The following is a 54,377-nucleotide window of genomic DNA, read 5'->3' as shown; positions in this document are numbered from 1 at the left end:
GCCCTCCAGCCGCGCCAGACTCAGCCCGGCGCACTGGTGCACACCGAAGCCGAAGGCCAGGTGGCGGTTGTTGGGGCGGCTCAGGTCCAGCCGCTCGGGGTGCTCGAACACCGCGGGGTCACGGTTGGTCGCGCCGATGCACAGCGTCACCAGCGCCCCTTCGGGCAGGCGCACGCCGCCCACCTCGGCGGCGCGCAGCGCGCGGCGGTTGCCGAGTTGGTTGCTCGATTCGAAGCGCAAAAACTCGTCCACCGCGGCGCTCAGGATGGCCTCCTGCTGCTCGGGCTGATGGCGCGCGTCATGCAGCCGTTGCAGCAACCGCGTCTTTTCCTGTGGCCACTCGTGCAGGCACACCAACGCGTTGCCAATCAGGTTGGTGGTGGTCTCGTGGCCAGCGTTCAGCAGGAAGATGCAGTTGTGCAGCAGTTCGGTCTCGGTCAGGCGCTCGCCGTCGGCCTCGCCCTGGATCAGGCGCGTCAGCACATCGCGCTGGGGGTCCAGCGGGTGGCGGCGGCGGTGCGCCACCAGCACGCGCAGGTAGTCCAGCATGTCCAGCACCGCACGTTCACCTTCTTGCCGGCGCTGCGGCGTCAGCACCGGCTCCAACGCTCCCAGGATGGCCAGCGACCAGCCGCGCAACGGGCCGCGCTCGTCGTGCGGCACGCCCAGCAGGTTGCCGATGATTTCGACGGGAATGGCCGCCGCAAAGTCCTCGATCAGATCGCCCCCGCCCTGGGCTGCGATGCGGTCGAGCAGCCCGTCCACCAGCGCCACCAGACCGGGCTCCAGGTCGGCGATGGCGCGCCGCGTCAGCGCCCCCATGATGAGCTTGCGCACCCGCGTATGCAGGGGCGGGTCGTTGAACACCAGGCTCGTCGTGTGGTGCTCGTACAGCGGCGAGTCGGGGCCGTACTTGGGCGCAAACTCGACGTGCTTGTCCGAGCTGAAGGTGGCGGCGTCGCGGTACACGGCCACGAGGTCGGCGTGCCGGGTCAGGAACCAGCTGCCATCGGGCATCGCGCGCACGGGGTCGCGCTCGCGCAACACCGCGTACACCGGGTAGGGGTTGGCCAAAAAGTCGGGCGGCAGCGCGCGCAGGTCGAACGTGCTGGCGATCGCCACCGCACGCTCGGGCGCCATCGGTGGCGTGATGGCTTCAGGTGGTATCGGTGGTGCGTCCATGGCGGTGCAGCGATGTGTGTCGGCCCCTGTCAACCCACGCCCGCGGGCTGGCGCAGCCAGCCGTACAGCGCCTCCAGCACGGCGTCGGGGGCTTCGGTCATCAGCGCGTGGCCGGCGGGCACGCGCACCACCTGCACCGGCACGCCTGCGGCGCGGGTGGCGTCGATGAGCGGCTGCGCGGCTTTCGGCGGCGTCATTTGGTCGCGCGTGCCCAGCACGAACAGCACCGGGCAGCGCACCTGGCGCGCGGCGACCTCGCCGTCTTGGTAGCTGTCGCAGGCGACAAAGCCGCGGTGAAAGACGTTGACCGACGGGTTGCTGGCCAGCACGCGGCGCATCAGCGCGCGCGAGCCGCCGTACAGCCAGGCGCCGGGCCCCAACGCCGAGGGCGGCGGCGCCAGCGTCGAGTGACTGTACACATTGACCATGTCGATGGCTTTCAGCGGCGCGTTGAGCGACGCCTCCAGCAACGCCGGCGACACCCGCATCGGGTACGCCGTGCCCACCAGCGCCAGTTGCGACACGCGCTCGGGCAGCTCGGCCGCGGTCTGCAGCGCGATCAGCGAGCCCCAGCTGTGTCCTACCAGGGCGGCGCGCGCCACGCCCAGCGCGTCCAGGCATCCGGCCACCGCACGCACGGCGTCGGCGACGCTGGCCGGGGTCTGACCGCCACTGCGGCCATGGCCGGGCAGGTCGATGGCCAGCACGTTGAAGCCGTGGTGCGCGAGGTAGCGGCTTTGCAAAATCCACACGCTGTGGTCGTTGAGCACGCCGTGGATCATCACCACGGTGGGCTGCGCGGGGTCAAACGCTTTGCCGCCGGTGTAGGCGTACAGCGGGGCGCCGTGCACGTCGATCATCATGGTGCGCTCTCCCGGGTCAGGCGGCTTTTTCGGCGGCCTTGAAGGCGCGCTTGAGGTCGTCGATCAGGTCGTCGGGGTCTTCCAGGCCGATCGACAGGCGGATCGTGCCGGGCCCGATACCGGCGGCGGCCAGCGCCTCGTCGCTCATGCGGAAGTGCGTCGTGCTGGCCGGGTGGATGACCAGGCTGCGGCAGTCGCCGACGTTGGCCAAGTGGCTAAAGAGTTTGAGCGCTTCGATGAAGGCGCGGCCCTGCGCGCGGCTGCCCTTGAGGTCGAAGCTGAACACGCTGCCGGCACCGCGCGGCAACAGACGCTGCGCCAGCGCGTGGCTCGGGTGATCGGGCAGCAACGGGTGGCCGACGCGCGCCACCATCGGGTGCGCGGCCAAAAAAGCCACCACCTTTTCGGTGTTGGCCATGTGCCGCGCCATGCGCAGCGGCAGCGTCTCGATACCTTGCAAAATCAACCAGGCGGTGTGCGGGCTCATGCAGGCGCCAAAGTCGCGCAACCCCTCGCGCCGGGCGCGCAGGGTAAAGGCGCCTACCGTGGACTCTTCGGCGAACACCATGCGGTGAAAGCCGTCGTAAGGCTCGGCCAGCTCGGCAAAGCGTCCGTCGCGCTGGTGCGCGGCTTCCCAATCGAAGCTGCCGCCGTCGACCAGCACGCCGCCGATGACGGTGCCATGACCGCTCAAAAATTTGGTGGCCGAGTGGACCACCAGGTCCGCGCCCAGCGCCAGCGGTTGGATCAGCCACGGGGTGGTCAGCGTCGAGTCCACCAGCAACGGCACGCCCGCCGCGTGGGCGATGTCGGCCACCGCCGGGATGTCCAGCACGTCCAGGCCCGGGTTGCCCACCGTCTCGCCAAACAGCAGCCGCGTGGTGGGGCGGATGGCGGCACGCCAGCCATCCAGATCGCCGGGGCGCACGAAGGTGGTTTCGATGCCAAAGCGCCGCAGCGTGTAGTGCAGCAGGTTGTGGCTGCCGCCGTACAGCGCGCTGGAGGCAACGATGTGTCCGCCTGTGCCCATCAGCGTGGCGATGGCCAGGTGCAAGGCAGCCTGGCCGCTGGCGGTGCTGATGGCGGCGATGCCACCTTCCAGCGCCGCCACGCGCTGCTCCAGCACCGCGTTGGTGGGGTTGCTGATGCGGCTGTAGACGTGGCCCACGCGCTCGAGGTTGAACAGTGCCGCGGCGTGGTCGGCCGACTCGAAGACGAACGACGTCGTCAGGTGGATCGGCACCGCGCGCGCGCCGGTGGCGGGGTCGGGGGCGGCGCCGGCGTGCAGCGCCAGGGTGTCGAAGCCGGGATCGGCGTAACCAGGCATGGTGTCTCCTCGCATTGTGGTCTATATTAGCTACACGGCGGCCGCAGTGGCCGCGCCCACGAGACAACAGGAGCCCCACGATGAAAGTTCGCGAAATCCTGCGCGTCAAAGGCGGCACGCTCTACACCGTGTCGCCCGACGAAAAACTGGGCCGTGCCGTGGAGACGATGGCGCAGTTCGACATCGGCTCGCTGGCGGTCATGGAGCACGGCCAACTGGTTGGCATGCTGACGTTTCGTGAGGTCATCGACACCATCGCGCGCAACGGCGGCACGGTGGGCGACGTGACGGTGCGCAGCATCATGGACGACCACCCGATGACGTGCACGCCCGAAACCGAGCTCGACCAGGTGCGCCCGATGATGCTGGAACGCCACACGCGCTACATGCCGGTCATGGACGGCGGCATGCTGATGGGGGTGATCAGCTTTTACGACGTGGCCAAGGCGGTGGTCGAGATGCAAAGCTTCGAGAACAAAATGCTCAAGGCCTACATCCGCGACTGGCCCGAAGACGACGCACCGGCCGCCGGCACGGGCGCCGCTGCGGACGGCGGCACGTCGGCCGCGCAGGGCGGGGCGGCGGCGCACTGACACCGCGCCGTGACCGAAGGCGTCGGACCAGCGCTGGCCACCCTGCTGGGCGGGCTCGGCCTGTTCCTGCTGGGCATGGAGCTGATGACGGACGGGCTGCGCCTGGCCGCCGGCTCGGCGCTGCAGCGCATCTTGCGTGCCTCCACCACGACGCGGGTGCGGGCGCTTGCGGTCGGTGGGTTGGTGACGGCGGTGGTGCAATCGTCCAGTGCCGTCACCGTGGCCACGATCGGTTTTGTCAACGCCGGCTTGCTGCCGCTGGCGGGGGCGCTGTGGGTGCTGTATGGCGCCAACGTCGGCACGACGATGACCGGCTGGCTGGTGTCGTTGCTGGGCTTTGGCTTCAAGATCGACGCGCTGGCGCTGCCGCTGGTGGGCGTTGGCGTGGCCGTGCGGCTTACCGGTGCGGGCAGCCGGCGCGCCGCGCTGGGTACGGCGCTGGCCGGGTTTGGCCTGCTGTTTTTGGGCATCGAAATGCTCAAGCACGCCTTCGATGGCGTGGCCAGCGCCATCACGTTGCCCGCCGGTGTCGGGTGGACCGCCGTGCTGGCCCAACTGGGCGTGGGCTTGGCGCTGACGGTGCTGATGCAAAGCTCCAGCGCGTCGCTGACGGTGGCCCTCAGCGCTGCCGAGGCGGGCTTGATCAGCGCCCAGGGTGCAGCGGCGGTGGTCATTGGGGCCAACATCGGCACCACCGTCACCGCGGTGCTGGCCGCTGTGCGCGCCACCCCCAACGCCAAGCGCGCCGCGCTGGCGCACGTGGCGTTCAATGTCATAACCGCTGGTGTGGCGCTGGCGCTGCTGCCATGGCTGGTGCAGGCCCTGTTGCAGGCCAAGCAGGCGTTGGGCTGGCCGCCGCTGCCGGCGCTGACGGTGGCGATGTTCCACACGCTGTTCAACGTGCTGGGCGTGCTGCTGATGTGGCCGCTGACGCCGACGCTGACGCGCTGGTTACAGACGCGCTTTCAAGCGGCGGAGGAAGACGAGGCCCGTCCGCGCCACCTGGACCCCACGGTGCTGGCGGTGCCGGCGTTGGCGCTGGACGCGTTGCGGCACGAGCTGCAGCGCCTGCAGGGCCTGGCGGTGACAGCGTTGCGCACGGTGCTGGAGCTGCCCGCGCTGCAGCCCGCACCGGTGGCCGGCGCGCCGGACGTGGCGGTGGTGCAACAGCGCTTGGGTGCGGCGCGCGGCGCGGCGCACGCGCTGCAGCGGGCGGTGGCCGACTTTGTGGTGCGCTTGCAACGCGCGGAGCTGGAGCGTGCCAGCGCCGAGCGCCTGCCCGACTTGCTGCGCGTGGCCCGCTACGCCGAGGTCGCCGTGGAGCAGGCCGACGAGGCGGCCGAGGCCCTGGCGCCGTGGGCGCAGCCGGTGGCGGGGCTGCCGCTGCTGGAGCTGGGCGCGTTTGGGCAACGCGCGCGTGCGTTGCTGGAACTGCTGCACACCAGCACCGGCGCGGACGCCACCGCGCTGGACGCCGCGCTGACCGAAGCCGAGGACGCCTACGCCGTGCTGAAAGCGGCGCTGCTGCGTGCCGGTGCCCAGGGGCAATTGCCGCTGGACGCGATGGACGCCTGGCTGCGCGCGGCCAGCGAGTTGCGCCGCGGCTTGCAACAAATCACCAAAGCGGCGCGGCTGGCCCTGGCCAGGGTGACGGCCGCGGGCGGCGACGCTGCGGGATAATGCCGCGCATGAGCGGCAACACCCTGGGTACCCTGTTTCGCGTCACCAACTTCGGCGAATCGCACGGACCGGCCATCGGCTGCGTCATCGACGGCTGCCCGCCCGGGCTGGCGCTGTCCGAGGCCGACATCCAGCCGGAGCTGGACCGCCGCCGTCCCGGCAGCAGCAAATTCGTCACGCAGCGGCAGGAGGCCGACCAGGTGCAGATCCTCAGCGGCGTCTACCAGGGGCGCACCACCGGCGCGCCGATCGCGCTGCTGATCGCCAACACCGATCAGCGCAGCAAGGATTACGCCGACATCGCGCAAACCTTCCGGCCCGGGCATGCCGACTACACCTACTGGCACAAGTACGGTATCCGCGACCCGCGCGGCGGGGGGCGCTCCTCGGCGCGGCTGACCGCCCCCACCGTGGCGGCGGGTGCCGTGGCGCGCAAGTGGCTGCGCGAGCACTACGGCACCGTCGTGCGTGGCTGCCTGTTGCAAATTGGCACCGTGCAGGTGCCGTTCGAGGGCTGGCAGCACGTGGACGCCAACCCCTTTTTCGCCCCGACGGCGGATGTGGTGGCGCTGGAAGCGTACCTTGGCGACATTCGCAAAGCTGGTGACTCGGTCGGGGCCAGGCTGCGTGTCGAGGCCCATGGCGTGCCGGTGGGGCTGGGCGAGCCGATCTACGACCGGCTGGACGCCGACATTGCGCACGCGATGATGGGCCTCAACGCCGTCAAAGGCGTCGAGATCGGCGACGGCTTTGCCTGCGTTACCCAACGCGGCAGCGAGCATGGCGACGCCATCACGCCGCAGGGCTTTGTCTCCAACCACGCCGGGGGCATCCTCGGCGGCATCAGCACCGGGCAGGATATCGTCGTGACGCTGGCCATCAAGCCCACCAGCTCCATTCTGGTGCCGCGGCCGTCGATCGACACCGCCGGCCAGCCCGTCGAGGTCATCACCAAAGGCCGGCACGATCCGTGCGTTGGCATCCGCGCCGTGCCGATCGTCGAGGCGCTGCTGGCGCTGGTGCTGATGGACCACGCCTTGCGCCACCGCGCGCAATGCGGTGACGTGCGGGTCAGCCCTGGGCCGGTGGCGGCGCAGGCCCCGCTGCAACCGGCGGCATGAGCGCAGCGGCCGCCCCGCGGCTGTGGCCGTACGCGGCGCTGTCGGCCGGGTATTTTGCGCACATCGGGTTTTTCAACCCGTACCTGCCGCTGTGGCTGCAACAGCTCGGCTACGGCGTGTGGGCCATTGGGCTGCTGACCGCGCTGCAGTCGGCCACCCGCGTGTTTGCGCCGTGGCTGTGGGCCAGCCTGAGCGACCGCCACGGCGACCCGCTGCGCTGGCTGCGCTGGTGCGCCAGCGCAGCGCTGCTGCTGACGCTGGGCCTGTGGTGGCAACCGTGGCCCGGCTGGCTGCCCGTGGTGTTGCTGCTGCTGTTCACGCACACCAGCGGCATGATGCCGCTGTCCGAAGCGGCGCTGGCCCACGCGGTCAGCCAACACGGTGGGTTCGACGCGGCGCGCTACGGTCGCATCCGGCTGTGGGGGTCGCTTGGGTTTTTGGTCACCGTGCTGCTGGCGGGGTACGTGTTCGAGCGCACGGGCATGGGCAGCTTTCCGCTGTGGGCCAGCGCCACGCTGGCGCTGGTGCTGCTGGCGGTGTGGCGCTTGCCGCCGCTGGCGCCGCGGCACCTGGGTGCGACGCAGGCGCTGCCGACCCCGGCGCTGCGACAGGTGTTGCGCCAGCCTGCGGTGCTGTGGTTCGGCGCGGCGTTGTACGGGCACGTGCTGGCGCACGTGTTCATTTACATCTTTTTTTCGCTGTACCTGGACCAGTTGGGCTACGGCAAAGGCACCATCGGCGCGCTGTGGGCGGTGGCCGTGGTGGTGGAAATCGGCTGGTTTTTCACCCAGGGCCGCTGGTTGCCGCGCTTCAGCGACGGGCAGTGGTTGCTGGTGGCCGCGCTGCTGACCGCGCTGCGCATGGCGGCCACAGCGTGGGGCGCGCACGAACTCGCGTGGCTGGTGGCCGCGCAGGTGGTGCATGCCATCACCTTTGCCGCCCATCACACGGTGTGCATCGGCTGGATCAACCGCCACTTTCCGGGTGCGTTGCGCGCGCGCGGTCAGGCGCTGTACGCGGTGGTGGGCTACGGTCTGGCGGGCGTGACGGCGGGTGCCGTGGGTGGCGCGATCAGCGTCCACTGGGGGCTGAGCGCCGTGTTCGTTGCCGGCATGGTGGCGGCCTTGCTGGCCGCCGCGTGCGCGCTGCAGCTGGCGCGCCACGAACACCCCGTGCCGCGTTAGAGGCCCGTGTGCCCCGCGCCCGCTGCGCCCGGTGTCGGCAGGGCGGAGCCGTCAGCGCCCCAACGGCGCGACGCCAAACAACACCGCGTGCAGCCAGAACGCGAACACCACCCACAGCGCCACGCCGACCACCACGGTGGCCACGGTGGCGGCGGCCGACACAGGGTGGCGCGGATCGGGTTCGGTCACGCCGTCGTCGGCATCGTCCTCGTCCGCTGCATCGGTGCCCGGCGTGCGCGCGTCACGCCGCCGGGCGGCGCGGTAGTTGAACACCGCCCACGCCAGAAAACCGCCAAACAACAGCACGTCGGCCAGGTTGCCATTGGCCAACAGATGCGCCGTGGCCCACAGCTTGACGCTGAGCACCAGCGGATGCCCCAAGCGCACCTTGAGGGCGTTGCCCGGCACGTAGGCCGCCACGGCCAGCACGAAAGCAGGCAGCGTCAACAGCGCCGCGGCGTGGCGCATCGCCAGCGGTGGCGACCACAGCACCGCCGGCTCCAGCCGCGCCTGGGCATAGCCCCACACCACCAGCGCCAGCCCCAGCAGCGCCAGCAGGCCGTAGCCCGCCTTCCAAGCCAGCGGCCCGACGCGCTCGATGACCTGCGTGCGCCAATCGTCCGCGACGATGCGCACCGAGTGCACCCCAAGAAAGACGATCAACCCGAGCACCAACCATTGCATGGTCATACCTCCGCGGCGCGGTGTGCGCCGACGCTTGCCATCATAGCGGCCGATGGGTCGGCCTGCGCAGCAACCTGCGGGGCGTCAACGGGCTATCGCCGGCATCAACAAAAACAACCCCCGTCGCGGCGGGACGGGCGTACACTGCTGATGATCGATGCATGCAATTCATTGGATGTAAGAAATAGTGTGCGTCGATCAAGCGTCGACCCAAGAAAGGAGCCTTGCCATGAACGCCCCCCACCGACCCGCTGCCAGCGGTTGCCCCTTCCACCAAGGGGCTGTGACCCAAGCCGATCCGGCGCGCTCGCCCACCGCCTGGTGGCCCAACGCGCTCAACCTTGACATCCTGCACCAGCACGACACCAAGACCAACCCGTTGCCGGGCTTCAACTACCGCGAGGCGGTGCGCACGCTGGATGTGGAGGCGCTCAAGGCCGACCTGCGCCGCCTGATGACCGACAGCCAGCCCTGGTGGCCAGCGGACTACGGCCACTACGGCGGCTTGTTCATTCGCATGGCCTGGCACGCCGCGGGTTCGTACCGCGTGGCGGACGGGCGCGGCGGCGCCAACACCGGCAACCAGCGCTTCGCGCCGCTGAACTCGTGGCCCGACAACGCCAACCTCGACAAAGCGCGCCGGCTGCTGTGGCCGATCAAGAAAAAGTACGGCAACAAAATCAGCTGGGCCGACTTGATGATCCTGGCCGGCAACGTCGCTTACGAGTCGATGGGCCTCAAGACCTACGGCTTTGCCTTCGGGCGCGAGGACATCTGGCACCCCGAAAAAGACGTCGACTGGGGTGCGGAGCGCCAGTGGCTGGCGCCGGCCGATGAGCGTTTTGGCGACATCAACAAGCCCGAGACGCTCAGCGGCCCACTGGCCGCCGTGCAAATGGGGCTGATCTACGTCAACCCCGAGGGGGTCAACGGTCAGCCCGACCCGCTCAAGACCGCGCTGCACGTGCGCGAGACGTTTGCCCGCATGGGCATGAACGACGAGGAAACCGTGGCGCTGACGGCCGGCGGCCACACGGTCGGCAAAGCCCACGGCAACGGCAACGCCGCCAACCTGGGACCGGCCCCGGAAGGCGCGCCGATCGAGGAGCAGGGCCTGGGCTGGATGAACCACACCACGCGCGGCGTGGGCCGCGACACCGTCACCAGTGGCCTGGAGGGCGCTTGGACGACGAACCCGACACGCTGGGACAACGGCTACTTCGAGCTGCTGTTTGGCTACGAGTGGGAACTGGCCAAGAGCCCCGCCGGCGCCTGGCAATGGCAGCCGATCGGAATCCGTCCCGAGCACATGCCGCCCGACCCCGAGGATCCGTCCAAGCGCACCATGCCGATCATGACCGACGCCGACATGGCGCTCAAGATGGATCCGGTCTACCGCCCGATCGCCGAGCGGTTTTGGAAGGACCACGCGTACTTCTCGGAAGTGTTCGCACGCGCCTGGTTCAAACTGACCCACCGTGACATGGGGCCGCGCACGCGCTACATCGGCCCCGAAGCGCCGCAAGAGGACCTGATTTGGCAAGATCCGGTGCCGCCGGGTCCCAAGGACTACGACATCGGAGCTCTCAAGGCACGCATCCGTGCCAGCGGCCTGAGCGTTGGCGAGCTGGTGGCCACCGCGTGGGACAGCGCGCGCACGTTCCGTGGCTCCGACTACCGCGGCGGTGCCAACGGCGCGCGCATCCGCCTGGAGCCGCAACGCCGCTGGCCCGCCAACGAGCCCGAGCGTCTTGCCAAGGTGCTGGCGGTGCTGGAGCCGCTGGCCCAGCAGTACGGCGCCAGCGTGGCCGACGTGATCGTGCTGGCGGGCAACGTCGGCGTCGAGATGGCGGCCGAAGCCGCAGGCTACCCCACCGAGGTGCCGTTCGCGGCGGGCCGTGGCGACGCCACGCAAGACTGGACCGACGTCGCCTCGTTCCAGTGGCTGGAGCCGGTGGCCGACGGGTTCCGCAACTACCTGCGGCCCGACTGCACGGTGCCCGCCGAGGAGCTGCTGCTGGATCGCGCCCAGCTGCTGGGCCTGACGGCGGTGGAGATGACGGTGTTGGTGGGTGGACTGCGGGTGTTGGGCGCCAACTTCGGTGGCAGCCGCGATGGCGTATTCACCGACCGCGTTGGGGTGCTGAGCAACGATTTCTTCGTGCACCTGACCGACATGGCTTACCGCTGGCAACCCGCCGGGCGCAACCGCTACGACATCGTCGAGCGCTCCAGCGGTGCGGTACGCTTCACCGCCACGCGGGTCGATCTGGTGTTTGGCTCGAACTCGATTCTGCGCGCCTACGCCGAGGTCTATGCCCAGGACGACAACCGCGCCAAATTCGTGCGCGATTTCGTCGCCGCGTGGACCAAGGTGATGAACGCCGACCGCTACGACCTGCGGCCCTGAGGTCTGCCCCGCCGTGCGCAGCGCCGATGTAGCATCGGCGCCATGACCACCCTGGCGCGATGGCCCGACCTGCGCTCCCCCGCCGTGCTGCTGCGCGCGGCGGGGGTGGTGGCCGTGATGGCCCTGGCACTGGCTTGGTGGGCGGGGCAGGGGGTGGTCGGTGCCGCCATCTGGGCGGCGCCATCCTGGGCCACACTGGCGTTGGGCGCGCTGCTGACCCCTTGGCTGCAGCGTCGCCCTTACTGGGTCGCGGTGGTGGCGCTGGCGTTGGCTGGGGCCTTGGCGGCGCTGGCCTGGGCCTTGGTGACGGTGCGCCTGGGTTGGGCCGTGCTGGCACACCCTTGGCGCCACGTCGCGGCGGTGTGGTGGGCGCTGGGTGCCGCGTTGGGCTACCTCGACTGGCGCCACCATCGCCTGTCCGCGGCCCCGGTGGAGGCTCGGCTGCAGGCGTTGCAGGCGCGCATGCGGCCGCATTTTCTATTCAACAGCCTCAACAGCGTGCTGGCGCTGCTGCGGCGCGAGCCTGCGCGCGCCGAGGCGCTGCTGGAAGACCTGGCCGAGCTGTACCGCGCGCTGCTGGCTGAACCGCGGGCGCTGGTGCCCTTGAGTGACGAGGTGGCGCTGGCACGCACCTATCTGGCGGTCGAGCAGGTGCGCCTGGGCGAGCGCCTGCGCCAGGCCTGGCATGTGGACACGGCCCCGATGGATGCCATGCTGCCGGCGCTGACCCTGCAGCCGCTGGTGGAAAACGCCATTCGGCACGGCGTCGAACCCCAACCCGACGGCGCCTGCGTCACCGTCGAAGCTTTCCGCGACGATGACCACCTGGTGCTGTTCGTGCGCAACCCCATGCCGCCGCCGGAGGCGGCCACCCGCGGCCACGGGCTGGCGCTGGCCAACCTGCGCGAGCGGCTGGCGCTGCTGTACCCCGGCCGCGCCCGGCTGCGCACCTACGCGTCCGAGGGCGAGTTCGTTGCCCAGGTGCGCCTGCCGCTCAAACCCGTGGCACCCTAGCCGCGCACCTCGTCGATCAGCGTCCTGAACGCGTCCACGTCCTCGAAGCTGCGGTAGACGCTGGCAAAACGCACGTAAGCCACCTGGTCCAGCTCGCGCAGCGCCTTCATCACCCACTCGCCCAGCTGCTGGGACGCAACCTCGCGCGCGCCATCGGCCAGCAGTTTTTCTTCGATGCGGGCGATCGCGGCGTCGATGCGCTCGGTGCTGACCGGGCGCTTGCGCAGCGCCAGCGCGATGCTGGCGCGCAGCTTGGCGGCGTCGTAATCGACGCGCCGCCCGTCCTTCTTGACCACCTGCGGAAACGCCACCTCGGCGCGCTCGTAGGTGGTGAAACGCCGCTCGCAGCCGGTGCAACGGCGGCGGCGGCGCACGAACATCCCGTCGTCGGACTCGCGGGTTTCCACTACTTGGGTGTCGGCGTGTCCGCAAAACGGGCATTTCATCGCATCACCCGTAGACGGGGAAGCGCTCGGTCAGCGCCGCCACCGCAGCGCGCACGCGCTCGATGGTGGCGGGGTTGCGCGGATCGTCGAGCACGTCGGCGATCAGATGCGCGGTCTGGCGCGCCTCGGCCTCGCCGAAGCCGCGCGTCGTCATGGCCGGCGTGCCCAGTCGGATGCCGCTAGTCACCATCGGCTTTTCCGGGTCGTTCGGGATGGCGTTTTTGTTGACCGTGATGTGCGCCTGCCCGAGCACGGCTTCGGCTTCTTTGCCGGTGATGCCTTTGGCGCGCAGGTCCACCAGCATCACGTGGCTTTCGGTGCGGCCGCTGACGATGCGCAGGCCGCGCTGCTGCAGGGTCTCGGCCATCGCTTGCGCGTTGCGCACGACCTGCTGCTGGTAGGTCTTGAACGCGGGCGACAGCGCCTCTTTGAACGCCACCGCCTTGGCGGCGATGACGTGCATCAGCGGGCCGCCCTGCAGGCCGGGGAAGACGGCGCTGTTGATGGCTTTTTCGTGCTCGGCCTTCATCAGGATGATGCCGCCGCGCGGCCCGCGCAGGCTCTTGTGGGTGGTGGAGGTGACCACGTCGGCGTGCGGCACCGGGTTGGGGTACACGCCAGCGGCGATCAGGCCCGCATAGTGCGCCATGTCGACCATAAAGATCGCGCCGACCTCTTTGGCGACCTTGGCAAAGCGCTCGAAATCGATGCGCAGGCTGTAGGCGCTGGCGCCGGCAATGATGAGCTTGGGTCGGTGCGCGCGCGCCTTGGCTTCCATCGCGTCGTAGTCGATTTCCTCGCGCTCGTTGAGCCCGTAGGAGATGACGTTGAACCACTTGCCCGACATGTTCAGCGCCATGCCGTGGGTCAGGTGGCCGCCTTCGGCCAGGCTCATGCCCATGATGGTGTCGCCCGGCTTGAGGAAGGCCAGAAACACCGCCTCGTTGGCCGAGGCGCCGCAATGCGGCTGGACGTTGGCGGCCTCGGCGCCGAACAGTTGCTTGACACGGTCGATGGCCAGTTGCTCGGCGACGTCCACGTGCTCGCAGCCGCCGTAGTAGCGACGGCCCGGATAGCCTTCGGCGTATTTGTTGGTGAGCTGCGTGCCCTGCGCCGCCATCACCGCGGGCGAAGCGTAGTTTTCGCTGGCGATCAGCTCGATGTGTTGTTCTTGGCGCTGGTTTTCGGCCTGGATGGCCGCCCACAGCTCGGGATCGGTCTGTTCGATGAGGATATTGCGGCTGAACATGGGTATGGCTGGCGAGGTCGATGGACCCGTGGCGCACGCGCACGGGCTGCCCAGGCGAACGGCGTGGCGCCTGACGCCGCGTTGCCAACGACGATGCCAGGCCGCGCGCTCCCCCGTGGTGGTCCACGTCGGCCTAGCCGTGCGGTAAAGGTACCGCGACGGCCCACCTGCAGCCTATCGCCAGTCGCGCGCGGGTGCGATTGTAGCTCAGGAGGGCCGCACCGCGCCGTTGGCCGGCGCGACCAGCGCTTCCAGCGGTGGCGTGGAGGGGGACTCGTCGGCTGCTGGCGGCAGCGCCACCGGCGCATTGAAGGGGACGCGCTGGCCGGCTGCCACGCGGCGCAGGCGCTCCTGTTCGGTGAGTACACGTGTCACGTAACCGCTGGCGTCCACCGTGACGGCACCTACATACAGGCGCAGCCCACCGGCCACGCTGCCGGCTTTGCGCACCGCTTCGTGCAGGATTTGCGCGCCCACCCGCAGGTTGCTGACCGGGTCGAAGGCCGCCTGGGGACCGCCGTGGGGCTCAAATTTGTCCACGTGCACGCGCGTCAGCACCTGCATCAAGCCGTGCGCACCCCAGGGGCTGGCGGCCAGCGGGTTGAAGCGAGACTCGTTGGCCATCACGGCCAGCAACAGCGCCGGGTCCAGCCCGAGCTGCTTGCCGATGCTGTGCGCTTCAGCCACCAAGGTGGCCAGCGGCTCGGCGGCCACACGGTACTTGCGCGCCAACCAATCGGTCATGCGTGCTTGCGCAGCCGGCAGGGTGGCCGCCGGCGTGGCCGTCTCGTTGCTGGCGCTGTCGGCCGACCCGTCCAAGCCCTGGCGCATCAGCAGCCATTGGGTCACGTTCTGTTCGATGTCGGCGCGCAGCTGCGGTTGGCTGGCCAGCAGCAGCGCCAGCCCCACCGTGGCCAACCCCACCAGCGACATGCCGTGGTGCAGCGCACGCCAAACGCGGCGTGCCACGGTGATCCACGGCTGGGTGGGGGCGGTCGGCGCGCCGATCATCTCGGTGCATGCATCCATGCCGTCGCTCCTTTCTTGAGATCGAGGTGTCTCCGGGGCGCGGCGATGTGTCAGGGTTTGACCCTATTGCGCGCCGCCGGGGACGGTTTCGTGATGCAACGGGGCGCGATGGTAGGGGGCTCAACATACGAAGTCAAGACTTAAAACCAAGTGTTATATGCCATAAAAGAATGATGATGCGGGGCTTGGAGGCGCAAACGGCCGTGCGAGGGGCCTTGGCCACCGCGGTGCGGCGCGCGTGGGCGGGTCAATCGAACGCCTGACGGGCATCGAAAATTTCCAGCATCTAAGGGGCCGCGTCGCGCTACACTGAAGCCGTCGTTGGATGGCCCATGGGCGCGTTGTCCCGCCGCCAACGGCAGGCCCGCACCGGTGGGTAACCCCGGTGCCTGGCCCTCCAGCTTGGGGGCCATCCCTGGCCCCCGGCAGCGTGTGACGATGTCCCTCCGCGCTGCCCTTCCCGGCACGACCTGGCTGGCGTGCCAAGGCCCCGCGGGGTTCAGCCCGGCGGGGCCTTCTCGTTAGGGGGCTGGCGCACCGAGGGTCACGCACCGTCGGCCGTGGCGCGTCGCTGCACCTCGGCCAGGTAGGTCGCGCCGTCCGGCGGGCGGCCGTGTGTCTGGCTCTCCCACAGCATGCGCCCCAGGCACGCCATCACCTCGTGGTGCGCCGCGTGCAGCGAGCCGCGGCGCGCCGCCAGCAGCTCCACCGCCTGGCGAATGCCGGGTGGTTGGTCGATCGAGCACTGCTCGCTGATGCTCAGGTGCATCGACAGGTGCAAAAACGGGTTGTCGCGGGCCTCGTGCACCACGTGCATCGAGGCCAGCGCGGCGTCGAGATCGGCCAGCTCGGCGTGGTATTCCGGATGGCGCTCGATCCACTGCCAGGCCAGCAGCTCCAGTGGTTCCATCGGCAGGCCTTGGCGGCCCTTGGCGTAGGCGCCGCAAAAAAAGCGGCGCACATCGGCTTGGCTTGGGGTGAACATGGTGGCGATTGTCGCCTGGGCGGCGGCGTGCTGGCACTGTCATCGGCCGGACAGGGGCGCGCGGCGCGCGTCCGCTACAGTGCGGGCATGCCTACGTTCGACACCTTCCAAGCCATGCAGGCCGCCGTCGGCACCGAGGTGGCGGTGACCGACTGGCTCGACATCACCCAAGCACGCATCGACCGCTTTGCCGACGCGACCGATGACCACCAATGGATCCACGTAGACGCGGCGCGGGCGGCGCAGGGGCCGTTCGGCGGCACGATCGCGCATGGCTTTCTGACGCTGTCGTTGCTGTCGCGCTGGCTGGGTGAGGCGGTGCGCGTGCCGCCGGCACGCATGACCATCAACTACGGCGTCAACCGGGTGCGCTTTCCGGCGCCAGTGCCGGTGGGCAGCCGACTGCGCGCGCGGCTGGTGCTGCAAGCCTTGGATCGCTTGGCCCCAGACCAGTGGCAGGCCACCTGGCACGCGACGGTGGAGCGGCACGGCGGCGACAAACCGGTCTGCGTGGCGGAGATGCTGGTGCGCCACTACGCCTGAGTGGGCGGCGGGGTGGCGCCGGCAAAACCAAGTTGGCGCCAAGCCTCGTAGACCGTCACCGCCACCGCGTTGGATAGGTTGAGGCTGCGTTGCTGCGGCCGCATCGGCAGGCGCAGCCGCTGCGCCGGTGGCAACGTATCCAGCACCGCCGCAGGCAAGCCGCAGGACTCGGCGCCAAACACCAACACATCGCCGGCAGCGAACGCGTTGTCGTGCACGTGACGGGTGCCGCGCGTGGTCAGCGCGAACCAGCGCGCGGCCGGGGTCGGCAGCGCCGCGCGCAGCGCCGCCCAGTCGCGGTGCCGGCGCACGTCGGCGTACTCGTGGTAGTCCAGCCCTGCGCGGCGCAGCAGTTTGTCGTCCATCGAAAAGCCCAGCGGCTCGACCAGGTGCAGCGTGCAGCCGGTGTTGGCGCACAGGCGAATCACATTGCCGGTGTTCGGCGGGATTTCGGGGTGGACCAGCACGACATGGAACATGGGGGCCGCATTATGCGGCGGCGTCGTCGGGCGCAGGGGTGCGGGCCAGCACCAGCGCGCTGACCGCGGTGGCACCAGCGTCGAGCAAGGCGCGTGTGGCGGCCGTTAGCGTGGCACCGGTGGTCATCACATCATCCACCACCAGCACGTGGCGGCCCTGCACCGCGTGGCGCCGCGTCGGCGGCACGTGCATCAGCTGATCGGCCTGGGCCAGCCGGTGCGCGCGGTCCAGGTGGTGCAGCACCGGCGCGTCGGCGGCGCGATGCAGCACGTCGGGCAGGGGCGTGGGGGTCGGATGCAGGCGGGCCAGGGCCTGCATCAGTGCCCAGGCCTGGTTGTGCCCGCGTTCGATCAACCGCGCGGGCGACAGGGGCACCGGCAGCCAGGCTTGCGCCGCGGCCAGCAGCGCGGGCACCGCGGGGTCATCCAACCACAACGGGGCCAGCACCTGCGCCCAGCCGTTGCCGCCCTCGCTTTTGAGGCCCAGCACCAACGCGCGCCAAGGGTGCGTGTAATCCACGCGCGCGCCGACGTAGCGCCACGGCGGCGGGTTGGCTTGGCACGCGGGGCACAGAGGCGACGAGGTCGTCGGCAGCGCGCACCCCGGACAGCGTGGCACCCGCGGCGCCAGCTCGTGGCGGCACGGCGGGCACAGCGGGCCGTGCGGCCAGCTGCCACACACGGCGCAGCGCGCCGGCAGGCTGGCTCGCATGGCGTTGCCGATCCGCTGTCCCCACGCGCTGCGTGCCCCCATGGCCTGCCACTATACTGCGGCGCCGATGGCCAGTCCCCCCCCCTCGACACCGCGCCCACCGGGTTTGGACCCGGTGGCGGCGGCGCGCTGGTTGCGCCGCGTACCCAGCAGCAGCCCTTGGTTGCACGAATGGGTGGGCCAGCGCATGGCCGAGCGGCTGGACTGGATCCGTCGTCAGCCACGGCATTGGGTGAGCTGGTCGCCGCTGCTGGCGGGGGAGGCTGCCCACCGCCTTGTGGCGCGGCGCTACCCGCAGGCCAGCGTGTGGTTGGCCGGTGAACTCGCCGCCGCGACCGCGGCCCGCTGGAGCGCCGGGGCCCAGCCACGGCGCCGCTGGCCCTGGCTGCGCGCGGCGGCGACGCCAACCGCGGCCGAGCCACGGGTTGCGCCTGACGGCGCTGTCCCATGCGCGGTGGACATGGTGTGGGCCAACATGCTGCTGCACGCCGCGCCCGAGCCGCGCGCGCTGCTGATGCAATGGCGCGACTGGCTGGCGGTGGATGGCTTTGTCATGCTGTCGTGTCTGGGGCCGGACACGGCACGCGAGCTGCGCGCACTGCACGCTGCACACGGCTGGCCGGCGCCGGCGGCCGACTACGTGGATATGCACGATTGGGGCGATCTGCTGGTCGAGGTGGGGTTTGCCGAGCCGGTGATGGACATGGAGCGCGTCACGCTTACCTACCCGGACGCCGAGCGCTTGTTGGCCGACCTGCGCCAATGGGGCCGCAACTGGCACCCTGGGCGTCACCCAACGCTGCGGGGGCGTGGGTGGCGGCAGGGTTGGCTGCAAACGGTGCAACAGAAGTTGCCGCGCAACGAGCAGGGGCACCTGCTGCTGACGGTCGAGGTGATCTACGGCCACGCCTGGCGCCCCGCTGACCGTACGGCTGACGGCGTCGTGCGCGTGCCGTTGCAACGCTTGCGCGACCAGCTGCAACAGCGCCGCCCCGGCTGACCCTACCGGCCCCCCAACCCCCCCGCCGTTTCCCACTACAATTGATTTAGATCAAAGGTGGCCGGGGTGTGCGACGCGCCGCGGCGAGGGGACAACGGTTGGCACAGGGTGTGGCGGTGCAGCAAGCGGATCGCTCGCCTGCACGCGCGGGTGGGCGCTTGGCTCAGCGCAGTGCGCAGGGCTGGCGCTGGTGCCTGCGTCGCAACGGCGCATTGACGCCGCGCCAGTGGGCGGTGGCGTTTGCGGCGGCGTGCGCGGCGGTGCTGGCGGTGGCCGGACTGTTTGCGGCGCTGGGCGCGGTGTTGGTGCTACCGTTTGCCGCGCTGGAGCTGTTCGTCGTGGTGCTGGCGTTTGCCTGGATGGCGCGCCACGCGGCGGATCGTGAGGTGCTCGAGCTCGATGCCGAGACGCTGCACGTCGAGCGCCACTGCGGACGGCGTTGCACCCGCGTGCGCTTGCCACGCAGCCGGGTGCGGGTGCACCCGCCGCAGGGCACGCGAACGCTGATCACCTTGCAGGCGGGGGCGCAGCGGGTGGAGGTGGGCCAACACGTCCCCCCGCTGCTGCGGCGCCAGCTTGCGCAGGAACTGCAGTGGACGCTGGCATTGTCCGGCGGCGTGACACCGGCCAGTGGTCATTCGGGATAGTCCTTAGGGCACAGGCTAGCAAAGTTTGGTGTAATCCGCGTTGACATAAATCAACGCTTATATTCGAGGCAAACGACGTGAGCACGATGAAGCAGTCAGGTCAAGCGTGGTGCTGGCATGGGGCCGGTGCCTGGCAGCGGGCGTGGGGTGCGGTCGGCACTGCGATGCTGGCGGCCGCCGTGTGGGTCACCGAGGCGCAGGCGCGGGTCAACGACCTGCCGGGCGGCCCGGCCGTCAATCAGCTCAACTTCCACCCGCCCGCCACCCGCATCGCCGAAGAGCAGCATTGGCTGCACTGGTTTATGCTGGCCATCTGCGCCGCCATCTTCGTCGTGGTGTTTGGCATCATGTTCTATTCGATCGCCAAGCACCGCAAGTCGGTCGGGCACAAGGCTCAGGAGCTGCCGGAGCCGATCTGGGTCGAGCTTGGCTGGACCATCGTGCCGCTGCTGATCGTCATCGGCATGGCGCTGCCGGCCACCAAGGTCATCGTGGCGCAAAAGGACACCTCCAACAGCGACCTCACGATCAAGGTCGTCGGCATGCAGTGGAAGTGGGGTTACGAGTACCTCAAAGGCGAAGGCGAGGGCATTCAATTCCTGTCCACGCTGGACTCCCAGCACCGTGTGATGTCCGACAGCGGCAAGGTCGCCCCCACCGATGACTACCTACTGAAGGTCGACAACCCGCTGGTGGTGCCGGTGGGCAAGAAGGTGCGCATCATCACCACGGCCAACGACGTCATCCACGCCTGGATGGTGCCGGCGTTTGGCGTCAAGCAAGACGCCATCCCCGGCTTCGTGCGCGACACGTGGTTCCGCGCCGAAAAGATCGGCGACTTCTACGGCCAGTGCGCCGAGCTGTGTGGCAAGGAGCACGCGTACATGCCGATCCACGTCAAGGTGGTGTCGCAGGAAGAGTACTCCAAGTGGGTGGCCGAGCAGAAAAAAGCCATGGCCGCCAAGGCCGATGACCCGAACAAAGAGTGGACGCTGGCCGAGCTGAAGGCACGTGGCGAGCAGGTGTACGCGGCCAACTGCGCCGCCTGCCACCAGGCCAACGGCAAGGGTGCGGGTCCGATCAAGCCGCTGGACGGCTCGGCCATCGTCACCGACGCCGACCATGCCAAGATGCTGACCGTGCTGCTCAACGGGGCTGGCAACGGTGCGATGCCCGCCTGGAAACAGTTGTCGGACGTGTAGCTGGCGGCGGTCATGACGTTTGCCCGCAATAGTTGGTCCAACGCCACCGGCGATGCGGTGCAACCGCGCGAGGTCGTGGCCGCGCGCAAGTAAGCTTTTGAGAACGACGTGACGAGGAACGAGCCATGAGTGCAGTACTGGACCATCCGGGCGCCCACGCGCACGACCACGAGCACCATGCGCCCGCCGGCTGGCGGCGCTGGGTGTTTGCCACCAACCACAAAGACATCGGTACGCTGTACCTGCTGTTCAGCTTCACGATGTTGATGATCGGCGGGCTGCTGGCGTTGGGTATCCGCGCCGAGCTGTTCCAGCCTGGCCTGCAAGTGGTCAACCCCGAGCTGTTCAACCAGCTGACCACCATGCACGGCATCATCATGGTGTTTGGTGCCATCATGCCGGCCTTCGTCGGTTTTGCCAACTGGATGCTGCCACTGCAAATCGGCGCGTCCGACATGGCGTTTGCGCGCATGAACAACTTCAGCTTCTGGCTGATGGTCCCTGCGGCCCTGATCCTGGTGCTGTCGTTTTTCATGCCCGGTGGTGCGCCGGCGGCGGGCTGGACGCTGTACGCGCCGCTGACGCTGCAGATGGGGCCGTCGATGGACCTGGCGATCTTCGCGATGCACATCCTGGGCGCCTCGTCGATCATGGGCTCGATCAACATCATCGTGACCATCCTCAACATGCGCGCGCCGGGCATGACGCTGATGAAGATGCCGATGTTTGCCTGGACCTGGCTGATCACCGCCTACCTGCTGATTGCGGTGATGCCGGTGCTGGCGGGCGCCATCACGATGACGCTGACCGACCGCCACCTGGGCACGAGTTTCTTCAACCCCGCCGGCGGTGGTGACCCGGTGATGTACCAGCACATCTTCTGGTTCTTCGGCCACCCCGAGGTTTACATCATGATCCTGCCGGCGTTTGGCATCATCAGCCAGGTCGTGCCGGCGTTCGCGCGCAAAAAGCTGTTCGGCTACACCTCGATGGTGTACGCGACCGCCTCGATCGCGATTCTGTCGTTCATCGTGTGGGCGCACCACATGTTCACCACCGGTATGCCGGTGACCGGGCAGCTGTTCTTCATGTACGCGACGATGCTGATCGCGGTGCCCACGGGCGTGAAGATCTTCAACTGGATCGCCACGATGTGGAAGGGCTCGATGACGTTCGAGGCCCCGATGCTGTGGGCGGTGGGCTTTATCTTCGTGTTCACGATGGGTGGCTTCACCGGCCTGATGCTGTCGATGGCGCCGCTGGACATCAACTTCCAGGACACCTACTACGTGGTGGCGCACTTCCACTACGTGCTGGTGGCCGGTTCGCTGTTTGCAATGTTCGCGGGCTTTTACTACTGGGGTCCGAAGTGGACCGGCGTGATGTACAACGAAACCCGCGGCAAGATCCACTTCTGGTGGTCGATGATTTCGTTCAACGTCACCTTCTTCCCGATGCACTTCCTGGGCTTGGCCGGCATGCCGCGCCGCTACGCCGACTACCCGATGCAGTTCGCCGACTTCAACGCGATCGCGTCGGTGGGGGCGTTTGCGTTCGGGCTGGCGCAGGTGTACTTCTTCGTCGCCGTGGTGCTGCCGATGATGCGTGGCCGGGGCGAAAAGGCGCCGCAAAAGCCGTGGGAAGGCGCTGAAGGGCTGGAGTGGGAAGTCCCGTCGCCCGCGCCGCACCACACGTTCGAGACGCCGCCGAAGCTGGACGCCACCGCGACGCGCATCGTTGGCTGACCGTCAACCACCCTGAGAGCCTGGAGCATGACGCCTGAACAACGTCGCCAAAACGTGCGCCTGGGGCTGATTCTGGCTTCGGTGGCGCTGGCCTTCGCGCTGGGCTTCGTGGCCAAGCTCGTGCTGCTGGGTGGTTAACGGTGGGATGGCAGGAGGTTACCCGCGTGAGCAACCGTGCGCGCCGTGCCGACAACCTGCGCATGACCGGCAAGCTGGTCGTCGTCGCGTTGGGTATGTTTGCCTTTGGCTACGCTTTGGTGCCGATTTACCGCGCCATTTGCGAAGCCACTGGCATCAACATCCTGGCGCTGGGTGAGCGCAACCTGCCGGGCAAGGCCAAGACCGACCCGGTCAACACGCAGGTCGACACCTCGCGCACGATCACGGTGGAGTTCGACACCAACGTGCGCGGGCCGTGGCACTTCAAGCCGGCGGTGCGCTCGGTCGAGGTGCACCCGGGGCAGCTCACCACGGTGATGTACGAGTTCCAAAACGTGCAAAACCGCACGATGGCGGCTCAGGCCATCCCGAGCTACGCACCGCGTCAGGCGGCCAACCACTTCACCAAGCTGGAGTGCTTCTGCTTCAACCAGTACACGCTGGCGCCAGGCGAAAAGCGCGAGTGGCCGGTGGCGTTTGTCATCGACCCCAAGCTGCCCAAGGACGTCAAGACGATCACGTTGTCGTACACGTTTTTCGAGGTCGGCGCACCGACCCCGGCGGCGCCCACCGCGGCCAGTGGCCGAGCGACGGAAGGAGCAGCCTCGTGAGCACCAACCCACCCCCCGCCCACCGTCGGCCGGTTGCTTGGGGTGCCACGGTCAAGGCGGTGCTGTGGAGCTTTCTGGGCTTGCGGCGGCGGCGCGACTTCGAGCAGGACGTGCAGCGCCTCAACCCGATCGCGGTGATGGCCACCGGTGTGGTGCTGGCGCTGCTGTTCGTGGTGGGCTTGATGCTGATCGTGCACTGGGTGGTCGCCAGCAGCGCCGGGGGCTTTTGAGTTTGAACAACGTGAGATCGTGACTTTGGACTGAGGAGTGAACATGTCTGCAACCACGCACGGCGGCACGCCGTACTACTACGTGCCGGGGCTGTCGCGCCTCCGGCGATGGCCGCGTTCGGGCTGTTTGCCCAAGGACGTCAAGACGATCACGCTGTCGTACACGTTTTTCGAGGTCGGCGCGCCCACGGCGGCCAGCAGCGTGCGTGAAGGAGGGGCCTCGTGAGCACCAACCCACCCCCCGCCCACCGTCGGCCGGTTGCTTGGGGTGCCACGGTCAAGGCGGTGCTGTGGAGCTTTCTGGGCTTGCGGCGGCGGCGCGACTTCGAGCAGGACGTGCAGCGCCTCAACCCGATCGCGGTGATGGCCACCGGTGTGGTGCTGGCGCTGCTGTTCGTGGTGGGCTTGATGCTGATCGTGCACCGGGTGGTCGCCAGCAGCGCCGGGGGCTTTTGAGTTTGAACAACGTGAGATCGTGACTTTGGACCGAGGAGTGAACATGTCTGCAACCACGCACGGCGGCACGCCGTACTACTACGTGCCGGGGCTGTCGCGCCATCCGGCGATGGCCGCGTTCGGGCTGTTTTTCGTCATCCTGGGCGCCGGGCAATGGATCAACGGCGTCGAGTGGGGCAAGTGGTCGCTGGCCTTCGGGCTGGCGTGGTGGCTGACCGTGCTGTTCCAGTGGTTCCGCGACGCGGTGCACGAGAGCGAGTCGGGTCTGTACAGCCGCAAGATCGACCTCTCGTTCCGCTGGAGCATGAGCTGGTTCATCTTCAGCGAGGTGATGTTCTTCGGCGCCTTCTTCACGGCGCTGTGGTGGGCGCGCTCGCACTCAGTGCCAACGCTGGGCAACCTCGAAAACGCGCTGATCTGGCCGAACTTCCAGGCCATCTGGCCGTCGGTGCAGGCGGGCGCCACGGCGTCGCCGGCGGGCATCGTCGAGCCGTTCCAGACCGTGGGGCCGTTTTGGTTGCCCACCATCAACACCGCGCTGCTGCTGAGCTCCGGGGTGACGCTGACGATTGCGCACCACGCGCTGCAAGACGACAACCGCACCAAGGCCATCACCTTCATGTGGCTGACGGTGCTGCTGGGGGCGACCTTCCTGGTGGTGCAGGGGTACGAGTATTTCCACGCCTACACCGAGCTGAACCTCAAGCTGAGCTCGGGCATCTTTGGCTCCACTTTCTTCATGCTCACGGGCTTCCACGGGTTCCACGTGTTCGTGGGCATGCTGATGCTGCTGGTCATCACGCTGCGGCTGCAAAAGGGGCACTTCACCAAGGACCGTCACTTCGGGTTCGAAGGTGCGGCGTGGTACTGGCACTTCGTCGACGTCGTGTGGCTGTTCCTGTACGTGCTGGTGTACTGGATGTGAGGCTGGGGCGAGCCTGAGCCGCTGAACCCTGCAGCGGGGCGTCCGACAACGGGCGCCCCGTTCGGTTTTGATGTGGTACGCGCGGCGTGTGCGGGTGGGGGGTGCTCAGCCTTGCGGCAAGCCGGTGGGCTGAATCCAGCCCAGCTGGTGGGCGATGATCAAAAACAAAAACAGCGCCACCGACAGTCCGATGCGCATCGTCAGCGCGCGCACCATGCGCCGCTGCCGGCGCGTTTCGCCGCTTTGCGAGTCGCCCCGCATCATGGCCACGAGTGCGGAGGCGAGGCTGGCAAGGATGCCGACGAAGGCGAGGGCGACGATGGCTTTCATGGGTGTCGATTATGGCCGCGCAGGCGCAGCGGCGCTGCCGCGCTGCGGGTATATCCGTAGGTGACAATAGGCTGATATGCAACGTGGCGTGCGTTTTTGGATTGTGACCGTGGCAGCGCTGGCGGCGTTGGCCACGACGACGGCGCTGGGGCTGTGGCAGTGGGGCCGGGCCGAGACCAAGCGCGCGCTGCTGGCGCAACAGCAGGCGCAGCGCGACGCGCCGCCGTTGGACTGGGACGAGGTGCGTGGGGCCGCGGCGCAGGGGCGGCTGGACGCGCTGCACGGCCGCGCAGTGCGCCTGCATGGGCGCTGGGTGCACGAAGCCACCGTCTACCTCGACAACCGGCCGTTGCACGGGCAGGGCGGCTTCGTCGTCGTGACCCCTTTGCTGGCCCCGGGAGGCATGGCGGCGCTGCTGGTGCAACGCGGCTGGGTGCCGCGCGATCCCCGCGACCGCACGCGTGTGCCCGAGTTGGAGGCGACCGACGCCGAGGTCGAGGTCGAAGGCCGGCTGGCCCCGCCACCCTCACGCCTATTTCAATTCGGACCGGATGCCAGCGGGCCAATACGGCAGAATATCGACGTCGCGGCGGCAGCGGCCGAGTGGCGCTTGCCGCTGCTGCCGGCTTCGGTGCAGCAGCTGGGGCAAGGCGCGCGTGCGCGCGACGGCACCCCGCTCGTGCGCGAGTGGTCGGTGGTGGCCGTTCCCCCCGAAAAACACCTGGCCTACGCCGCGCAGTGGTTTGCGCTGGCGGGGCTGATCGCAGGGCTGTATGTCTGGTTCCAACTCATCCTCCCCCGCCGTCGGCGGCGGTGACGCGCGGCGGGACGAGCCGCTGACGCTGACCGTGCACACGCTGCCGAACCCCGGCGAAGCGCTGGCGCGCGATCCGGCGGCCACGCGCGCCGGGCGGCTGAAGATGCTGCTGCTGCTGTTGGTGGCGGCGTCGCCGGTCATTGCGTCGTACCTGACCTACTATGTCATCCGCCCCGAGGTGCGGCGCAACCACGGGGAGCTGATCGAGCCGCAGCGGCCACTGCCGCACTGGTCCGGTATCGATGCCCAGGGGCGGGAGGTGCCACTGGACACGCTGGCGCACCAGTGGCTGTTCATCAGTGTGGCCGACAGCGCCTGCGACGCGCAGTGCGAGCGCCACCTGTACCTGCAGCGCCAACTGCGTGAGGCGCTGGGCAAGGACAAAGACCGCGTGGACTGGGTGTGGCTGCGCACCGGTGCGCGTGAGTTCCCTGAGCGCCTGCGCGCCGCGCTGGCATCGGCCACCGTGCTGTGGGTGGACGAGGCGCAACTGGCGACCTGGCTGCAACCCGCGCCGGGACAGCGCCTCAGCGACCACCTTTACGTGGTGGATCCGCTGGGCCACTGGATGATGCGGTTTCCGGCCCAGGCCGACCCGAAAAAGATGCTGCGCGATTTGGAGCGCCTGATGCGGGCGTCGGCGTCGTGGGATCGGCCGGGGCGACCGTGAAGGAGACGGCGGTGGACGGTTTCGAGACGTTCGTGGATTGGTCACCCGTGGCGCGGCTGTTGCTGGTCGGCACGCTGCTGGCGGCCGGGCCGCTGCTGTGGGTCGGCTGGCGCTGGCGGGCGGCCACCCCGGTGCAGCGCCTGCGGGCGTTGACGGTGTTGACCTTGTTTTTGACGTTTGACTTGGTGTTGTTTGGGGCTTTCACCCGCTTGACCGATTCGGGGCTGGGGTGCCCTGACTGGCCCGGCTGTTACGGCGCGGCCAGCCCGATCGGCGCGCACGCCGACATCACCGCCGCCCAGCAGGCGATGCCGACCGGTCCGGTGACGTTGTCAAAAGCGTGGATCGAAATGATCCACCGCTACCTTGCCACGGCCGTGGGGGGCTTGATCCTGGTCATTGCGGTGGTCAGCACGGCGCTGCGCCGCCGCGCCGCCGATACACCGATGCTGTGGGCTTGGGTGACGCTGACGTGGGTGTGCCTGCAAGGGGCGTTTGGTGCGTTGACGGTGACGATGAAGCTGTGGCCGGCGATCGTGACGCTGCACCTGCTCGGCGGCATGGCGCTGCTGGCGCTGCTGCGCTGGCAGGCGGTGCGGTTTGCGGGCACCCCGTCGCCCCTTGGCCCCGGGTTGCGCCGGGCGTTGTGGGGCCTGCTGGCCCTGGTGGTGCTGCAAATCGCGCTGGGCGGATGGGTCAGCACCAACTACGCGGTGCTGGCGTGCCGCGACTTCCCGACCTGCCAGGGGCAGTGGTGGCCGGAGATGGACTGGGCGCGGGCGTTCGAGCTGTGGCGGCCGCTGGGCGCACAAGGTGGCGGCGCAGCCTTGCCGTTTGCCGCGCTGACGGCGATCCACTACGCGCACCGCTTGGCAGCGTACCTCGTGCTGGCGGTGCTGCTGGGCGTGGGGTGGGCGCTGCGGCGTGCCGGACACGGCGGGCATGCCCGCTGGCTGTGGGGTCTGGCGGCGTGGCAGTTGGCCACGGGCCTGTCCAACGTGGTGCTGGAGTGGCCGCTGCTGGCGGCGCTCGCGCACACCGGGGGGGCGGCGGCGCTGGTGGTGGTGCTGACCGGCTGGCTGGCGCAGCCCGCGCACCGGCGGGTGGCGCCGGCGCCCGCGGCCAGCGCCAGCGGCGTGTGGCAAGGAGGGCGGGCATGACCAGCGGCACCACCACCGCCACCAAGTCGCTGCCGACCGTGTGGCGGCAGTACTACGTGCTGATGAAGCCGCGCGTCATTCAACTGATCGTTTTTTGCGCGTTCATTGGCATGGTGCTGGCCGTGCCGGGCTGGCCCAACGCCAGCCAATGGGCCACGATGGCGGTGGCGTCGCTGGGCATCTGGATGGTGTCTGGCGCGGCGGCGGCGTTCAACTGCCTGATCGAGCAGCACATCGATGCCCAGATGCGCCGCACCGCGTGGCGGCCCACCGCGCGCGGTGAACTGACGCGCACGCAGGCACTGGTCTTTTCGGCACTGCTGTGCATGGCCGGCTCGGTGCTGCTGTACGTGGCGGTCAACCCGCTGACGATGTGGTTGACGCTGGCCACCTTCGTGGGCTACGCCGTGGTCTACACGGTGATCCTCAAGCCGCTGACGCCGCAGAATATCGTCATCGGGGGGGCGTCGGGGGCGATGCCGCCGGTGCTGGGCTGGGCGGCGATGACCAACAGCGTGACGGCCGAAGCGCTGGTGCTGTTTTTGATCATCTTCCTGTGGACGCCGCCGCACTTTTGGGCGTTGGCGCTGTACCGGGTGGAGGACTACCGCCGCTCGGGGCTGCCGATGCTGCCGGTGACGCACGGCTCGGCGTTTACGCGGCTGCACATTTTGCTGTATACACTGATTTTGCTGGCCGCTTGTCTGCTACCCTACCTGTTGCGCATGAGCGGCTGGCTGTACCTGGTGGCGGCGCTGCTGCTGAACGCCGGCTTCATCGTGCACGCCTGGCGGTTGTGGCGGCACTACAGCGATGCGCAGGCGCGCGCGACGTTTCGCTTTTCACTCATCCACCTGTCGCTGCTGTTTGCGGCGATGCTGTTGGACCACTACCTGGTGATGTCGGTATGAACCCACGCACACCTATGCCGCGCCCTTGGGATGCGGTGTCGATGACTTCGGAGCGGGCCGGGCGGCGGCGCTGGCTCGGCCGTTTGCTGGGCACGGCGGCCGTGGCCGTTGGGGGCGTTTGGCTCGCGGGCTGCGGCGAAACCAAACCCGCGTTCAACGGCATCGACCTCACCGGGGCGGACTACGCCCAGGGGTTCGATTTGCCCGACCAGTTCGGCCAGCGCCGCACGCTGGCGGACTTTCGCGGCAAGGTGGTGGTGGTGTTTTTTGGCTACACGCAGTGTCCGGACGTGTGCCCAACCTCGCTGGCGGAGCTGGCCGAGGCCAAGCGCCTGCTGGGGGCGGACGGCGAGCGCCTGCAGGGCATCTTCATCAGCGTGGACCCCGAACGCGACACGCCCGAGATCATGCGTGCCTACATGGCCAGCTTCGACCCCACGTTTTTGGCGCTGCGCGCCACGCCTGAGGAGCTGCCTGCGCTGGCCAAGGCGTTCAAGGTGTATTACAAAAAGGTGCCGGGCAGCACGCCCACCAGCTACACGATGGACCACTCCGCCGGCAGCTACGTGTACGACACGCAGGGCCGGCTGCGCCTGTACCACCGCTACGGCAGTGGGGCGCAGGCGCTGGCCAGCGATGTCAAGCGCCTGCTGGACGAGGCGCGCTGAGCGCGCCCGCGCCGCGCCACGGCGCGCTCAGCTCGCGCCGGCGGCCTTGTCCGCCTCCGACGTGAAGGCGTCGGCGTAAAACGCCTCTTCGGGCAGGCCGGCAGCGGCGTAATCGCGCCGGGCCGATTCCACGACAACCGGTGCGCCGCAGGCGTACACCTCGAAGCCGGACAGGTCCGGGTGGTCTGCCAAAACGGCCTGGTGCACGAACCCGGTGCGGCCCGTCCAGCCGTCTTCGGGCAAGGCGTCGGAGACCACCGGCACGTAGCGTAGCTGCGGCATGGCGGCGAGCTGCTCGCGCACCCAGGCATCCTCGTACAGGTCGTGCGGACGCCGCCCGCCCCAGTACAGCCAGGTTGGGCGCTCAATACCCTGGGCGCGCATCTGCTGCACGATGGCCTTGATCGGGGCAAAGCCCGTGCCCGAGGCCAGCAGGATGATCGGCTTGTCCGTGTCCTCGCGCAGGAAAAAGCTGCCAAATGGGCCTTCGATGCGCAGGATTTCCTTTTCCTTCATCGCACCGAAGACGTGGTCGGTGAATTTGCCGCCCGGCATGTGGCGGATGTGCAGCTCCAGCTGCGGCACATCCTGCAGCACCTGCGGGGCGTTGGCCATCGAGTAAGCGCGGCGGGCCCCGTCACGCAGCAGGATTTCGACGTACTGGCCGGCGCGGTACTGGAAGGCCTCGGTGGCGGGCAGTTGCAGCCGCACGATCATGACGTCGGGCGCGGCGCGCTGCAGGCTGAGCACGCGCACCGGCAGCTTTTTGATCGGGTACGCGCCGGCCTCGGTCACTTGGCGCGATTCGATGACGACGTCGCTGTGCGCGGTGGCGCAACAGGTCAGGATCAGGCCGGCCGCTTCCTCCTCGGCGCTGAGCGCCTTGCTCTGGTGCGGGCCATGCGTGACCTCGCCGGCCAGCTTGCGGCATTTGCACGAGCCGCACGCGCCGTCTTTGCAACCGTACGGCAGGCCAATGCCTTGGCGGATGGCGGCGGCCAGCAGCGTTTCGTGTTCGGTGGCCGTGAACGTGCGGCCACTGGGTTCGACGGTGATCGTGAATGTCATACTAAGGTCCAGCAAGGGTGGGCGTGGCGCGCGGCCACGCTTAAGCGTGGGGCGCATTGTCGCAAATCCGCAGCGCGCGCCGATGCCCCGGCTTGAAAGTGCAAACCATCCGAAAGGCAACATGTTCGATGCGATGACAGGGACGCGCCCGGCACGTTTTCGGCGCCAGCGGCTGCTGGTGGTGGGGTGCGGGGACATTGGGCTGCGCGTGGTGCGCCGGCTGGCCGGCCGCGTGCGGGTGTTGGCGCTGACGTCCAGCCCGCAGCGGGTGCCGGCGTTGCGCGCCGCCGGGGTGACGCCGTTGGTGGGGGACCTGGACCAACCAGCCACGCTGCGCCGCCTGGCGGGGCTGGCGCCGCGGGTGCTGCATCTGGCACCGCCGCCGACCAAAGGGCTGAGCGATTGGCGCTTGGACCCGCGCTCGCGCGCGCTGGCGGCCGCGCTGGCGCGGCGCACCCCGCCGCGGGTGCTGGTGTACGCCTCCACCAGCGGCGTGTATGGCGACTGTGGTGGTGCCTGGGTGGACGAGACACGCCTGCCCGCACCGCAGACGCCGCGCGCATGGCGGCGGTGGGACGCCGAGCAGACCTGGCGCCTGTGGGGGCAGCGCACCGGCGCGCGCGTGACGGTGCTGCGCGTACCCGGCATATACGCGCCGGACCGGCCGGGCGGCGCGCCGCAGCGGCTGGCCAGCGGCACGCCCGTGCTGCGCCGCGAGGATGATGTCTACACCAACCACATCCACGCCGAAGATCTGGCGCGCGCCTGCCTGCGGGCGCTGTGGCTGGCGCGGCCCCAACGGGTCGTGCACGTGTGCGATGACACCGAACGGCTGATGGGCGACTACCTGGACGGCGTGGCCGACCTGCTGGGCCTGCCGCGTCCGCCCCGCATCGCGCGCGACGGCGCCGAGCGCCAACTGCCGCTGGCGCTGCTGTCGTTCATGAACGAGTCGCGCCGCCTGCGCAACGGACGGCTCAAGCGCGAGCTGCGGCTGCGCTTGGCGTACCCGACCGTCGACGACGGCTGGGCTCAGGCCACCGCGACCAGCTGGTCACGCACCAGCCACAGCGCGTAGCCCACGTAGGCCAGCAGCAGCAGCGCGCCCTCGGCGCGGTTGATGCGCCCGGGCTGGCCGCGCCAGCCCCAGCCCAGCACGAACAACACCAGCGTCAGCGCGGCCATCACCGGCACGTCGCGGCTCAGCAGCGCCGCTTCGGCTTGCATCGGGGCGATGACGCCCGCCAGGCCCACCACGGCCAGCGTGTTGAACAGGTTGGAGCCGATCACGTTGCCCAGCGCGAGGTCGTGCTCGCCCTTGCGCGCCGCCGCGATCGACGAGGCCAGCTCCGGCAGCGAGGTGCCGATGGCCACGATGGTCAGGCCGATGACCAGGTCGCTGACGCCCAGCGACTGCGCGATCGCCACCGCGCCCCACACCAGCGCGCGCGAACTGGCCACCAGCAGCACCAGGCCGACGCCAAGCTCCAGCCACGCGCGGCCGATCGGCATCGGGTGTGCGGCCAGCTCGGCTTCGGTTTCGGTGGCCAGCGGGTCGGCGCCGCCACGCATGGCTTGCCAGATCGACCAGCCCATCAACGCCGCAAACACGCCCAGCATCAGGGCGGCTTCGGCGCGTGTCACGCTCAAATCCCACAGCAGCGCGACGGCCAGGGCCGTGACCCCGGCCAGCATCGGTAGCTCCTGGCGCAGCACCTGGGAGTGCACCGCCACGGGGCTCAGCACCGCGGTCAACCCCAGGATGACGCCGATGTTGGCGATGTTGGAGCCATAGGCATTGCCCAGCGCGATGCCGGGGTTGCCTTCCAGGGCCGCCAGCACCGACACGGCCAGCTCGGGCGACGAGGTGCCAAAACCGATGATGACGGCCCCGATCAGCAGCGGCGGCAGCCCGAAGTGGCGCGCGATCGCCGCTGCGGCGGCCACAAAACGGTCGGCCGACCACACCAGCACCGCCAACCCCACCGCCACCGCCAGCAAGGGCATGGCCAGCTCGGTCATATCGTCTCCTGATCGACGTGCCAGCCGCGGCAGCCCGCGGATGACCTAGGACAAAAAGAAAACCCGCAACGGGGCGGGTTCCGATACGGTTGCCCCTGTTGGGGCGCAGCGTGCGCGTTGGTGCCGGAAGCCGGACTCGAACCGGCACGGTGTCGCCACCGGCAGATTTTGAATCTGCTGCGTCTACCTATTTCGCCACTCCGGCACGCGCAGAGCCAAAATTATGGCACAGCTGCAGCGCGGCCGATGCGGTGCGCGCAGCGCCGTCGATGCGACGTTGGAGCGGGCGCCGTAGTACGATGGCGCCCATGGCCACATCCCGTTCTTCCTCCGCCACCCCCAAGGCAGCGCCGCGGCGGCCGCGCGCCGTGCCGCGCTACCCCACCATCGAAGACGCCGTCGGCAACACCCCGCTGGTGGCGTTGCAGCGCATCGGGGAGCCCGACAACCGTGCGCGCGGCAACGTCGTGCTGGGCAAGCTCGAAGGCAACAACCCGGCCGGCTCGGTCAAGGACCGACCCGCGCTGTCGATGATCCGCCGTGCCGAGGAGCGCGGCGAAATCAAGCCCGGCGACACACTGATCGAAGCCACCAGCGGCAACACCGGCATCGCGCTGGCGATGGCGGCGGCCATCCGCGGCTACCGCATGGTGTTGATCATGCCCGAAGACCTGTCGGTGGAGCGCGCGCAGACGATGAAGGCGTTTGGCGCCGAGCTGATCCTGACGCCCAAGAGCGGCGGCATGGAGTACGCGCGCGACCTGGCCGACAAGATGCAGCGCGAGGGCAAAGGCAAGGTGCTGGACCAGTTTGCCAACCCCGACAACCCGCGCATCCACTACGAAACGACGGGCCCCGAGATCTGGCGCCAGACGCGCGGGCGCATCACGCATTTCGTCAGCGCGATGGGCACCACCGGCACCATTACAGGCGTCAGCCGCTACCTGAAGGAGCAAAACCCGGCGGTGCGCATCATCGGCGCGCAGCCCAGCGAGGGCTCGCGCATCCCCGGCATCCGCAAGTGGCCGCCGGAGTACCTGCCGAAGATTTACGACCCCTCGGGGGTCGATGAGCTGGTCTACGTCAGCCAGGCCGATGCCGAAGCCATGTGCCGCCGCTTGGCGCGCGAGGAGGGCATTTTTGCCGGCATTTCGGCCGCCGGGGCGTGCTGGGTGGCGCAGCAAATTGCGCAGACGGTGCACAATGCCACCATCGTGTTCGTCGTCTGCGACCGCGGCGACCGCTACCTGTCCACCGGCGTGTTCCCGGCGTGACGGCACCGCAACCCGCGTGCCCATGGGGGTTTACCCGCGGGCGGCGCAGGGGCGGGTGTCGTCCTGTTTACAATCGCAGCTCCCGTTAGGCAAGCCCCAAGACCATGCAAATCGACCGTGAACTGGACGCGCGTGGGCTCAACTGCCCGCTGCCGATCTTAAAAGCCAAAAAGGCACTGGCCGAAATGACCAGCGGGCAGGTGCTCAAGGTGATCGCCACCGACGCCGGGTCGGTGCGCGACTTTCAGGCGTTTGCACGCCAAACCGGCAACGAGCTGCTGCACCAAGAGTCCAACGGCGGCGAGCACATTTCGATTCTGAAGCGTCGCTGAACCGCCCCGCGCCAACGCCAAGGCCCCCTTGAGGGGCCTTTTCGTTTGGGGGCCACGCCCGGCCCCCGCCGCGTTGTCAACCCAGCCGTGCGCGCTGCTGCTGCAGCTTGGTCAGCGTGGCGGTGAAGTCGGCCAGGCGCTGGCGCTCCTGCTCGATGACGGCCGCCGGCGCCTTGGCCACGAAAGCTTCGTTGGCCAGTTTGCCCTGCGCTTTGGCCACTTCGGCCTGCAGGCGCGTGATTTCCTTGTCCAGCCGCGCGCGCTCGGCGGCGACGTCGATCGGCATGAACAGGCACAGCCGCGCGGCGCCCACCACGGCCACCGGAGCGGCCTGCACGGCGGCGCTCCAGGCGGCTTCGTCGTCGAACACCTTGACCTCGCTGAGCTTGGCCAGCGCCTGCAGCACCGCGGCCCAGCGCGCGAGGAACGCCTCGTCGCCTACCGCGTACAGCGGCAAACGCTGCGCGGGGGAAACGCCCAGCTCACCGCGCAAGCGGCGGCACGCTTCGACGATGGCTTGCAGCTGCGCCACCTCGGCCTCCGCCTGTGGGTCGATGCGCTGCGGTTGCGCTTGCGGGTACGGCGCCAGCATCACCGAGGGGCCGGCACGCCCGGCCACCGGGGCGACTTTTTGCCACAGCTCCTCGGTGATGAACGGGATGATCGGGTGCGCCAGCCGCAGAATGGTCTCCAGCGTGCGGATCAGCGTGCGGCGGGTGGCGCGCTGCTGCGCGGCGTCGCCGGTTTGCAGCTGCACCTTGGCGATTTCCAGGTACCAGTCGCAGAACTCGTCCCACACATAGCTGTAGATGGCGTTGGCCACCTGGTCGAGCCGGTAGTCGGCAAAGGCTTGTGCTACTTCGGCCTCGACGCGCTGCAGCCGCGACACGATCCAGCGGTCGGCGGCGGAAAAGCTCAGGTAACCGTGGAACGGGCCGCCCGGGGCGCATTGGTCCTTGGTGTGCTCGGCCAGGCCGCAGTCGTGCCCTTCGCAGTGCATCAGCACAAAGCGCGTGGCGTTCCAGAGCTTGTTGCAAAAGTTGCGGTAGCCCTCGCAGCGCTTGCTGTCAAAGTTGATGCTGCGCCCCAGGCTGGCCAGCGCGGCGAAGGTGAAGCGCAGCGCGTCGGCGCCATAGGCGGGAATGCCCTGGGGAAACTCCTTCTCGGTGGCTTTGCGAATGGCGGGGGCCAGTTCCGGCTTGCGCAAGCCCGTGGTGCGCTTGTCCAGCAGCGCCGGCAGGTCGATGCCGTCGATCAGGTCCACCGGGTCGAGCACGTTGCCTTCGCTCTTGCTCATCTTGCGGCCCTGGGCGTCACGCACCAGGCCGTGGATGTAGACGTGCCTAAACGGCACGCGCCCGGTGAAATGGGTGGTCATCATGATCATGCGCGCCACCCAGAAAAAGATGATGTCGTAGCCGGTGACCAGCACCGTGCTGGGCAGGTACAGGTCGTAGTCGCTGGGGGCGGCCGTGTTTTCACCACCGGCGGGACCGGCTCCGCCCGGGCTCATCCGTCCAACGGCCGGGAAATCGCCCGGTCCGGAGCCGGTCCTGCAAGCGGCCTCGGGCCAGCCCAACGTCGAAAACGGTACCAGCGCGCTGGAGTACCAGGTGTCGAGCACATCCGGGTCGCGCCGCAGGCCGGCGGCCAGCAGCGCGCTGCGCTGCGACTCGCTCAAATGCGCCACATAGGCCTCGAACTGACGCTGAGCGTCGGCCTCGGAGCGCGCCACGTAGACGTTACCCTCGGCGTCGTACCAGGCCGGGATTTGGTGTCCCCACCAGAGTTGGCGGCTGATGCACCAGTCCTGGATGTTGCTCATCCACTGGTTGTAGGTGTTGACCCAGTTTTCCGGCACAAAGCGCACTTGCCCGCTGGCCACGGCGTCGATGGCCTTTTGCGCGATGCTTTTGCCGCTGGGGTCTTGCGGGCTGACCTTGGTCATGGCCACGAACCATTGGTCGGTCAGCATCGGCTCGACGATCTGGCCGGTGCGCGCGCAGCGCGGCACCATCAGGCGGTGCTTTTTGACCTCCACCAGCAGCCCGGCCGCCTGCAGGTCGTCGACAACGCGCCGGCGCGCTTCGAAGCGGTCCAGGCCACGGTAGGCGGACGGGGCGTTGTTGTTGACGGTGGCGTCGAGGTTGAAGATGTTGATCAGCGGCAGGCCGTGGCGCTGGCCGACGGCGTAGTCGTTGGGGTCGTGCGCCGGGGTGACCTTGACCACACCGGTGCCAAACCCACGGTCCACGTAGGCGTCGGCGATGACCGGGATGTCGCGCCCGCACAGCGGCAGCCGAACGTACTGGCCCACCAGGTGGGCGTAGCGTTCGTCCTCCGGGTGCACCATGACGGCCACGTCACCCAGCAGCGTCTCGGGCCGCGTGGTGGCCACGACCAGCTGGCCTTCGCCGTTGGCCAAGGGGTAGGCGATGTGCCACAGAAAGCCGTCTTCTTCCTCGCTTTCGACTTCGAGGTCCGACACCGCGCTCATCAGCACCGGGTCCCAGTTGACCAGGCGCTTGCCGCGGTAGATCAGGCCCTGTTCGTACAGCCGCACGAAGGTTTCGGTTACGACCTGCGACAGCCGCTCGTCCATCGTGAAGTACTCGCGGCTCCAGTCCACGCTATCGCCTAGGCGGCGCATTTGCTGGGTGATGGTGTTGCCGCTTTTCTCTTTCCATTCCCACACGCGGGCGACGAAGTTCTTGCGCGCCTCCTCGGGCGTGGCGCCCAGGTCGTGGCGCGACAAGCCCTCTTGCTGCAGCTGGCGCTCCACCACGATTTGCGTGGCGATGCCCGCGTGGTCGGTGCCGGGGATCCAGACCGTGTTGTAGCCGCGCATGCGGTGGTAGCGCGTCAGGCTGTCCATGATGGTCTGGTTGAACGCGTGCCCCATGTGCAGCGTGCCGGTGACGTTGGGCGGCGGCAGCTGGATGGCGAACGACGGCGCGTCGGCGCGCGCCTGCCCGGTGCCACGCCAACCCGCGCGGCCATAGCCGCGCTGCTCCCACACAGGGCCCCAGCGGCGCTCCACCGCCGCCGGTTCGAACGACTTGGACAGGCTTTGCAGTCCGGGTTGCTGCTGCACAGGGTCGGTCATGGGGAAACGCTCGTCGTTGCCAAGGGGGTCAAGGAGGGCGGGGCAGGGTACCCCGACGTCAAACCCGCCATTGTAGGAGGGGCGCTCGCGCAACGGCGGGCGCGGGCGGGCTGGGCGTGCCGATTGACGCCTTCTATGAAAGGTATTGGCAGCATCCTCTGGACGCCCGGCCAACATCGGGCTCTGGTTGCAGCGTCTGCCGGCGCCGCCCGCTGCGGGCGGCGGGCAGCGACTGTGTGAACCACCCTACCAGGAGATACGTTATGCCGCAACTCAAAGGCTCCAAGACCGAGCAATGCCTGAAAGACGCGTTTGCGGGCGAATCGATGGCCAACCGCCGCTACCTGTACTTCGCCAACAAGGCCGACGTCGAAGGCCAAAACGACGTGGCGGCGTTGTTCCGCTCCACCGCCGAGGGTGAAACCGGCCACGCGCACGGCCACCTGGAGTTTTTGGAGCAAGCGGGCGATCCGGCCACCGGCATGCCGATCGGCACCACGCGCCAGAACCTGGAGTCGGCCATCGCCGGCGAAACGCACGAGTACACCGACATGTACCCGGGCATGGCCAAGACCGCGCGCGAGGAAGGCTTTGACGAAATCGCCGACTGGTTCGAGACGCTGGCCAAGGCCGAGCGTTCGCACGCCAACCGCTACGCCAAGGCGCTGGCCGAACTGGTCGACTGACGGCGCGCTGGGGCTGTGGCCGCCACCGGCGGCCATGCCCCGTGGGGCGGCGCCGTGCCGCCCCCGCTGCCCACAACAACAACCATTTCCCGACGCAGGGCGGGCGCGGGCCTTGGCGCCGCGCCCCCGAGCCGTCGGCAGGAGGCAACCAAGATGGCCCGCGAAGGCAACCTCGAAGCACCGACCCGCCACCCGCTGGACTGGCGCAACCCCGACTTTTACGACGAGAGCAAGTGCTTCGCGGAGCTGGAGCGCATTTTCGAGATCTGCCACGGCTGCCGCCGCTGCGTCAGCCTGTGCCAGGCGTTTCCCACGCTGTTCGACCTGATCGACGAGGGCAAGACCGGCGAGCTCGACGGCGTGGCCAAGGCCGACTACTGGAAGGTGGTCGACCAGTGCTACATGTGCGACCTGTGCTACATGACCAAGTGCCCCTACACGCCGCCGCACGAGTGGAACCTGGACTTTCCCCACACGATGCTGCGCGCCAAGGCGATCAAGTTCCGGCAGGGCAAGGTCAAAGCGTCGGAAAAGTTTCTGGCCTCCACCGACGTGCACGGACGGCTGGCGGGCATCCCTGTCGTGGTCGAGGTGGTCAACGCCGTCAACCGCACCCGCCCCGTGCGTGCGGTGATGGAAAACGTGCTGGAGGTGCACCGCGACGCCTGGATGCCGGCGCTGGCGCGCACGACGCTGCGCCGCGCTGCGCCAGCGTCGCCGCCGCTGTCGCAGGCCGTCGCTGGCGAGCGCACCCCCGGCAAAGTGGCCATTTTTGGCACCTGCTTCGTCAGCCACAACGAGCCCAGCATCGGCGTGGACTTGCTCAAGGTGCTGGCCCACAACGGCATCCCTTACACCTTGGTGGACAAGGACCGCTGCTGCGGCATGCCCAAGCTGGAGCTGGGTGACCTGGACGCCGTGGCCGCGGCCAAGGAAGCCAACATCCCGGTGCTGGCACGCTACGCGCGCGAGGGCTGGGCCATCCTGACGCCGGTGCCCAGCTGCACGCTGATGTTCAAGCAGGAGCTGCCGCTGATGTTCCCGGACGACCCCGACGTGCAGCTGGTCAAGGAAGCGATGTGGGACCCGTTCGAGTATTTCAGCGCGCGCCGGCGCGACGGCCTGCTCAAGACCGACTTCAAGCGCGGCTTGGGCAAGGTCAGCTACCAGGTGCCATGTCACAGCCGGGTGCAAAACATGGGCCGCAAGACCGAAGAGGTGCTCAAACTCATTCCCGACACCGAGGTGCAAACCATCGAGCGTTGCTCCGGCCACGCCGGCACTTACGGCGTCAAAAAAGCCACGCACCCGGTGGCACTCAAAATCGGCAAGCCCGTCTTCAAGGCCATGGCCCAACACAAGGCCGGCGGCGCGCCCGACGTCATCGGCTCCGACTGCCCCCTGGGCGGGCACCACATCGCGCAGGGCTTTGAGGTCAACCAGCTCGGCGCGCCCAGGCTGATGCATCCGCTGACCATGTTGGCCACCGCCTACGGCCTGACGTGAGGGCGTTCGCCCATCCTGCTGTTCGAGAGGCGCGAACCATGATCACCACGATGCAACTGACTGGCAAAATCACCCGTGACACGCTGATGCCGCTGGAGGCCTACGCCAAGTGGCGCAAACTGCACAAGCCCGAGGTCATCGCCCACCGCAAGCTGCGCACCGTGCACCTGGGCGAGCACCTGACCGTGCAGTTCGAAAGCGAACTGTCGATGCGCTACCAGATTCAGGAGATGCTGCGCATCGAAAAAATCTTCGAAGAAGAAGGCATCCAGGACGAAATCGACGCCTACGCGCCGCTGGTGCCCGACGGCACCAACTGGAAGGCCACGCTGATGATCGAGTACCCCGACGTCCATGAGCGGCGCCGCGAGCTGGCGCGCCTGATCGGTATCGAAGACCGCATGTTCGTCGAGGTCGAAGGCCACGGGCGGGTGTACGCGATCGCCGACGAGGACCTGGACCGTGAAACGCCCGACAAAACGTCTGCCGTGCATTTTTTGCGCTTCGAGTTCTCGCCGGCCATGCGCGCCGCCATCAAGGCGGGTGCCTCGGTCAAGCTGGGCTGTGATCACACCAACTACCCCGCCCACGTCACCATCCCGCCAGAGACGTTGGCCAGTCTGGCCGGCGACCTGCGCGATTGAGCCGCGCCGCCAACCCCGCTGCGGCGCGCCGTATCATCGCACCGCAGGAGGTTGACCACCGATGCTGTTGATCCTGTCCCCGGCCAAGGCGCTGGACTACGATACCCCGCCCACCACCGCGCGCGCCACGCAGCCGCTGTTTGTCGAGCAGGCCGCCGAGTTGATCGGCATCCTGCGCACGAAGTCGCCGCAGGAGGTGGCGGCACTGATGGACCTGAGCGACGCGCTGGCGCAGCTCAACGTCGCGCGTTACCAGGTCTGGGAGCCGACGTTCGGGCCGCACAACAGCAAGCAGGCGGTGCTGGCGTTCAACGGCGATGTTTACGAAGGGCTGGATGCGCGCACCCTGTCGGAAGAGGACCTGGACTGGTTGCAGCAGCATGTGTGCATCCTGAGCGGCCTGTACGGCGTGCTGCGCCCGCTGGACTGGATGCAGCCGTACCGGTTGGAAATGGGCACCCGCCTGGTCACACCCCGCGGGCGCAACCTGTACCAGTTCTGGGGCACGCGCATCGCCGAATACCTGTCGCAGCGCGCGGCCGAGGACGACGGCATCGTCGTCAACCTGGCCAGCGAGGAGTATTTCAAGGCCGTGGACCCCAAGGCGCTGCGTGCCCGCGTGGTGAGCTGCGTGTTCGAGGAGCGGCGCGGCAGCGGCTACAAGGTCATCAGCTTCTTGGCCAAACGCGCGCGCGGCCTGATGACGCGCTGGGCCGCGTTGCACCGTGTGCGTCAGGTGGAGGAGCTGCGCGGCTTCGACGCCGAAGGTTACCGCTGGACGGCGGACGCTTCGACGCCCGAGCGGCTGGTGTTTCGCCGCGACGAGCGCGCCTGAGGCGTGCGCGGCGGCGCTACACTGGCGGCTGCGATGAGCCAAACCATCACCCCCGAGCTGCGCGCCTGGATCGTGCAACAGGCGCAGGCCGGCTGCAGGCCCGAGGCGGTGCTGCAGGCGATGCTGCGCGCCGGTTGGAACGAGGACGTGGCGCTGGCCGCGATGGAGCAAGCGCTGCAAGACCATGTGGCCAGCCTGCCGGCGGCGGCCCCGGCGCGGGCAACGCCCCGCCCACAGCTGGCGCTGCGCGAAGGTGCGCACACCATCGACGCTGGCGACCGCATTGTGCAGGTGCTGACCACGCTGCGCCGGCCGCGGTTGGCGGTGTTGGGCAACGTGCTGGCGCCCGAGGAGTGCGACGCGCTGATGCGGCTGGCCGAGCCGCGCCTGAAGCGCTCGCGCACCGTGCAAACCGCCACCGGCGGCGAAGAGCTTAACGCCGACCGCACCAGCGACGGCATGTTTTTCCGCCGCGGCGAGACGCCGTTGATCCAGCGCATCGAGGCGCGCCTGAGCCGCCTGGTGCAGTGGCCGGTGGAAAACGGCGAGGGGCTGCAGGTGCTGCGCTACCGTCCAGGGGCGCAGTACAAACCCCACTACGACTACTTCGACCCGCGGGCCCCGGGCACGCCGCGCATCACCGCCCGCGGTGGCCAGCGCGTGGCCACGCTGGTGATGTACCTGAGCGAACCGGTGCGCGGCGGCGGCACGACGTTTCCCGATGTGGGGCTGGAGGTGCTGCCCCAGCGCGGTGGCGCGGTGTTTTTTGCCTACGACCGTCCGGACCCCGCGACGCTGACGCTGCACGGCGGCGCGCCGGTGCTGGAGGGCGAAAAATGGGTGGCCACCAAGTGGCTGCGCGAAACCGAATTCACCCCCTGAACCGCACACCGTGGTGACGACGACCGACCACCCGCAGGCAGCCACGGCGGCCCTGCACGCCACCCCACTGGGGCGCGAAACCGCCTACCCCGAGCGCTACGACCCCACGCTGCTGTGCCCGGTGCCGCGTGCCCTGGCGCGCGCTGCGTTGGGCTGGACGGGGCCGCTGCCGTTCACCGGGGCCGACCTGTGGACGGCGTTCGAAGTCAGCTGGCTCAACCCGCGTGGCAAGCCGCTGGTGGCCATCGCGCACCTGACGGTGCCGGCGGAAACCCCGAACCTGATCGAGAGCAAGTCGCTCAAGCTGTACCTCAACAGCTTCAACCAAGAACGTCTGCGCGACGCCGACGAGCTGCGCGCGCGGCTGCGTGCCGACCTGACCGAGGCACTGTGGCGCGGCAGCGGGCAGACCCCGGGCAGCGTCGGGGTGCGCTTGCAGTTGCCCACCGAGTGGGCGTGCGAGGCCGCAGCGGGCCTACCCGGCCTGAGCCTTGACCGCCTCGACGTCGAGTGCACGCACGACCACCCCGCGCCACAGCTGCTGCGCGCCGACGCCACCCAGCCACCGGTGGACGAGACGCTCAGCAGCGACCTGTTCAAGAGCAACTGCCCGGTCACTGGCCAGCCCGACTGGGCCAGCGTGCAGATCCGCTACAGCGGTCCCCCCATCGACCAGGAAGGGCTGCTGCGCTACCTGGTCAGCTTCCGCCAGCACCAGGGCTTTCACGAGCACTGTGTCGAGCGCATCTTTATCGACATCTGGCAGCGCTGCCGGCCGGTGCGCCTGAGCGTGTACGCGCGTTTCACCCGCCGCGGCGGGCTGGACATCAACCCCTCGCGCACCAGCCATCCCCAGCCCGCGCCGGGCGCGGTGCGGCTGGCGCGGCAGTGAGGCGCGCGCGTCAGCCCGTCAGCAGCCGCTGCACCAGCTCCACCGTGCTGCGTGCGCCCAGTTTGCGCATCAGGCGTGTGCGGTGCACCTCCACCGTGCGTGGGCTGATGCCCAGCTGGCGCGCCGCCTGCTTGGCGGTGCAGCCCTTCAGCAGCAGGGCGGCCACCTCGCGTTCGCGTGCGGTCAGCCCCGCCTGCAGCGGGCGGCGTGCCGACAGGTCCTCGAAGCTCCAGATGCCGGCGGCATGCGGGTCGCTGCGGTCCAGCGCGCGGCCCATCACGTGGCACCAAAACGTCTGGCCAGCCAACGGGCCGCCCACGCGGCGCATGATGCGCTCGTCGCTGTAGGTGCCGCAGGCGTTGAGGATGGGGGCGATGCGCTCGCCGATGCGCTCGAATTCGGCGGCGCTGGGGTACAGGATGCGAAAGCTCTGGCCGACGAGCTCGTCGCGCGTGGCGCCGAACATGTCGCACAACGCCTGGTTGCAGTCCACCATCACACGGTGGCGCGACAGCGCCATGCCCACGGGGGCGAGCTCGAACGCCAGCCGGTAGTCGTCCAGGGTGGGGCCGTGCGGGGGCATCGGTGGGGGACTCAGGGTTGCCCGGTACGCGATCCTACGTACGCCAATACGTAGTATCGTAATGGCTTGTTCCCACCATCGGACAGGAGCGAGCATGAACAAGGTCTACCCCAGCGCCCGCGCGGCCCTCGAAGGGGTGGTGCGCGACGGCCAGTTGATCGCCGTAGGCGGCTTTGGCCTGTGTGGCATCCCCGAGGCACTGATCGACGCGCTGCGCGACAGCGGCGTCAAGGATTTGACGGTGATTTCCAACAACGCTGGCGTGGACGGTTTTGGTCTGGGCAAGTTGTTGGAGACGCGCCAGATCAAAAAAATGATCTCCTCGTACGTGGGCGAGAACAAGGAGTTCGAGCGCCAGTACCTGGCCGGCGAACTGGAAATCGAGTTCACGCCCCAGGGCACGCTGGCCGAAAAGCTGCGTGCGGGTGGGGCCGGCATCCCGGCGTTTTTCACCAAGACCGGGGTCGGCACCATCGTCGCCGAAGGCAAGGAGCACCGTGAGTTCAACGGCGAGACCTACATCCTGGAGCACGCGCTGTTTCCTGAGGTGGCACTGATCAAGGCCGACGTGGCCGATCTTGCGGGCAACCTGCGCTTTCGGCTGACGGCGCGCAACTTCAACCCGGCCGTGGCGATGGCGGGCAAGATCTGCATCGCCGAGGTCGAGCGCATCGTGCCCACCGGCGCCATCGAGCCCGACGACGTGCACCTGCCCGGCATTTACGTGCACCGCATCGTGCACAACCCGACGCCGGAAAAACGCATCGAGCGCCGCACCACCCGCGAGCGCAAGGTCTAACCCCAGGCTGCCCCAAGGAGAGCGATCATGCCCTGGACGCACGACGAGATGGCCGCCCGCGCGGCCCAAGAGTTGCAAGACGGTTTTTACGTCAACCTCGGCATTGGGCTGCCGACGCTGGTGGCCAACCACGTGCCCGACCACATCGAGGTCTGGCTGCAAAGCGAAAACGGCCTGCTGGGCATTGGCCCGTTCCCGTACGAGGACGAGGTTGACCCCGACCTGATCAACGCCGGCAAGCAGACCATCACGACGATCAAGGGCTCGGCCACGTTTGGCAGCCACGACAGCTTCGCGATGATCCGCGGTGGCAAGATCAACCTGTCGATCCTGGGCGCGATGCAGGTGACGCACAAGGGCGACCTGGCCAACTGGATGATCCCGGGCAAGATGGTCAAAGGCATGGGGGGCGCGATGGACCTGGTGGCCGGCGTGCCGCGCGTCATCGTGCTGATGGAGCACGTGGCGCGCAAAAAAGACGGTACCGAGGACCTGAAGATCATCCCCGAGTGCACGCTGCCGCTGACCGGCAAGGGTGTGGTGGATCGCATCATCACCGACCTGGGGGTGATGGACGTCACGCCCGAGGGGCTCAAGCTCGTGGAGCTGGCGCCGGGGGTGACGCGCGACTTCATCCAGAGCAAGACCGGCGTGCCGTTGCTGTGATGCCGGGCTGACGGGACGTGACGGCGGACTTGCGCATCGGGTTGGCGCTGGGCAGCGGCGCGGCGCGCGGCTGGGCGCACATCGGCGTGCTGCGCGTGCTGCAGGAGGCAGGCCTGGAGCCTGACGTGGTGTGCGGCACGTCGATCGGTGCGCTGGTGGGGGCCGCCTACGCCGCGGGCGAGCTGGATCGCCTGGAGCCCTGGGTGCGCAAGCTCGATTGGCGCCAGGTGGTGGGCCTGCTGGACGTGCGCATGGCCGGCGGGCTGCTCGAAGGCGGCAAGCTGGTGGCGTTTTTCCGCGAGCGCTTCGTGGATGGTGGCATCGAGGCGCTGGCCAAACCCTTTGGCTGCGTGGCCACCGACCTGGCTACCGGGCGCGAGGTGTGGCTGCGCAGCGGCCCGGTCATCGACGCGGTGCGGGCGTCGATCGCGATCCCCGGCGTGTTCACACCCGCGGTGCGTGACGGGCAACTGCTGGTCGATGGCGGCTTGGTCAACCCGGTGCCGGTGTCGCTGTGCCGGGCGATGGGGGCGGACGTGGTCATCGCCGTGGACCTGAACTGGCACCTGATGCGCCGCCAGCGCATCGCGGGGCGCGCCCAGGCGCGTGACCGGCGCGGCGGGGGACTGCTGGATGGCGTGTTGCAGCGTTGGCGTGGCGGAGATGCCAGCGTCGCCGGGCCCGCGCCCGCGCTGCCATCGCTGTTGGATGTGCTGACCACCAGCATGAACATCGTGCAGTGGCGCATCACGCAAAGCCGTCTGGCCGGCGAGCCGGCCGATGTCGTCATCCGTCCGTTGCTGGGTGACATTGCGGCGATGGAGTTTCACCGCGCGGCACCGGCCATCGCCGCCGGGCGCAAAGCGGCCGAGCAGGCCCTGCCGGCGCTGCGCGACGTGCTGGCGCTGCTGCAGGGCACGGCCCCGGCGGCGCCTGGCGACGTGGCGCCGCCGCCGGCCACCACCGGCTAAAACGGCACCGGGCAGGCCAGCGTCAGCGGCGTGGCGTCGCTGGGGTGGGGCAGGGTCAGCGCGGCAGCGTGCAGCAGCAGGCGCGGCGCGGCGTGGCGCGCGGCCCCGTCGGCGTACAGCGGGTCGCCCAGGATGGGGTGGCCCAAGGCGGCCAGGTGCACGCGCAACTGGTGCGAGCGGCCCGTGATCGGTTGCAGCTCGACCCGGGTGGCCGACAGCGGCCCCCACCGTTCCAGACCGAGGATGCGCCAGCGCGTGTGGCTGGGCTTGCCGTGTGCAAAGGTGACCGCGCTGCGCGGTCGGCGCGGCCAATCCACCGCCAGTGGCAGGCGGATGTCGCCCCAACCGTCGGCGCCGTCGGGAGGCAGCGGCACGCCCGCCACGACCGCGACGTAGCGCTTGCGCACGCGCCGCTGGGCGAACGCGCGTGCCAGCGCCGACTGGGCCGCCGCCCCACGCGCCAGCACCATCACGCCCGAGGTGTCCATGTCGAGCCGGTGCACCACCCGCGCGTCGGGCCAGCGCCGCTGCACGCGCGCGCTGGCGCAGTCCGCCTTGTCGGGGCCGCGGCCGGGCACCGCCAGCAGCCCAGCAGGTTTGTCGATCGCCACCAGCGTCGCGTCGGCGTGCAGCACCCGCAGGTCAGCCTCGGTGTCGTCGGTGCTCACGTCTGCACCCCCTCGACGACCAAGCGTGTGCGACGCAGGCCTTGCCACTCGTCGGCGTCGAGTCGGTACGCCAGGCGCGCGCGGTGGGGCAGTGCCTCGGTGTGGCCAAACCAGATCGCCTCCATCGGCTGGCCGTGCACGCGCAGGCGCAGCGCCAGGTGACGCTCGCCCACCAGCCGCTGCCCCAGCACCTCGGCGTCGGCCTGAAACAGCGGCGGCGCGAAGCCCTGGCCCCACACCTGCGCGTCCAGCAGTGCGGCGGTGTCGGGGTGGTGGCGCTCGGCGCCGAGTTCGCCGTCGGTGTGCAAGCGGCGCTGCAGCGCGTCGGGCTCAAGCCACTGTTGGGCCACGTCGCGCAGCGCGGCGTCGAAGAGGGGCCAGCCGTCGGCGCGCAGCGTGCAGCCCGCGGCCATCGCGTGGCCGCCGAACCGCAGCAGCAGCCCGGGGTGGCGCTTGGCGATGGTGTCCAGCGCGTCGCGCAGGTGCAGTCCGGCGATCGAGCGGCCCGAGCCGCGCAGGCATGGCGTGCCGTCGTCCAGCCGGGCCGGGGCGAAGACGAACACCGGCCGGTGCAGGCGGTCTTTGAGCCGCGCGGCGACGATGCCCACCACCCCTTCGTGAAACGAGGGGTCGAAGACGGTGACCGCGGGGGCCTGCTCGGCACCGGTGGGCAGTTCGCGCTCGGCCAGTTGCAGCAACGCTTGTTCGCGCATCGCCGCCTCCAGTTCGCGCCGCTCGCGGTTGATGGCGTCGAGCTGCTGCGCCAGGGCCTGGGCGTGGTCGGGGTCGTCGCAGAGCAAGCACTCGATGCCCAGCGCCATGTTGGCCAGCCGTCCGGCGGCGTTCAAGCGCGGCGCCACGGCAAAGCCGAGGTCAAACGTCGTGGCGCGTGCGGGCACGCGCCCGGCCACGACCAGCAGCGCGCCCAGGCCCGCGGGCATGGCGCCGGTACGGATGCGCTTGAGGCCCTGCGCCACCAGACGGCGGTTGTGCGCGTCCAGCCGCACGACGTCCGCCACCGTGCCCAGGGCCACCAACGGCAGCAGCGGGTCCAGCCGGGGCTGGTCGGAGGGCTGGAAACAGCCGCGGCGGCGCAGCTCGGCGCGCAGCGCCAGCAGCACGTAAAACATCACGCCCACGCCCGCCAGGGCCTTGGCCGGGAATGGGCAGCCCGGTTGGTTGGGGTTGACGATGACGCAGTCGGCAGGCAAGCGGGGTTGGCCGTCGACCACCAGCGGCAGGTGGTGGTCGGTGATCAGCACCTGCAGCCCCAGCGCCCGGGCGTGCGCCACACCGTCCAGGCTGGCGATGCCATTGTCCACGGTAACCAGCACCTCGGCGCCCAGCGCGTGCACCCGGTCGGCCAGCGCGGGCGTCAGGCCGTAGCCGTCACGCTGCCGGTCCGGCACCAGGTGCAGCACCTGCGCGCCACCCAGCCGCTGGCCCAGCAGTCGCAGGCCGCGCACGGCCACCGCGCAGGCGGTGGCGCCGTCGCAGTCGTAGTCGGCCACGATGGCGATGCGCCGCCCACGCTGCAGCGCATCGGCCAGCAGGGTGGCGGCGTCGGCCGCGCCGCGCAACTGGTCCGGCGGCGGCAGCAGGTGCAGCCCGTCGTCGAGCTCCTGCGGGTCGCATACGCCGCGCGCGGCGTACAGGCGCGCCAGCAGCGCGTCCACGCCGGCCTGTTCCAACGCCCAGGCGGCCCGTGGCGGCACGGTGCGCGGCACGATGGTCATAGACCGACCCACCATGATGGCGTGAACGGAGTCTCAGGGGCGCGTCGCGGCCATGGCCACCAGCGCCGCCGCGGCGGGGGTGCGGCCGTGCCGGGGTCGAGCCGCCAGCAGCGCCAGCCGCGCTCGCCGCACAGCGTCAGCCAACGCGGCTGGCCGTCGTCCAGCGCCGCTTGCAGCCACGGCCCCAGGTGTTCGCGGTCCAGCCGTTGCCAGGTGTCGCGCCAGCTGGCCGCGTCGCCGGCCAGCGCGGCAGGCGTCAGGTCGTGCCAGACCTGGGCTGGCGCCTCAACCGGGCTGGGGCCAAGGCCATCCCACACGCCGGCGCCTTCCACCCACAGCGCGTTGATGGGCGGCAGGCCACGCGCGCGCCGCGCGTCGTTGACCGGGTGGTCGTGCCACAGCATTTGCGCCTCTTCCAGCACGCGCAGCAAGCGCCGCGCGGCCGGGTCGTCGCTGTGAGCGTCCCACCAGGTGTCGAGCCGTCGGTGCGCCACCCGGGCCAGACTCGGCACCGGCCAGTGCGCCAGCAGCGTGCCGCTGGCCAGCCAGCGTGTCGCCTCACCGCCCAGCAGGTCAAGGCCTTCGCTGGCGGCGTACGGTGCCCACGCTTGGCGCAGCGCCTGCGCCTCGTCGACGCTGAGCTGCAGCGCCGCTGGCGGCAGCACCACCATGTGGTCTAGGCTGGCTTGCCAGTGGCACGGCACCAGCCAGGCGCACGGCGTGCCGGGGCGCTGGGCCTGCCAACCGGCCCAGGGGTAGGGGTCGGCGCGTTCCGGCCAGCCCAAGGCTCGCGCCAGCGCCTGCTCGTGCGGGGCGTTGAGCGTGTGGGGGCCGTGGCTGGCCTCGGCCACCACAGGGGCCAGGGTCAACCAGCGCTGCAACGCGGGCAACGCCAACGCGGGCAGCTCAGCCAGCAGGCCGGGGTCGTCGGCGCAGGCGTGGGCGATGATCCAGTGGCGCACGGTGGGCATGGGGCAATTGTCCACGATGCCGCACGACGCCTGGCGCGGTTGCAGGCACAATCGCCGTCCATGCCTTGGCCTTACGAATTCGTCATCGGCTGGCGCTACACGCGCGCTGGCCGCGCCGCCCGGCGCAACGGGTTTATCTCCTTCATCAGCGCGGTGTCGATGCTGGGCATCGCGCTGGGGGTGGCCGCGCTGATCATCGTGCTGTCGGTGATGAACGGCTTTCAGAAGGAGGTGCGCGACCGCATGCTGGGCGTGCTGGCGCACGTCGAGGTACTGGCCGCCGACGGCGGCGCGCTGCCCGACTGGCGCCGCACGGCCGAGGTGGTGCAGCGCCACCTGCAGGTGCGCGCGGTGGCGCCGTTTGTGGCCGAGCAGGGGCTGCTGGCGCGCGGTCAGGATATGAAAGGCGTGTTGGTGCGCGGCGTGGACCCGGCGCTGGAGCCGGCCGTGACGGCGCTGGGCGCCGAGCTGGCCACGCACGCGCTGGGGCAGCTGCAGCCGGCCGGGTTTGGCGTCGTGCTGGGCGCGGCGCTGGCGCGCCAGCTGGGCGTTGGCGTCGGTGATGCGGTGACGCTGATCGTGCCCAGTGGGCAGCTGACGCCGGCCGGTGTGTTGCCGCGGCTGCGCCAGTTGACCGTGGTGGGGCTGTTCGACTCCGGCCACTACGAGTACGACGCCACGCTGGCGCTGCTGCACCTGGACGACGCGCAGCGCCTGTTTCGCGTCGAAGGACCCACGGGGGTGCGCGTGCGGCTGCAGGATCTGCATGCGGCGCGTGCGGTGGCGGTGGAGCTGGAAGCGGCGCTGCAAGCCGACGGGCAGTACGGCGTGGCGGTGCGCGACTGGACGCGTGCCAACCGCACCTGGTTTGCCGCGGTGCAACTGGAAAAACGCATGATGTTCATCATCCTGACGCTGATCGTGGCGGTGGCGGCGTTCAACCTGGTCAGCACGCTGGTGATGACGGTGACCGACAAACGCGCCGACATTGCCATCCTGCGCACCTTGGGCGCCAGCCCCGGCAGCGTGATGGCGATCTTCGTCGTGCAAGGTGCGGTGGTGGGGGTGGTGGGCACGCTGGCCGGCTTGCTGCTGGGCTTGGGCGTGGCGTTCAACATCGACACGCTGGTGCCGGCGCTGGAGCGGCTGTTGGGCATGCGCTTCCTGCCTCAGGACATTTACCTGATCAGCCGCATGCCCAGCGACCCGCAGGCGGCCGATATCGTGCCGATCGCCCTCATCGCGCTCGGCTTGGCGTTCGTGGCCACCGTGTACCCGAGCTGGCGAGCCAGCCGTGTCGATCCGGCGGAGGCGCTGCGTTATGAGTGAGGTGGTGTTGCAGGCCCAAGGGCTGGTCAAGCGCTTCCGCGAAGGGGCGTTGGACGTGACGGTGCTGCGCGGCGTGGACCTGAGCGTGCACGCGGGCGAGACGGTGGCGATCGTCGGCGCGTCGGGCTCCGGCAAAAGCACGCTGCTGCACCTGCTGGGCGGGTTGGACGCGCCCAGCGCCGGCCAGGTGCTGCTGCAAGGGCAGCCGTGGCAGGGCCTTAGCCCCGCCGAGCAGGGGCGCCGGCGCAACCGCTGCCTGGGGTTTGTCTACCAGTTCCACCACCTGCTGCCGGAGTTCACCGCGCTGGACAACGTGGCCATGCCGTTGTGGATCCGCCGCCAGCCCTACGCCGAGGCCGCGCGCCACGCGGCCGCGTGGCTGCAGCGTGTGGGCTTGGGCGAGCGCCTGCGGCACCGGCCGGCGCAGCTCTCTGGTGGCGAGCGACAGCGCGTGGCGATCGCGCGGGCGCTGGTGGGCGAGCCGCTGTGCGTGTTGGCCGACGAGCCCACCGGCAACCTCGACCGCGACACCGCCGCCGCCGTGTTCGAGCTGATGCTACGTCTGGCGCGCGAGCAGGGCACCGCCTTCGTCGTCGTCACCCACGACGAGCAGCTCGCACAGCGCTGCGACCGTCGGCTGCGCCTGCAGGGCGGCTTGCTGCAGGGCTGATCGATACCGTTCATCGGCTCGATTGTCAGAATTTTGTGCCGCTTAGGGTTTACACTAATCGGTATATTCGCAATTGCTAATATAGTGACGCTTGTGAGCACACCCGCCCCGACCGCCGCTGCCGCCGACCTGCAACCGATCTTTGAGTCGGTTGGCCGGGTCTTCAGCGTGCTGGGTGAGCCGGCGCGGTTGCGCATCCTGCACGCCCTGTGTGGGTAGGAGCGCTGCGTCAACGACATCATCCAGGCCACCGGGCTGGCGCAGGCCAACGTGTCGCACCACCTGGCGCGGCTGTACCAGGCCGGCCTGCTGGTGCGTCGGCGCGAGGGCGCACAGGTGTTTTATCGCGTGGCGCCGCGTGCTCCGCTGGATTTGTGCCGCGTCATTGCCGCCCAGGTGATGGTGCAGCACGGCCAGGCCCCGCGTGACGGTGATCGGTTTTTCTCGGTCTTCCCTCTCGACACAAAGGAACAAGCCAGTGTCTGACAATCTCCGCGACGTGATCGGCCGGGTGTTGCCTGCCCCGGAGAACCACCTCAGCCCCGAGCTGTTGGAAAAGGCGCGCAAGGCGCGGCGCAGCTTCATGGCCAAGGCGCTGGCCATGGGGGCGGGCGCCGCCGCGGCGGGCAAAGCCATGGCCGCCCCGGAAGGCGAAGACGCCATCCTCAAGCTGCCTGAACACACCACGGGCCTGGGTCAACCGGTGGCCGCGCGCGGCTACGGCATGCCCAGCAAGTGGGAATCGAACCTGCAGCGCCGCGAAAGCCCGGGTCTGACGCGGGTGTCGCAGGCGTCGGTGAGCTTCACGCCGCTGCAGGGGCTGTTTGGCATCATCACCCCCAGCGGCCTGCATTTCGAGCGGCACCACCAGGGCTGGTGGGACATCGACCCCTCGAAGCACCGCCTGATGATCCACGGCGACGATGGTCTCATCAAGCGCCCGCGCGTGTTCACGATGGACGAGCTGATGCGCCTGCCCAGCGTGTCGCGCATCCACTTCCTGGAGTGCGGCGCCAACACGGCGATGGAGTGGGCCAACGTGGCCGTGCCGACGGTGCAGTACACGCACGGCATGAGCAGCTGCTCGGAGTGGACCGGTGTGTTGCTGTCGACGCTGCTGGACATGTGCGGCATCGACCGCAAGCGTGCCAAGTACGTGCTGGCCGAAGGGGCCGATGGCTCGTCGATGACGCGCACGATCCCGATCGAGCTGGCGCTGGACGACGTCATCGTGGCCTGGGGGCAAAACGGCGAGATGCTGCGCCCCGAAAACGGCTACCCGCTGCGCCTCATCGTGCCGGGTGTGCAGGCGGTCAGCTCGGTCAAGTACCTGCGCCGTATCGAAGTGGGTGACAAGCCCTGGAACACCAAGGACGAAACGATCCACTACATCGACCTGCTGCCCAACGGGCTGCACCGCCAGTACAGCGGCATCCAGGAGTGCAAGAGCGTCATCACGACACCGTCGGGCGGGCAAACGCTGCTGGACCGCGGCTACTACAACATCTCAGGTCTGGCCTGGTCGGGCCGCGGCACCATCAAGGCGGTTGACGTGTCGGTGGACGGTGGCCGCACCTGGCGTCCCGCGCGGCTGGAAAAGCCCATCCTGCCCAAGGCCTTCACCCGCTTCAACTTCGACTGGGTGTGGGACGGCAAGCCCGCTATTCTGCAAAGCCGCGCGATCGACTCCACCGGCTACGTGCAGCCCAAGATCAACCAGTTGCGCGCGGTGCGCGGCACGCGCTCGATCTACCACAACAACGCCATCCAAAGCTGGCTGGTGTCGGAAAACGGCGAAGTCTCCAACGTGCAGGTGTACTGATGATGAAGCGCTTCCAACATACCGTTCGCGCGGCGGCCGCGGTCGCTGCCCTGACCGCGGGCTTTGCCGGTGCCGCGCACGCCAACCCCGCCGGCGACAAGCCCTGGGCCAACATGGGCCGGGCGCCGACGCCGGCTGAAATCAAGGCCTGGGACATCGATGTGCGCCCGGACTTCAAGGGCTTGCCGAAGGGCTCGGGCTCGGTCAAGCACGGCGAAGAGGTCTGGATCGCCAAATGCGCCTCGTGCCACGGCGAGTTCGGTGAGTCCAACGAGGTCTTCACCCCGATCGTCGGCGGCACCACCAAGAAAGACATCGAAACCGGCCGTGTGGCCAACCTTCACGTCGACAAGTACTTCCCGCAGCGCACGACGTTGATGAAGGTCTCCACCGTGTCGACGCTGTGGGACTACATCAACCGTGCCATGCCGTGGAACGCGCCGAAGTCCTTGTCGGTGGAGGATGTGTACGGCGTGGTGGCGTACATCCTGCACCTGGGCGACATCGTGCCCGAGGACTTCGTGCTGAGCGACCAAAATATCGCCGAAGTGCAAAAGCGCATGCCGAACCGCAACGGCATGACCACCGACCACGGTCTGTGGCTGCCCAACTACGCGTTCAGCGGCAAGCCTGACGTCAAAAACACCCGCTGCATGAACAACTGCCCGGTGGAAGGCGACATCAAGTCGATGCTGCCGGAAAACATGCGCGACGCGCACGGCAACCTGTTCGAGCAGCAGCGCCTGATCGGGCCGATGCGTGGCTGGGACACGACCAAGCCGCCGCGTAAAGAACCGCTGACGCAAAAGGTGTCGATGGCCGCACCGGCGCCGGCCGCTGGTGCCGCGGCTGGCGGTGGGGCCGATGCCAAGAGCCTGCTGGCCAAAAACGCCTGCACCGCCTGCCACGGTGTGGCCAACAAAATCGTCGGGCCCGGCTTCAACGAGGTGGCGGCCAAGCACAAGGGCAAGGCCGACCTGGAAGCCTACCTGGTCGGCAAGATCAAGGGCGGCGGTCAGGGCGTCTATGGCGCCATCCCGATGCCGCCGCAGCCGCAGGTCAGCGATGCCGACGCCAAGGCGATCGCGGCCTGGATCGCCGCCGGAGCCAAATGAACCGGCGCAGGCCGATCGGTCTCTAACAGGCCGTTGAAAAACGTCGCGAGGATGGCCAGATGCAAGGCGCACGGAGCACAGCGACCGAAGCCTATCAAACAGATAGGCGAGGGAGCGAGCACCGCGCAACGCCGCAGATGGCCTACCGCAGCAGTTTTTCAACGGCCTGCTAAACCATGCCCGCACCGCGGGCCCAACCTTAGCCAACAGGAGATGACGACGATGAAGCGAGTGATGACGATGGCCGTGGTGGCGGGTCTGGTGGCGTTGACCGCGCCCGTGCATGCGATGGACGCCGCCGCCGCCAAGGCGCTGGCGCAAAAGAACGCCTGCATGGGCTGCCACGCCGTCGACAAGAAGATGGTGGGGCCGGCGTACAAGGATATTGCCGCCAAGTACAAAGGCATGAAGCCCGAGGAGCTGGCCGCCTCGATCAAGAAGGGCGGCGCCGGCAAGTGGGGCCCGGTGCCGATGCCGGCGCAAGCCGCTCTGTCGGATGCCGACGCCAAGCTGCTGGCCGAGTGGGTGCTGGCTGGTGCGCCCGACAAGTAATAAGATGCCCATCACGGTATCGTGATGAACCGTTTTTTAGGAGTCTATCGATGAAACAGAATCGACGCGCCGTGCTGAAGGCCGGCGGGGCTGTGGCGACGCTGGTGTCGCTGGGGGTGATCACGAGCGAGCAGGCGCTGGCGCTGCCGCGCGAGGCGTTTGCGAGCAAGAGCCTGGCTGAGGCGCTCAACGCGGTGGGTGGTCAGCCGGCCACGA

General features: G+C 69.0%; 56 protein-coding genes, 1 tRNA gene and 3 pseudogenes (1 of these 60 running past the window's edge). 41 read left to right on the top strand and 19 right to left on the bottom strand.

Translation table 11 applies throughout. The features are described 5' to 3' along the window. The 3 genes in view from Taqua_RS04325 to Taqua_RS04315 are tightly spaced (at most 29 nt apart) and all read right to left on the bottom strand, a layout consistent with a single transcriptional unit that may run on beyond the window. A protein-coding gene (locus Taqua_RS04325; RefSeq protein WP_425472580.1) for a cytochrome P450 crosses the window boundary here: on the bottom strand, window positions 1-1,182 show its 5' portion. Its footprint begins 123 nt before the window's first position; 1,182 of the gene's 1,305 nt are visible here — the first part of the coding sequence; its start codon is at window positions 1,180-1,182; the stop codon falls past the left edge of the window. A 29-nt stretch (window positions 1,183-1,211) separates the two neighbouring features. After that, window positions 1,212-2,045, bottom strand: coding sequence for an alpha/beta fold hydrolase (locus Taqua_RS04320; protein ID WP_144325068.1), 834 nt, complete (start codon window positions 2,043-2,045; stop codon window positions 1,212-1,214). Window positions 2,046-2,061: 16 nt separating this feature from the next. Continuing rightward, window positions 2,062-3,372, bottom strand: a complete 1,311-nt coding sequence (locus Taqua_RS04315) for an O-acetylhomoserine aminocarboxypropyltransferase (RefSeq protein WP_144325066.1) — start codon at window positions 3,370-3,372, stop codon at window positions 2,062-2,064. Between the two features lie 80 nt (window positions 3,373-3,452). Here Taqua_RS04315 and Taqua_RS04310 point away from each other — a divergent pair, with 80 nt between their 5' ends. From Taqua_RS04310 to Taqua_RS04295, 4 genes are read left to right on the top strand one after another with little or no spacing between them, the layout of a single operon-like run. Continuing rightward, window positions 3,453-3,965 carry a CBS domain-containing protein gene (locus Taqua_RS04310; RefSeq protein WP_144325064.1) on the top strand — a complete coding sequence of 171 codons (513 nt, stop codon included), beginning with the start codon at window positions 3,453-3,455 and terminating at the stop codon, window positions 3,963-3,965. A gap of 9 nt (window positions 3,966-3,974) precedes the next feature. Beyond that, the gene (locus tag Taqua_RS04305; protein ID WP_144325062.1) at window positions 3,975-5,645 is read left to right on the top strand and encodes a Na/Pi cotransporter family protein; all 1,671 of its coding nucleotides are present in this window, start codon (window positions 3,975-3,977) and stop codon (window positions 5,643-5,645) included. Between the two features lie 8 nt (window positions 5,646-5,653). Next, window positions 5,654-6,766 (top strand): chorismate synthase, encoded by a 1,113-nt coding sequence (gene aroC / locus Taqua_RS04300; RefSeq protein ID WP_144325060.1) that lies wholly within the window; start codon window positions 5,654-5,656, stop codon window positions 6,764-6,766. Beyond that, window positions 6,763-7,950 (top strand): MFS transporter, encoded by a 1,188-nt coding sequence (locus tag Taqua_RS04295; protein ID WP_144325058.1) that lies wholly within the window; start codon window positions 6,763-6,765, stop codon window positions 7,948-7,950. The genes aroC and Taqua_RS04295 overlap by 4 nt, the downstream gene beginning before the upstream one ends. A gap of 51 nt (window positions 7,951-8,001) precedes the next feature. Here Taqua_RS04295 and Taqua_RS04290 read toward each other — a convergent pair whose 3' ends face one another. Next, entirely contained in the window at window positions 8,002-8,634 is a 633-nt protein-coding gene (locus Taqua_RS04290) for an NnrU family protein (protein WP_144325056.1), read from the bottom strand. Between the two features lie 229 nt (window positions 8,635-8,863). On the opposite strand from Taqua_RS04290, the gene katG reads away from it, so the two are divergent. Together katG and Taqua_RS04280 are read left to right on the top strand one after the other, a co-directional pair. Continuing rightward, on the top strand, window positions 8,864-11,044 hold the full coding sequence (gene katG, locus Taqua_RS04285) for a catalase/peroxidase HPI (protein WP_144325054.1): 2,181 nt from the start codon (window positions 8,864-8,866) through the stop codon (window positions 11,042-11,044). 42 nt (window positions 11,045-11,086) lie between these two features. Continuing rightward, complete coding sequence (locus Taqua_RS04280; RefSeq protein WP_144325052.1) at window positions 11,087-12,058, top strand: sensor histidine kinase; 972 nt, start codon at window positions 11,087-11,089, stop codon at window positions 12,056-12,058. Here Taqua_RS04280 and nrdR read toward each other — a convergent pair. From nrdR to Taqua_RS04260, 4 genes are all read right to left on the bottom strand, one after another. After that, window positions 12,055-12,504 carry a transcriptional regulator NrdR gene (gene nrdR / locus Taqua_RS04275; RefSeq protein ID WP_144325050.1) on the bottom strand — a complete coding sequence of 150 codons (450 nt, stop codon included), beginning with the start codon at window positions 12,502-12,504 and terminating at the stop codon, window positions 12,055-12,057. The genes Taqua_RS04280 and nrdR overlap by 4 nt on opposite strands. 4 nt (window positions 12,505-12,508) lie before the next feature. Continuing rightward, complete coding sequence (glyA, locus tag Taqua_RS04270; protein ID WP_144325048.1) at window positions 12,509-13,753, bottom strand: serine hydroxymethyltransferase; 1,245 nt, start codon at window positions 13,751-13,753, stop codon at window positions 12,509-12,511. 207 nt (window positions 13,754-13,960) lie between these two features. Next, complete coding sequence (locus tag Taqua_RS04265; RefSeq protein ID WP_144325046.1) at window positions 13,961-14,782, bottom strand: transglycosylase SLT domain-containing protein; 822 nt, start codon at window positions 14,780-14,782, stop codon at window positions 13,961-13,963. Between the two features lie 544 nt (window positions 14,783-15,326). Beyond that, on the bottom strand, window positions 15,327-15,767 hold the full coding sequence (locus tag Taqua_RS04260; RefSeq protein WP_144325044.1) for a DUF1841 family protein: 441 nt from the start codon (window positions 15,765-15,767) through the stop codon (window positions 15,327-15,329). 87 nt (window positions 15,768-15,854) lie between these two features. On the opposite strand from Taqua_RS04260, the gene Taqua_RS04255 reads away from it, so the two are divergent. Then, window positions 15,855-16,310 (top strand): MaoC family dehydratase, encoded by a 456-nt coding sequence (locus tag Taqua_RS04255; protein ID WP_144325042.1) that lies wholly within the window; start codon window positions 15,855-15,857, stop codon window positions 16,308-16,310. Here the strand turns inward: Taqua_RS04255 and Taqua_RS04250 are convergent. After that, complete coding sequence (locus Taqua_RS04250; RefSeq protein WP_144325040.1) at window positions 16,301-16,789, bottom strand: tRNA (cytidine(34)-2'-O)-methyltransferase; 489 nt, start codon at window positions 16,787-16,789, stop codon at window positions 16,301-16,303. The two genes, Taqua_RS04255 and Taqua_RS04250, sit on opposite strands and share 10 nt — an antisense overlap. Window positions 16,790-16,799: 10 nt before the next feature. Then, complete coding sequence (locus tag Taqua_RS04245; protein WP_144325038.1) at window positions 16,800-17,501, bottom strand: phosphoribosyltransferase family protein; 702 nt, start codon at window positions 17,499-17,501, stop codon at window positions 16,800-16,802. Window positions 17,502-17,568: 67 nt separating this feature from the next. Between Taqua_RS04245 and Taqua_RS04240 the strand changes: the two genes are divergently transcribed. The 10 genes and pseudogenes from Taqua_RS04240 (at window position 17,569) to Taqua_RS04200 (ending at window position 24,476) form a co-directional block, all read left to right on the top strand. After that, window positions 17,569-18,501, top strand: a complete 933-nt coding sequence (locus Taqua_RS04240) for a class I SAM-dependent methyltransferase (RefSeq protein ID WP_144325036.1) — start codon at window positions 17,569-17,571, stop codon at window positions 18,499-18,501. Between the two features lie 116 nt (window positions 18,502-18,617). After that, window positions 18,618-19,148, top strand: a complete 531-nt coding sequence (locus Taqua_RS04235) for a DUF2244 domain-containing protein (protein WP_185969552.1) — start codon at window positions 18,618-18,620, stop codon at window positions 19,146-19,148. Between the two features lie 164 nt (window positions 19,149-19,312). Continuing rightward, window positions 19,313-20,443, top strand: a pseudogene (coxB, locus tag Taqua_RS04230) (cytochrome c oxidase subunit II). A 32-nt stretch (window positions 20,444-20,475) separates the two neighbouring features. Further along, window positions 20,476-22,095 (top strand): cytochrome c oxidase subunit I, encoded by a 1,620-nt coding sequence (ctaD, locus tag Taqua_RS04225; RefSeq protein ID WP_144325032.1) that lies wholly within the window; start codon window positions 20,476-20,478, stop codon window positions 22,093-22,095. Window positions 22,096-22,122: 27 nt separating this feature from the next. After that, entirely contained in the window at window positions 22,123-22,233 is a 111-nt protein-coding gene (locus Taqua_RS13315) for a cytochrome oxidase small assembly protein (RefSeq protein ID WP_221933914.1), read from the top strand. A 26-nt stretch (window positions 22,234-22,259) separates the two neighbouring features. Beyond that, window positions 22,260-22,865, top strand: a complete 606-nt coding sequence (locus tag Taqua_RS04220) for a cytochrome c oxidase assembly protein (RefSeq protein ID WP_281287765.1) — start codon at window positions 22,260-22,262, stop codon at window positions 22,863-22,865. Continuing rightward, window positions 22,862-23,095, top strand: a complete 234-nt coding sequence (locus Taqua_RS04215) for a DUF2970 domain-containing protein (RefSeq protein ID WP_144325030.1) — start codon at window positions 22,862-22,864, stop codon at window positions 23,093-23,095. The genes Taqua_RS04220 and Taqua_RS04215 overlap by 4 nt, the downstream gene beginning before the upstream one ends. A 127-nt stretch (window positions 23,096-23,222) precedes the next feature. Continuing rightward, window positions 23,223-23,321: pseudogene (locus Taqua_RS04210) on the top strand (cytochrome c oxidase assembly protein); the annotation flags it as partial. Next, window positions 23,318-23,551: a DUF2970 domain-containing protein gene (locus Taqua_RS04205; protein WP_144325028.1), complete on the top strand. Its 234-nt coding sequence runs from the start codon at window positions 23,318-23,320 to the stop codon at window positions 23,549-23,551. The pseudogene Taqua_RS04210 and the gene Taqua_RS04205, both read left to right, overlap by 4 nt. A gap of 43 nt (window positions 23,552-23,594) precedes the next feature. Further along, on the top strand, window positions 23,595-24,476 hold the full coding sequence (locus Taqua_RS04200; protein WP_144325026.1) for a cytochrome c oxidase subunit 3: 882 nt from the start codon (window positions 23,595-23,597) through the stop codon (window positions 24,474-24,476). A gap of 105 nt (window positions 24,477-24,581) precedes the next feature. Here Taqua_RS04200 and Taqua_RS04195 read toward each other — a convergent pair whose 3' ends face one another. Then, a complete protein-coding gene (locus tag Taqua_RS04195; RefSeq protein ID WP_144325024.1) occupies window positions 24,582-24,806 on the bottom strand; it encodes a twin transmembrane helix small protein in 225 nt (74 codons plus the stop codon). A 76-nt stretch (window positions 24,807-24,882) separates the two neighbouring features. Here Taqua_RS04195 and Taqua_RS04190 point away from each other — a divergent pair, with 76 nt between their 5' ends. Genes Taqua_RS04190 through Taqua_RS04170 form a run of 5 tightly spaced genes read left to right on the top strand, consistent with a single transcriptional unit; the run spans window position 24,883 to window position 29,032 of the window. Then, window positions 24,883-25,623 carry an SURF1 family protein gene (locus tag Taqua_RS04190; protein WP_144325022.1) on the top strand — a complete coding sequence of 247 codons (741 nt, stop codon included), beginning with the start codon at window positions 24,883-24,885 and terminating at the stop codon, window positions 25,621-25,623. Beyond that, the gene (locus Taqua_RS04185; protein ID WP_144325020.1) at window positions 25,580-26,293 is read left to right on the top strand and encodes an SCO family protein; all 714 of its coding nucleotides are present in this window, start codon (window positions 25,580-25,582) and stop codon (window positions 26,291-26,293) included. The genes Taqua_RS04190 and Taqua_RS04185 overlap by 44 nt, the downstream gene beginning before the upstream one ends. Before the next feature lie 11 nt (window positions 26,294-26,304). Further along, the gene (locus Taqua_RS04180; protein ID WP_144325018.1) at window positions 26,305-27,453 is read left to right on the top strand and encodes a COX15/CtaA family protein; all 1,149 of its coding nucleotides are present in this window, start codon (window positions 26,305-26,307) and stop codon (window positions 27,451-27,453) included. Further along, the gene (gene cyoE / locus Taqua_RS04175; protein WP_144325016.1) at window positions 27,450-28,364 is read left to right on the top strand and encodes a heme o synthase; all 915 of its coding nucleotides are present in this window, start codon (window positions 27,450-27,452) and stop codon (window positions 28,362-28,364) included. Before Taqua_RS04180 ends, cyoE begins: the two co-directional genes overlap by 4 nt. A gap of 41 nt (window positions 28,365-28,405) precedes the next feature. Beyond that, on the top strand, window positions 28,406-29,032 hold the full coding sequence (locus Taqua_RS04170; protein WP_144325014.1) for an SCO family protein: 627 nt from the start codon (window positions 28,406-28,408) through the stop codon (window positions 29,030-29,032). Between the two features lie 27 nt (window positions 29,033-29,059). On the opposite strand, the gene Taqua_RS04165 is transcribed toward Taqua_RS04170, so the two are convergent. Further along, a complete protein-coding gene (locus Taqua_RS04165) occupies window positions 29,060-30,100 on the bottom strand; it encodes a CDP-6-deoxy-delta-3,4-glucoseen reductase (RefSeq protein WP_144325012.1) in 1,041 nt (346 codons plus the stop codon). A 133-nt stretch (window positions 30,101-30,233) separates the two neighbouring features. Here Taqua_RS04165 and Taqua_RS04160 point away from each other — a divergent pair, with 133 nt between their 5' ends. Then, the gene (locus Taqua_RS04160) at window positions 30,234-31,178 is read left to right on the top strand and encodes an NAD-dependent epimerase/dehydratase family protein (RefSeq protein WP_246094619.1); all 945 of its coding nucleotides are present in this window, start codon (window positions 30,234-30,236) and stop codon (window positions 31,176-31,178) included. Here Taqua_RS04160 and Taqua_RS04155 read toward each other — a convergent pair. Together Taqua_RS04155 and Taqua_RS04150 are read right to left on the bottom strand one after the other, a co-directional pair. Next, window positions 31,133-32,122: a calcium/sodium antiporter gene (locus Taqua_RS04155; protein ID WP_246094618.1), complete on the bottom strand. Its 990-nt coding sequence runs from the start codon at window positions 32,120-32,122 to the stop codon at window positions 31,133-31,135. The genes Taqua_RS04160 and Taqua_RS04155 overlap by 46 nt on opposite strands. 118 nt (window positions 32,123-32,240) lie before the next feature. Beyond that, window positions 32,241-32,327 (bottom strand) — tRNA-Leu (locus tag Taqua_RS04150). 163 nt (window positions 32,328-32,490) lie between these two features. Here Taqua_RS04150 and cysM point away from each other — a divergent pair. Both cysM and Taqua_RS04140 read left to right on the top strand, forming a co-directional pair. Further along, a complete protein-coding gene (cysM, locus tag Taqua_RS04145; protein WP_132963036.1) occupies window positions 32,491-33,396 on the top strand; it encodes a cysteine synthase CysM in 906 nt (301 codons plus the stop codon). A 104-nt stretch (window positions 33,397-33,500) separates the two neighbouring features. Beyond that, complete coding sequence (locus Taqua_RS04140) at window positions 33,501-33,728, top strand: sulfurtransferase TusA family protein (protein ID WP_143894313.1); 228 nt, start codon at window positions 33,501-33,503, stop codon at window positions 33,726-33,728. 76 nt (window positions 33,729-33,804) lie between these two features. Here Taqua_RS04140 and Taqua_RS04135 read toward each other — a convergent pair whose 3' ends face one another. Continuing rightward, on the bottom strand, window positions 33,805-36,834 hold the full coding sequence (locus Taqua_RS04135) for a valine--tRNA ligase (protein WP_144325008.1): 3,030 nt from the start codon (window positions 36,832-36,834) through the stop codon (window positions 33,805-33,807). 263 nt (window positions 36,835-37,097) lie between these two features. Here Taqua_RS04135 and Taqua_RS04130 point away from each other — a divergent pair, with 263 nt between their 5' ends. From Taqua_RS04130 to queF, 6 genes are all read left to right on the top strand, one after another. Continuing rightward, window positions 37,098-37,520 carry a rubrerythrin family protein gene (locus Taqua_RS04130; RefSeq protein ID WP_043698586.1) on the top strand — a complete coding sequence of 141 codons (423 nt, stop codon included), beginning with the start codon at window positions 37,098-37,100 and terminating at the stop codon, window positions 37,518-37,520. Between the two features lie 153 nt (window positions 37,521-37,673). Beyond that, the gene (locus Taqua_RS04125; RefSeq protein WP_144325006.1) at window positions 37,674-39,026 is read left to right on the top strand and encodes a (Fe-S)-binding protein; all 1,353 of its coding nucleotides are present in this window, start codon (window positions 37,674-37,676) and stop codon (window positions 39,024-39,026) included. 50 nt (window positions 39,027-39,076) lie between these two features. Further along, a complete protein-coding gene (locus Taqua_RS04120) occupies window positions 39,077-39,670 on the top strand; it encodes a DUF3501 family protein (RefSeq protein WP_144325156.1) in 594 nt (197 codons plus the stop codon). A gap of 61 nt (window positions 39,671-39,731) precedes the next feature. Then, window positions 39,732-40,505 (top strand): peroxide stress protein YaaA, encoded by a 774-nt coding sequence (gene yaaA, locus Taqua_RS04115; RefSeq protein ID WP_144325004.1) that lies wholly within the window; start codon window positions 39,732-39,734, stop codon window positions 40,503-40,505. Between the two features lie 33 nt (window positions 40,506-40,538). Continuing rightward, window positions 40,539-41,387 (top strand): 2OG-Fe(II) oxygenase, encoded by an 849-nt coding sequence (locus tag Taqua_RS04110; RefSeq protein ID WP_144325002.1) that lies wholly within the window; start codon window positions 40,539-40,541, stop codon window positions 41,385-41,387. A gap of 13 nt (window positions 41,388-41,400) precedes the next feature. Continuing rightward, window positions 41,401-42,279, top strand: a complete 879-nt coding sequence (gene queF, locus Taqua_RS04105; RefSeq protein WP_425472579.1) for an NADPH-dependent 7-cyano-7-deazaguanine reductase QueF — start codon at window positions 41,401-41,403, stop codon at window positions 42,277-42,279. Window positions 42,280-42,289: 10 nt separating this feature from the next. Here the strand turns inward: queF and Taqua_RS04100 are convergent, their stop codons facing one another. Next, a complete protein-coding gene (locus Taqua_RS04100) occupies window positions 42,290-42,862 on the bottom strand; it encodes a PAS and helix-turn-helix domain-containing protein (protein WP_144324999.1) in 573 nt (190 codons plus the stop codon). Between the two features lie 94 nt (window positions 42,863-42,956). On the opposite strand from Taqua_RS04100, the gene Taqua_RS04095 reads away from it, so the two are divergent. From Taqua_RS04095 to Taqua_RS04085, 3 genes are read left to right on the top strand one after another with little or no spacing between them, the layout of a single operon-like run. Further along, on the top strand, window positions 42,957-43,661 hold the full coding sequence (locus Taqua_RS04095) for a CoA transferase subunit A (protein WP_132963020.1): 705 nt from the start codon (window positions 42,957-42,959) through the stop codon (window positions 43,659-43,661). 27 nt (window positions 43,662-43,688) lie between these two features. Then, complete coding sequence (locus Taqua_RS04090) at window positions 43,689-44,327, top strand: 3-oxoacid CoA-transferase subunit B (protein WP_144324997.1); 639 nt, start codon at window positions 43,689-43,691, stop codon at window positions 44,325-44,327. Window positions 44,328-44,344: 17 nt separating this feature from the next. Then, on the top strand, window positions 44,345-45,298 hold the full coding sequence (locus Taqua_RS04085; protein WP_144324995.1) for a patatin-like phospholipase family protein: 954 nt from the start codon (window positions 44,345-44,347) through the stop codon (window positions 45,296-45,298). Here the strand turns inward: Taqua_RS04085 and Taqua_RS04080 are convergent. The 3 genes from Taqua_RS04080 to Taqua_RS04070 are packed head-to-tail and all read right to left on the bottom strand — an operon-like array spanning window position 45,295 to window position 48,673. Further along, window positions 45,295-45,966: an RluA family pseudouridine synthase gene (locus Taqua_RS04080; RefSeq protein ID WP_144324993.1), complete on the bottom strand. Its 672-nt coding sequence runs from the start codon at window positions 45,964-45,966 to the stop codon at window positions 45,295-45,297. The genes Taqua_RS04085 and Taqua_RS04080 overlap by 4 nt on opposite strands. After that, window positions 45,963-47,702 (bottom strand): single-stranded-DNA-specific exonuclease RecJ, encoded by a 1,740-nt coding sequence (recJ, locus tag Taqua_RS04075; RefSeq protein ID WP_144324991.1) that lies wholly within the window; start codon window positions 47,700-47,702, stop codon window positions 45,963-45,965. Before recJ ends, Taqua_RS04080 begins: the two co-directional genes overlap by 4 nt. After that, window positions 47,699-48,673, bottom strand: a complete 975-nt coding sequence (locus tag Taqua_RS04070) for a phosphoglycerate mutase (protein WP_144324989.1) — start codon at window positions 48,671-48,673, stop codon at window positions 47,699-47,701. Before Taqua_RS04070 ends, recJ begins: the two co-directional genes overlap by 4 nt. Window positions 48,674-48,733: 60 nt before the next feature. Between Taqua_RS04070 and Taqua_RS04065 the strand changes: the two genes are divergently transcribed. From Taqua_RS04065 to Taqua_RS04040, 7 genes and pseudogenes are all read left to right on the top strand, one after another. Then, window positions 48,734-50,002, top strand: a complete 1,269-nt coding sequence (locus Taqua_RS04065; RefSeq protein WP_144324987.1) for a lipoprotein-releasing ABC transporter permease subunit — start codon at window positions 48,734-48,736, stop codon at window positions 50,000-50,002. After that, a complete protein-coding gene (gene lolD / locus Taqua_RS04060; protein ID WP_144324985.1) occupies window positions 49,995-50,672 on the top strand; it encodes a lipoprotein-releasing ABC transporter ATP-binding protein LolD in 678 nt (225 codons plus the stop codon). Before Taqua_RS04065 ends, lolD begins: the two co-directional genes overlap by 8 nt. Before the next feature lie 93 nt (window positions 50,673-50,765). Continuing rightward, on the top strand, window positions 50,766-50,891 hold the full coding sequence (locus Taqua_RS13705) for a hypothetical protein (RefSeq protein ID WP_281287764.1): 126 nt from the start codon (window positions 50,766-50,768) through the stop codon (window positions 50,889-50,891). Between the two features lie 12 nt (window positions 50,892-50,903). Beyond that, window positions 50,904-51,158: pseudogene (locus Taqua_RS04055) on the top strand (ArsR/SmtB family transcription factor); the annotation flags it as partial. Continuing rightward, entirely contained in the window at window positions 51,151-52,494 is a 1,344-nt protein-coding gene (gene soxC, locus Taqua_RS04050) for a sulfite dehydrogenase (RefSeq protein ID WP_144324983.1), read from the top strand. The pseudogene Taqua_RS04055 and the gene soxC, both read left to right, overlap by 8 nt. 2 nt (window positions 52,495-52,496) lie before the next feature. Then, window positions 52,497-53,609 carry a c-type cytochrome gene (locus tag Taqua_RS04045; RefSeq protein ID WP_144324981.1) on the top strand — a complete coding sequence of 371 codons (1,113 nt, stop codon included), beginning with the start codon at window positions 52,497-52,499 and terminating at the stop codon, window positions 53,607-53,609. 222 nt (window positions 53,610-53,831) lie between these two features. After that, window positions 53,832-54,161: a c-type cytochrome gene (locus Taqua_RS04040; RefSeq protein ID WP_144324979.1), complete on the top strand. Its 330-nt coding sequence runs from the start codon at window positions 53,832-53,834 to the stop codon at window positions 54,159-54,161. Window positions 54,162-54,377 lie beyond the last annotated feature (216 nt).

Origin of the sequence: Tepidimonas aquatica, from assembly GCF_007556585.1 — a bacterium.
Lineage (GTDB): Bacteria > Pseudomonadota > Gammaproteobacteria > Burkholderiales > Burkholderiaceae_C > Tepidimonas > Tepidimonas aquatica.
This window is presented reverse-complemented; position numbering and strand designations above follow the sequence as displayed.

Coding starts and splice junctions, on each gene's coding strand:
- Taqua_RS04320 (WP_144325068.1), bottom strand. CDS start 2,045: ATGATGATCGACGTGCACGGCGCCCCGCTGTACGCCTACACCGGCGGC.
- Taqua_RS04315 (WP_144325066.1), bottom strand. CDS start 3,372: ATGCCTGGTTACGCCGATCCCGGCTTCGACACCCTGGCGCTGCACGCC.
- Taqua_RS04310 (WP_144325064.1), top strand. CDS start 3,453: ATGAAAGTTCGCGAAATCCTGCGCGTCAAAGGCGGCACGCTCTACACC.
- aroC (WP_144325060.1), top strand. CDS start 5,654: ATGAGCGGCAACACCCTGGGTACCCTGTTTCGCGTCACCAACTTCGGC.
- Taqua_RS04295 (WP_144325058.1), top strand. CDS start 6,763: ATGAGCGCAGCGGCCGCCCCGCGGCTGTGGCCGTACGCGGCGCTGTCG.
- Taqua_RS04290 (WP_144325056.1), bottom strand. CDS start 8,634: ATGCAATGGTTGGTGCTCGGGTTGATCGTCTTTCTTGGGGTGCACTCG.
- katG (WP_144325054.1), top strand. CDS start 8,864: ATGAACGCCCCCCACCGACCCGCTGCCAGCGGTTGCCCCTTCCACCAA.
- Taqua_RS04280 (WP_144325052.1), top strand. CDS start 11,087: ATGACCACCCTGGCGCGATGGCCCGACCTGCGCTCCCCCGCCGTGCTG.
- nrdR (WP_144325050.1), bottom strand. CDS start 12,504: ATGAAATGCCCGTTTTGCGGACACGCCGACACCCAAGTAGTGGAAACC.
- glyA (WP_144325048.1), bottom strand. CDS start 13,753: ATGTTCAGCCGCAATATCCTCATCGAACAGACCGATCCCGAGCTGTGG.
- Taqua_RS04265 (WP_144325046.1), bottom strand. CDS start 14,782: ATGGATGCATGCACCGAGATGATCGGCGCGCCGACCGCCCCCACCCAG.
- Taqua_RS04260 (WP_144325044.1), bottom strand. CDS start 15,767: ATGTTCACCCCAAGCCAAGCCGATGTGCGCCGCTTTTTTTGCGGCGCC.
- Taqua_RS04255 (WP_144325042.1), top strand. CDS start 15,855: ATGCCTACGTTCGACACCTTCCAAGCCATGCAGGCCGCCGTCGGCACC.
- Taqua_RS04250 (WP_144325040.1), bottom strand. CDS start 16,789: ATGTTCCATGTCGTGCTGGTCCACCCCGAAATCCCGCCGAACACCGGC.
- Taqua_RS04245 (WP_144325038.1), bottom strand. CDS start 17,501: ATGCGAGCCAGCCTGCCGGCGCGCTGCGCCGTGTGTGGCAGCTGGCCG.
- Taqua_RS04240 (WP_144325036.1), top strand. CDS start 17,569: ATGGCCAGTCCCCCCCCCTCGACACCGCGCCCACCGGGTTTGGACCCG.
- ctaD (WP_144325032.1), top strand. CDS start 20,476: ATGAGTGCAGTACTGGACCATCCGGGCGCCCACGCGCACGACCACGAG.
- Taqua_RS13315 (WP_221933914.1), top strand. CDS start 22,123: ATGACGCCTGAACAACGTCGCCAAAACGTGCGCCTGGGGCTGATTCTG.
- Taqua_RS04200 (WP_144325026.1), top strand. CDS start 23,595: ATGTCTGCAACCACGCACGGCGGCACGCCGTACTACTACGTGCCGGGG.
- Taqua_RS04195 (WP_144325024.1), bottom strand. CDS start 24,806: ATGAAAGCCATCGTCGCCCTCGCCTTCGTCGGCATCCTTGCCAGCCTC.
- Taqua_RS04190 (WP_144325022.1), top strand. CDS start 24,883: ATGCAACGTGGCGTGCGTTTTTGGATTGTGACCGTGGCAGCGCTGGCG.
- Taqua_RS04185 (WP_144325020.1), top strand. CDS start 25,580: ATGTCTGGTTCCAACTCATCCTCCCCCGCCGTCGGCGGCGGTGACGCG.
- cyoE (WP_144325016.1), top strand. CDS start 27,450: ATGACCAGCGGCACCACCACCGCCACCAAGTCGCTGCCGACCGTGTGG.
- Taqua_RS04170 (WP_144325014.1), top strand. CDS start 28,406: ATGACTTCGGAGCGGGCCGGGCGGCGGCGCTGGCTCGGCCGTTTGCTG.
- Taqua_RS04165 (WP_144325012.1), bottom strand. CDS start 30,100: ATGACATTCACGATCACCGTCGAACCCAGTGGCCGCACGTTCACGGCC.
- Taqua_RS04160 (WP_246094619.1), top strand. CDS start 30,234: ATGACAGGGACGCGCCCGGCACGTTTTCGGCGCCAGCGGCTGCTGGTG.
- Taqua_RS04155 (WP_246094618.1), bottom strand. CDS start 32,122: ATGACCGAGCTGGCCATGCCCTTGCTGGCGGTGGCGGTGGGGTTGGCG.
- Taqua_RS04140 (WP_143894313.1), top strand. CDS start 33,501: ATGCAAATCGACCGTGAACTGGACGCGCGTGGGCTCAACTGCCCGCTG.
- Taqua_RS04135 (WP_144325008.1), bottom strand. CDS start 36,834: ATGACCGACCCTGTGCAGCAGCAACCCGGACTGCAAAGCCTGTCCAAG.
- Taqua_RS04130 (WP_043698586.1), top strand. CDS start 37,098: ATGCCGCAACTCAAAGGCTCCAAGACCGAGCAATGCCTGAAAGACGCG.
- Taqua_RS04125 (WP_144325006.1), top strand. CDS start 37,674: ATGGCCCGCGAAGGCAACCTCGAAGCACCGACCCGCCACCCGCTGGAC.
- Taqua_RS04120 (WP_144325156.1), top strand. CDS start 39,077: ATGCAACTGACTGGCAAAATCACCCGTGACACGCTGATGCCGCTGGAG.
- yaaA (WP_144325004.1), top strand. CDS start 39,732: ATGCTGTTGATCCTGTCCCCGGCCAAGGCGCTGGACTACGATACCCCG.
- Taqua_RS04110 (WP_144325002.1), top strand. CDS start 40,539: ATGAGCCAAACCATCACCCCCGAGCTGCGCGCCTGGATCGTGCAACAG.
- Taqua_RS04100 (WP_144324999.1), bottom strand. CDS start 42,862: ATGCCCCCGCACGGCCCCACCCTGGACGACTACCGGCTGGCGTTCGAG.
- Taqua_RS04095 (WP_132963020.1), top strand. CDS start 42,957: ATGAACAAGGTCTACCCCAGCGCCCGCGCGGCCCTCGAAGGGGTGGTG.
- Taqua_RS04090 (WP_144324997.1), top strand. CDS start 43,689: ATGCCCTGGACGCACGACGAGATGGCCGCCCGCGCGGCCCAAGAGTTG.
- recJ (WP_144324991.1), bottom strand. CDS start 47,702: ATGACCATCGTGCCGCGCACCGTGCCGCCACGGGCCGCCTGGGCGTTG.
- Taqua_RS04070 (WP_144324989.1), bottom strand. CDS start 48,673: ATGCCCACCGTGCGCCACTGGATCATCGCCCACGCCTGCGCCGACGAC.
- Taqua_RS04065 (WP_144324987.1), top strand. CDS start 48,734: ATGCCTTGGCCTTACGAATTCGTCATCGGCTGGCGCTACACGCGCGCT.
- lolD (WP_144324985.1), top strand. CDS start 49,995: ATGAGTGAGGTGGTGTTGCAGGCCCAAGGGCTGGTCAAGCGCTTCCGC.
- Taqua_RS04045 (WP_144324981.1), top strand. CDS start 52,497: ATGAAGCGCTTCCAACATACCGTTCGCGCGGCGGCCGCGGTCGCTGCC.
- Taqua_RS04040 (WP_144324979.1), top strand. CDS start 53,832: ATGAAGCGAGTGATGACGATGGCCGTGGTGGCGGGTCTGGTGGCGTTG.